61 protein-coding genes, 6 pseudogenes and 2 riboswitches (2 of these 69 running past the window's edge) are annotated in these 57671 nt (G+C 32.6%); of the genes and pseudogenes, 36 read left to right on the forward strand and 31 right to left on the reverse strand.

What is annotated here, in order from left to right; all coding sequences use genetic code 11:
* On the forward strand, positions 1-3 hold the 3' portion of the coding sequence (locus MN187_RS01110; protein ID WP_117974252.1) for a hypothetical protein. Its footprint begins 912 nt before the window's first position; 3 of the gene's 915 nt are visible here — the last part of the coding sequence; the start codon falls outside the window, past its left edge; it ends in the stop codon at positions 1-3.
* A gap of 115 nt (positions 4-118) precedes the next feature.
* Positions 119-1582: pseudogene (locus MN187_RS01115) on the forward strand (IS1182 family transposase).
* Positions 1583-1691: 109 nt separating this feature from the next.
* Here the strand turns inward: MN187_RS01115 and MN187_RS01120 are convergent.
* On the reverse strand, positions 1692-2024 hold the full coding sequence (locus tag MN187_RS01120; protein WP_241699694.1) for a winged helix-turn-helix transcriptional regulator: 333 nt from the start codon (positions 2022-2024) through the stop codon (positions 1692-1694).
* Between the two features lie 187 nt (positions 2025-2211).
* Here MN187_RS01120 and MN187_RS01125 point away from each other — a divergent pair, with 187 nt between their 5' ends.
* The 4 genes from MN187_RS01125 (at position 2212) to MN187_RS01140 (ending at position 6818) form a co-directional block, all read left to right on the forward strand.
* Complete coding sequence (locus MN187_RS01125) at positions 2212-3327, forward strand: S-(hydroxymethyl)glutathione dehydrogenase/class III alcohol dehydrogenase (RefSeq protein ID WP_241699695.1); 1116 nt, start codon at positions 2212-2214, stop codon at positions 3325-3327.
* Positions 3328-3331: 4 nt separating this feature from the next.
* The gene (gene fghA / locus MN187_RS01130; protein WP_241699696.1) at positions 3332-4177 is read left to right on the forward strand and encodes an S-formylglutathione hydrolase; all 846 of its coding nucleotides are present in this window, start codon (positions 3332-3334) and stop codon (positions 4175-4177) included.
* A 168-nt stretch (positions 4178-4345) separates the two neighbouring features.
* Positions 4346-4708 (forward strand): ArsR/SmtB family transcription factor, encoded by a 363-nt coding sequence (locus MN187_RS01135; RefSeq protein WP_241699697.1) that lies wholly within the window; start codon positions 4346-4348, stop codon positions 4706-4708.
* Positions 4701-6818: a heavy metal translocating P-type ATPase gene (locus MN187_RS01140; protein ID WP_241699698.1), complete on the forward strand. Its 2118-nt coding sequence runs from the start codon at positions 4701-4703 to the stop codon at positions 6816-6818. The genes MN187_RS01135 and MN187_RS01140 overlap by 8 nt, the downstream gene beginning before the upstream one ends.
* A 1134-nt stretch (positions 6819-7952) precedes the next feature.
* Here the strand turns inward: MN187_RS01140 and MN187_RS01145 are convergent.
* Both MN187_RS01145 and MN187_RS01150 read right to left on the reverse strand, forming a co-directional pair.
* Positions 7953-8879 carry a replication initiation protein gene (locus MN187_RS01145; RefSeq protein ID WP_241699705.1) on the reverse strand — a complete coding sequence of 309 codons (927 nt, stop codon included), beginning with the start codon at positions 8877-8879 and terminating at the stop codon, positions 7953-7955.
* 497 nt (positions 8880-9376) lie between these two features.
* Positions 9377-9799: a hypothetical protein gene (locus MN187_RS01150; RefSeq protein WP_242094045.1), complete on the reverse strand. Its 423-nt coding sequence runs from the start codon at positions 9797-9799 to the stop codon at positions 9377-9379.
* Between the two features lie 148 nt (positions 9800-9947).
* Here MN187_RS01150 and MN187_RS01155 point away from each other — a divergent pair, with 148 nt between their 5' ends.
* The 3 genes and pseudogenes from MN187_RS01155 to MN187_RS01165 all read left to right on the forward strand — a co-directional run.
* Positions 9948-10046: a type I toxin-antitoxin system Fst family toxin gene (locus tag MN187_RS01155; protein WP_241699702.1), complete on the forward strand. Its 99-nt coding sequence runs from the start codon at positions 9948-9950 to the stop codon at positions 10044-10046.
* Positions 10047-10442: 396 nt separating this feature from the next.
* Positions 10443-11708, forward strand: coding sequence for a TIGR00341 family protein (locus tag MN187_RS01160; protein ID WP_241699223.1), 1266 nt, complete (start codon positions 10443-10445; stop codon positions 11706-11708).
* Between the two features lie 402 nt (positions 11709-12110).
* Positions 12111-12902 (forward strand): annotated as a pseudogene (locus MN187_RS01165) (transposase); the annotation flags it as partial.
* A 63-nt stretch (positions 12903-12965) separates the two neighbouring features.
* On the opposite strand, the pseudogene MN187_RS01170 reads toward MN187_RS01165, so the two are convergent.
* Positions 12966-13288, reverse strand: a pseudogene (locus tag MN187_RS01170) (DUF4822 domain-containing protein); the annotation flags it as partial.
* A 311-nt stretch (positions 13289-13599) separates the two neighbouring features.
* Between MN187_RS01170 and MN187_RS01175 the strand changes: the two are divergent.
* The 4 genes from MN187_RS01175 to MN187_RS01185 all read left to right on the forward strand — a co-directional run bounded on the left by MN187_RS01175 (position 13600) and on the right by MN187_RS01185 (position 15513).
* Positions 13600-13932, forward strand: a complete 333-nt coding sequence (locus MN187_RS01175; protein ID WP_117972370.1) for a hypothetical protein — start codon at positions 13600-13602, stop codon at positions 13930-13932.
* A complete protein-coding gene (locus MN187_RS10590) occupies positions 13929-14021 on the forward strand; it encodes a histidine kinase dimerization/phospho-acceptor domain-containing protein (protein ID WP_117972371.1) in 93 nt (30 codons plus the stop codon). Before MN187_RS01175 ends, MN187_RS10590 begins: the two co-directional genes overlap by 4 nt.
* A 358-nt stretch (positions 14022-14379) precedes the next feature.
* Entirely contained in the window at positions 14380-14790 is a 411-nt protein-coding gene (locus MN187_RS01180; protein ID WP_233519165.1) for a response regulator transcription factor, read from the forward strand.
* Positions 14791-14895: 105 nt separating this feature from the next.
* Entirely contained in the window at positions 14896-15513 is a 618-nt protein-coding gene (locus MN187_RS01185) for a DUF3427 domain-containing protein (RefSeq protein WP_241699224.1), read from the forward strand.
* Positions 15514-15554: 41 nt separating this feature from the next.
* Here the strand turns inward: MN187_RS01185 and MN187_RS10520 are convergent, their stop codons facing one another.
* Positions 15555-15689 carry a hypothetical protein gene (locus tag MN187_RS10520; protein ID WP_255424286.1) on the reverse strand — a complete coding sequence of 45 codons (135 nt, stop codon included), beginning with the start codon at positions 15687-15689 and terminating at the stop codon, positions 15555-15557.
* 87 nt (positions 15690-15776) lie between these two features.
* Between MN187_RS10520 and MN187_RS01190 the strand changes: the two genes are divergently transcribed.
* The 3 genes from MN187_RS01190 to MN187_RS01200 all read left to right on the forward strand — a co-directional run bounded on the left by MN187_RS01190 (position 15777) and on the right by MN187_RS01200 (position 17397).
* Positions 15777-16172: a DUF1722 domain-containing protein gene (locus MN187_RS01190; protein WP_117972374.1), complete on the forward strand. Its 396-nt coding sequence runs from the start codon at positions 15777-15779 to the stop codon at positions 16170-16172.
* A gap of 86 nt (positions 16173-16258) precedes the next feature.
* Positions 16259-17044, forward strand: a complete 786-nt coding sequence (yghU, locus tag MN187_RS01195; protein WP_117972375.1) for a glutathione-dependent disulfide-bond oxidoreductase — start codon at positions 16259-16261, stop codon at positions 17042-17044.
* A gap of 128 nt (positions 17045-17172) precedes the next feature.
* Positions 17173-17397, forward strand: a complete 225-nt coding sequence (locus MN187_RS01200; RefSeq protein ID WP_117972376.1) for a sortase domain-containing protein — start codon at positions 17173-17175, stop codon at positions 17395-17397.
* A 149-nt stretch (positions 17398-17546) separates the two neighbouring features.
* On the opposite strand, the gene budA is transcribed toward MN187_RS01200, so the two are convergent.
* Entirely contained in the window at positions 17547-18257 is a 711-nt protein-coding gene (gene budA, locus MN187_RS01205) for an acetolactate decarboxylase (protein ID WP_117972377.1), read from the reverse strand.
* Between the two features lie 412 nt (positions 18258-18669).
* Positions 18670-19131, reverse strand: a complete 462-nt coding sequence (locus tag MN187_RS01210) for a Dps family protein (protein WP_117972378.1) — start codon at positions 19129-19131, stop codon at positions 18670-18672.
* A gap of 195 nt (positions 19132-19326) precedes the next feature.
* A riboswitch (Fluoride riboswitch) is annotated at positions 19327-19407 on the forward strand.
* 39 nt (positions 19408-19446) lie between these two features.
* Between MN187_RS01210 and MN187_RS01215 the strand changes: the two genes are divergently transcribed.
* Together MN187_RS01215 and MN187_RS01220 are read left to right on the forward strand one after the other, a co-directional pair.
* Positions 19447-20637 carry a chloride channel protein gene (locus MN187_RS01215; protein WP_242094048.1) on the forward strand — a complete coding sequence of 397 codons (1191 nt, stop codon included), beginning with the start codon at positions 19447-19449 and terminating at the stop codon, positions 20635-20637.
* Positions 20638-20727: 90 nt separating this feature from the next.
* Positions 20728-22017 carry a YdeJ family lipoprotein gene (locus MN187_RS01220; RefSeq protein ID WP_117972380.1) on the forward strand — a complete coding sequence of 430 codons (1290 nt, stop codon included), beginning with the start codon at positions 20728-20730 and terminating at the stop codon, positions 22015-22017.
* Positions 22018-22295: 278 nt separating this feature from the next.
* Here MN187_RS01220 and MN187_RS01225 read toward each other — a convergent pair whose 3' ends face one another.
* Positions 22296-22463, reverse strand: a complete 168-nt coding sequence (locus MN187_RS01225) for a hypothetical protein (protein ID WP_158559358.1) — start codon at positions 22461-22463, stop codon at positions 22296-22298.
* 373 nt (positions 22464-22836) lie between these two features.
* Positions 22837-23208: a PaaI family thioesterase gene (locus MN187_RS01230; protein ID WP_117972381.1), complete on the reverse strand. Its 372-nt coding sequence runs from the start codon at positions 23206-23208 to the stop codon at positions 22837-22839.
* A gap of 146 nt (positions 23209-23354) precedes the next feature.
* Between MN187_RS01230 and menB the strand changes: the two genes are divergently transcribed.
* The 6 genes from menB to menC all read left to right on the forward strand — a co-directional run bounded on the left by menB (position 23355) and on the right by menC (position 30677).
* Positions 23355-24170, forward strand: a complete 816-nt coding sequence (gene menB / locus MN187_RS01235; protein ID WP_117972382.1) for a 1,4-dihydroxy-2-naphthoyl-CoA synthase — start codon at positions 23355-23357, stop codon at positions 24168-24170.
* A 13-nt stretch (positions 24171-24183) separates the two neighbouring features.
* On the forward strand, positions 24184-25608 hold the full coding sequence (locus MN187_RS01240) for an o-succinylbenzoate--CoA ligase (protein WP_158559360.1): 1425 nt from the start codon (positions 24184-24186) through the stop codon (positions 25606-25608).
* Between the two features lie 67 nt (positions 25609-25675).
* Positions 25676-27052: an isochorismate synthase gene (locus MN187_RS01245; protein ID WP_117972384.1), complete on the forward strand. Its 1377-nt coding sequence runs from the start codon at positions 25676-25678 to the stop codon at positions 27050-27052.
* Entirely contained in the window at positions 27036-28751 is a 1716-nt protein-coding gene (gene menD, locus MN187_RS01250; protein ID WP_117972385.1) for a 2-succinyl-5-enolpyruvyl-6-hydroxy-3-cyclohexene-1-carboxylic-acid synthase, read from the forward strand. The genes MN187_RS01245 and menD overlap by 17 nt, the downstream gene beginning before the upstream one ends.
* A gap of 53 nt (positions 28752-28804) precedes the next feature.
* Positions 28805-29557: a 2-succinyl-6-hydroxy-2,4-cyclohexadiene-1-carboxylate synthase gene (gene menH / locus MN187_RS01255; protein ID WP_158559362.1), complete on the forward strand. Its 753-nt coding sequence runs from the start codon at positions 28805-28807 to the stop codon at positions 29555-29557.
* Between the two features lie 10 nt (positions 29558-29567).
* Positions 29568-30677 (forward strand): o-succinylbenzoate synthase, encoded by a 1110-nt coding sequence (gene menC, locus MN187_RS01260; RefSeq protein WP_117972387.1) that lies wholly within the window; start codon positions 29568-29570, stop codon positions 30675-30677.
* 68 nt (positions 30678-30745) lie between these two features.
* Here menC and MN187_RS01265 read toward each other — a convergent pair.
* Positions 30746-30999, reverse strand: a pseudogene (locus MN187_RS01265) (transposase); the annotation flags it as partial.
* Positions 31000-31148: 149 nt separating this feature from the next.
* Positions 31149-31250: riboswitch (purine riboswitch) on the forward strand.
* Between the two features lie 41 nt (positions 31251-31291).
* Here MN187_RS01265 and MN187_RS01270 point away from each other — a divergent pair.
* Positions 31292-32668 (forward strand): NCS2 family permease, encoded by a 1377-nt coding sequence (locus tag MN187_RS01270; protein ID WP_241699240.1) that lies wholly within the window; start codon positions 31292-31294, stop codon positions 32666-32668.
* Positions 32669-33185: 517 nt separating this feature from the next.
* Here MN187_RS01270 and MN187_RS01275 read toward each other — a convergent pair.
* The 3 genes and pseudogenes from MN187_RS01275 to MN187_RS01285 all read right to left on the reverse strand — a co-directional run bounded on the left by MN187_RS01275 (position 33186) and on the right by MN187_RS01285 (position 35686).
* A pseudogene (locus tag MN187_RS01275) lies at positions 33186-34083 on the reverse strand (amidohydrolase family protein).
* Positions 34084-34260: 177 nt separating this feature from the next.
* Positions 34261-34962 (reverse strand): nicotinamide riboside transporter PnuC, encoded by a 702-nt coding sequence (pnuC, locus tag MN187_RS01280; RefSeq protein ID WP_241699241.1) that lies wholly within the window; start codon positions 34960-34962, stop codon positions 34261-34263.
* A gap of 1 nt (position 34963) precedes the next feature.
* Positions 34964-35686: a nucleoside phosphorylase gene (locus MN187_RS01285; protein ID WP_242094050.1), complete on the reverse strand. Its 723-nt coding sequence runs from the start codon at positions 35684-35686 to the stop codon at positions 34964-34966.
* Positions 35687-35875: 189 nt separating this feature from the next.
* Between MN187_RS01285 and MN187_RS01290 the strand changes: the two genes are divergently transcribed.
* A complete protein-coding gene (locus MN187_RS01290; RefSeq protein WP_242094051.1) occupies positions 35876-36421 on the forward strand; it encodes an NADPH-dependent FMN reductase in 546 nt (181 codons plus the stop codon).
* Between the two features lie 259 nt (positions 36422-36680).
* Here MN187_RS01290 and MN187_RS01295 read toward each other — a convergent pair whose 3' ends face one another.
* Positions 36681-37154: an S-ribosylhomocysteine lyase gene (locus tag MN187_RS01295; RefSeq protein ID WP_071456268.1), complete on the reverse strand. Its 474-nt coding sequence runs from the start codon at positions 37152-37154 to the stop codon at positions 36681-36683.
* A 323-nt stretch (positions 37155-37477) separates the two neighbouring features.
* Here MN187_RS01295 and MN187_RS01300 point away from each other — a divergent pair, with 323 nt between their 5' ends.
* The 7 genes from MN187_RS01300 to MN187_RS01330 are packed head-to-tail and all read left to right on the forward strand — an operon-like array spanning position 37478 to position 41124.
* Positions 37478-38998: a metal ABC transporter solute-binding protein, Zn/Mn family gene (locus MN187_RS01300; protein WP_242094053.1), complete on the forward strand. Its 1521-nt coding sequence runs from the start codon at positions 37478-37480 to the stop codon at positions 38996-38998.
* A gap of 14 nt (positions 38999-39012) precedes the next feature.
* Positions 39013-39165 carry a 50S ribosomal protein L33 gene (rpmG, locus tag MN187_RS01305; protein WP_117972393.1) on the forward strand — a complete coding sequence of 51 codons (153 nt, stop codon included), beginning with the start codon at positions 39013-39015 and terminating at the stop codon, positions 39163-39165.
* Positions 39166-39179: 14 nt separating this feature from the next.
* Complete coding sequence (gene rpsN / locus MN187_RS01310; RefSeq protein ID WP_242094055.1) at positions 39180-39449, forward strand: 30S ribosomal protein S14; 270 nt, start codon at positions 39180-39182, stop codon at positions 39447-39449.
* A gap of 18 nt (positions 39450-39467) precedes the next feature.
* Positions 39468-39629, forward strand: a complete 162-nt coding sequence (gene rpmF / locus MN187_RS01315; protein WP_071456271.1) for a 50S ribosomal protein L32 — start codon at positions 39468-39470, stop codon at positions 39627-39629.
* Positions 39630-39645: 16 nt separating this feature from the next.
* The gene (locus tag MN187_RS01320; protein WP_117972395.1) at positions 39646-40026 is read left to right on the forward strand and encodes a hypothetical protein; all 381 of its coding nucleotides are present in this window, start codon (positions 39646-39648) and stop codon (positions 40024-40026) included.
* A gap of 6 nt (positions 40027-40032) precedes the next feature.
* Positions 40033-41004: a CobW family GTP-binding protein gene (locus MN187_RS01325; protein WP_242094057.1), complete on the forward strand. Its 972-nt coding sequence runs from the start codon at positions 40033-40035 to the stop codon at positions 41002-41004.
* A gap of 3 nt (positions 41005-41007) precedes the next feature.
* On the forward strand, positions 41008-41124 hold the full coding sequence (locus MN187_RS01330) for a putative metal homeostasis protein (protein WP_117972397.1): 117 nt from the start codon (positions 41008-41010) through the stop codon (positions 41122-41124).
* Positions 41125-41514: 390 nt separating this feature from the next.
* On the opposite strand, the gene MN187_RS01335 is transcribed toward MN187_RS01330, so the two are convergent.
* Positions 41515-42417, reverse strand: coding sequence for a prenyltransferase (locus MN187_RS01335; RefSeq protein WP_241699244.1), 903 nt, complete (start codon positions 42415-42417; stop codon positions 41515-41517).
* Between the two features lie 128 nt (positions 42418-42545).
* Here MN187_RS01335 and MN187_RS01340 point away from each other — a divergent pair, with 128 nt between their 5' ends.
* Positions 42546-43526, forward strand: a complete 981-nt coding sequence (locus tag MN187_RS01340; protein WP_117972399.1) for a polyprenyl synthetase family protein — start codon at positions 42546-42548, stop codon at positions 43524-43526.
* Positions 43527-43581: 55 nt separating this feature from the next.
* On the opposite strand, the gene lrgB is transcribed toward MN187_RS01340, so the two are convergent.
* From lrgB to MN187_RS01375, 8 genes and pseudogenes are all read right to left on the reverse strand, one after another.
* Positions 43582-44268, reverse strand: a complete 687-nt coding sequence (gene lrgB / locus MN187_RS01345; RefSeq protein WP_117972400.1) for an antiholin-like protein LrgB — start codon at positions 44266-44268, stop codon at positions 43582-43584.
* A complete protein-coding gene (lrgA, locus tag MN187_RS01350; protein ID WP_242094059.1) occupies positions 44268-44696 on the reverse strand; it encodes an antiholin-like murein hydrolase modulator LrgA in 429 nt (142 codons plus the stop codon). Before lrgA ends, lrgB begins: the two co-directional genes overlap by 1 nt.
* 153 nt (positions 44697-44849) lie before the next feature.
* Entirely contained in the window at positions 44850-45578 is a 729-nt protein-coding gene (locus tag MN187_RS01355; RefSeq protein ID WP_241699245.1) for a LytR/AlgR family response regulator transcription factor, read from the reverse strand.
* Positions 45579-45592: 14 nt separating this feature from the next.
* Positions 45593-47362 (reverse strand): sensor histidine kinase, encoded by a 1770-nt coding sequence (locus tag MN187_RS01360; RefSeq protein ID WP_242094062.1) that lies wholly within the window; start codon positions 47360-47362, stop codon positions 45593-45595.
* A 119-nt stretch (positions 47363-47481) separates the two neighbouring features.
* Entirely contained in the window at positions 47482-48039 is a 558-nt protein-coding gene (gene lepB, locus MN187_RS01365; RefSeq protein WP_117972404.1) for a signal peptidase I, read from the reverse strand.
* An 82-nt stretch (positions 48040-48121) separates the two neighbouring features.
* A complete protein-coding gene (locus tag MN187_RS10595) occupies positions 48122-48280 on the reverse strand; it encodes a TipAS antibiotic-recognition domain-containing protein (RefSeq protein WP_370448229.1) in 159 nt (52 codons plus the stop codon).
* Positions 48281-48383: 103 nt separating this feature from the next.
* The gene (locus MN187_RS01370) at positions 48384-48569 is read right to left on the reverse strand and encodes a hypothetical protein (protein WP_242094064.1); all 186 of its coding nucleotides are present in this window, start codon (positions 48567-48569) and stop codon (positions 48384-48386) included.
* A pseudogene (locus tag MN187_RS01375) lies at positions 48544-48672 on the reverse strand (MerR family DNA-binding transcriptional regulator); the annotation flags it as partial. The gene MN187_RS01370 and the pseudogene MN187_RS01375, both read right to left, overlap by 26 nt.
* Positions 48673-48797: 125 nt before the next feature.
* Between MN187_RS01375 and MN187_RS01380 the strand changes: the two are divergent.
* Positions 48798-49850 carry an AI-2E family transporter gene (locus MN187_RS01380; protein ID WP_242094068.1) on the forward strand — a complete coding sequence of 351 codons (1053 nt, stop codon included), beginning with the start codon at positions 48798-48800 and terminating at the stop codon, positions 49848-49850.
* Positions 49851-49887: 37 nt separating this feature from the next.
* Here MN187_RS01380 and MN187_RS01385 read toward each other — a convergent pair whose 3' ends face one another.
* From MN187_RS01385 to yfmF, 6 genes are all read right to left on the reverse strand, one after another.
* Positions 49888-50424 (reverse strand): DUF308 domain-containing protein, encoded by a 537-nt coding sequence (locus MN187_RS01385; protein WP_242094070.1) that lies wholly within the window; start codon positions 50422-50424, stop codon positions 49888-49890.
* 128 nt (positions 50425-50552) lie between these two features.
* Positions 50553-51128: a CDP-diacylglycerol--glycerol-3-phosphate 3-phosphatidyltransferase gene (gene pgsA / locus MN187_RS01390; RefSeq protein WP_117972409.1), complete on the reverse strand. Its 576-nt coding sequence runs from the start codon at positions 51126-51128 to the stop codon at positions 50553-50555.
* A 19-nt stretch (positions 51129-51147) separates the two neighbouring features.
* On the reverse strand, positions 51148-52047 hold the full coding sequence (locus tag MN187_RS01395; RefSeq protein ID WP_117972410.1) for a helix-turn-helix domain-containing protein: 900 nt from the start codon (positions 52045-52047) through the stop codon (positions 51148-51150).
* Between the two features lie 29 nt (positions 52048-52076).
* A complete protein-coding gene (gene ymfI / locus MN187_RS01400; protein WP_117972411.1) occupies positions 52077-52802 on the reverse strand; it encodes an elongation factor P 5-aminopentanone reductase in 726 nt (241 codons plus the stop codon).
* A 7-nt stretch (positions 52803-52809) separates the two neighbouring features.
* Positions 52810-54105, reverse strand: coding sequence for an EF-P 5-aminopentanol modification-associated protein YfmH (yfmH, locus tag MN187_RS01405; protein WP_242094071.1), 1296 nt, complete (start codon positions 54103-54105; stop codon positions 52810-52812).
* A 1-nt stretch (position 54106) separates the two neighbouring features.
* The gene (yfmF, locus tag MN187_RS01410) at positions 54107-55369 is read right to left on the reverse strand and encodes an EF-P 5-aminopentanol modification-associated protein YfmF (RefSeq protein ID WP_242094073.1); all 1263 of its coding nucleotides are present in this window, start codon (positions 55367-55369) and stop codon (positions 54107-54109) included.
* A 267-nt stretch (positions 55370-55636) separates the two neighbouring features.
* Here yfmF and mscL point away from each other — a divergent pair, with 267 nt between their 5' ends.
* Positions 55637-56095 (forward strand): large conductance mechanosensitive channel protein MscL, encoded by a 459-nt coding sequence (mscL, locus tag MN187_RS01415; protein ID WP_117972414.1) that lies wholly within the window; start codon positions 55637-55639, stop codon positions 56093-56095.
* Positions 56096-56126: 31 nt separating this feature from the next.
* Here mscL and MN187_RS01420 read toward each other — a convergent pair whose 3' ends face one another.
* Positions 56127-57098 carry a ribose-phosphate diphosphokinase gene (locus tag MN187_RS01420; RefSeq protein ID WP_117972415.1) on the reverse strand — a complete coding sequence of 324 codons (972 nt, stop codon included), beginning with the start codon at positions 57096-57098 and terminating at the stop codon, positions 56127-56129.
* Positions 57099-57189: 91 nt separating this feature from the next.
* Positions 57190-57671 carry the 3' portion of a bifunctional UDP-N-acetylglucosamine diphosphorylase/glucosamine-1-phosphate N-acetyltransferase GlmU gene (gene glmU, locus MN187_RS01425; protein WP_117972416.1) on the reverse strand. Its footprint extends 892 nt past the window's final position, so 482 of the gene's 1374 nt are visible here — the last part of the coding sequence; its start codon lies off the right edge, out of view; it ends in the stop codon at positions 57190-57192.

The raw sequence follows: 57671 nt of genomic DNA on the forward strand, positions 1-57671 counted from the left end.
TAAAAAAGTCTCAAGGTCTTTATTAAGACCTTGAGACTTCAGACTGTAGACAAAGTATTGATAAATTTCGATACTTTGTCTTTTTTTTTGGTAAAATAGAGGAAAGAAGTGACTATTAATGTTGAAAAAGCAAGATATGAGTAAACGCAATCAAATAGGTTTTTATTCATTAGAAGACTTAGTTCCACAGGAACATCTTCTAAGAGATATTGATAAATACGTCGATTTTAGTTTTATTTATCAACTTGTTGAGGATAAATACGATCAGTCTAATGGACGACCTAGTTTAGATTCAGTTATGTTAATCAAACTTCCCTTGATACAATACTTATACGGAATTAAGAGCATGAGACAAACGATTAAAGAAGTCGAAGTAAATATGGCTTACAGATGGTTTTTAGGTTTAGATATCCAAGACTCAGTCCCTCACTTTTCAACTTTTGGTAAAAATGACTCAAGAAGATTTAAAGGAACAGATATCTTTGAACAAATTTTTTATGGTATTTTAGCGCAGTGTATAGAAGCTCATTTAGTTGATACGTCTGAGATATTTATTGATGGGACTCATATTAAAGCACATGCAAATAATAAAAAGTATGAAAGCAAAGAAATAACTGAAGACACATTATTTTATGTAAAATCACTTCAAAAAGAAGTTGAAATCGATAGAGAAAAACAATTAAAAAAGCCCTTAAAAAGAAAAGAAAAAAGTGAGACAAATACAAAGGTTAAAAAAATTAGTAAAAACGATGCTGACAGTGGCTGGTTTCATAAAGGAGAACATAAACAAGTCTTTGCCTATGCCACACAAGTGGCATGTGATAAAAACGGATGGGTTTTAGGATATACAACGCATCCAGGTAATCAACATGATAGTCGTACTTTTATCTCTATTTACAATAAATTAAAAAGTCATTTCACTCTGAATAAATTAGTGATGGATGCAGGCTACAAGACACCAGGTATTGCCCATTTGTTATTTCAAGATAACTTAACACCTATCTTTCCATATAAGAGACCCATGACCAAGAAAGGTTTTTTCAAAAAATATGATTATGTTTATGACAAATACTATGATCAATCTATTTGTCCCAATATGAAAACATTAACTTATACGACAACTAATCGAGATGGTTATCGAGAATATAAAAGTAACCCTCACGATTGTATGACGTGTTCTTTAATAAATAAATGTACGCAATCAAAGGATAAGAGAAAATAAGTTCAACGTCATTTATGGGAAGATGATATGGAACGATGTGAGGACATACGTCATTCCATTGGAATGAAATCTATCTATAATAATCGTAAACAGACGATTGAGAGGTTATTTGGAACAGCCAATGAATTTCATGGATTACGTTATACCAACTTAATAGGCAAAGAAAAAATGCACATGAAAATTGGGCTTATTTCGCATGTCTTAATATAAAAAAATTAGCAAAAATGCTTAAATTAAGAGACCTAGAGGGCTCTATTTTTAATTTTTTACCTACATTAATCATAGAATATAAAAAAGACAAACCAATTACTCTTAATGAGTAATTGGTTTGTCTTCACTCTGAAGCCACTACCTCTGTAAAGGTAGTGGCTTTTGTGCTAGATATACTAGCAAATCTTCTTGTTTTCGCATATTTATTATATCATGATTCTAAATAACAATCAAAATCCATTGTTTACATATTTTTTTATTACTTAATACTATTCCAAAACTTATCACCCCATGCACATATATTATCGACTATTGGTAATAATTCCATTCCAATATCTGTTAGTTGGTATTCAACTTTTGGAGGAACTACAGGGTATACAGTTCGTTTAACTATGTTGTCTTTTTCTAGTTCACGTAACTGCCTAATAATCATTCTTTGATTAATATCTGGCAGCATCTTTTCTATTTCGCTTAATCGTAATATAGGTTTTTGTAACAAAGACCAGACAATTGCTATTTTATATTTTCCGCCAATAACAGACATAGCTAAATCCTTAGTATTGACAAAATATTTTTCATTGTAATTATACATAAAAGGAACCTCATTATTGTTTTTGATTTATATTTTTAGAAATTATATCAATTAAAATCTATAGTGTCAAAAACATCAGTATTGCTTTTTTTGTCATTGTTTATATAATAAGCAATAACGTACAAAAAGGATTTTAATAAATAAGATAGATGAGTAATCTAATTATGAAAATGGATGGAGAATAGTTATGAAAAGTAGAGCTGCTGTTGCATTTGGTCCAAATAGACCATTAGAAATTGTAGAGATTGATGTGGAAGATCCAAAAGAAAATGAAGTTATGGTTAAAATATTGTATACATCTGTCTGCCATACAGATGCTTATACTTTATCAGGTGAAGATCCTGAAGGTGTATTTCCTGTTGTGTTAGGACATGAGGGAGCTGGAGTCGTTGTAAAAGTTGGTTCTGGTGTTACATCAGTTAAAGAAGGAGATCACGTTATACCTTTATACACAGCAGAATGTGGTAAATGTAAATTTTGTTTATCTGGAAAAACAAATTTATGTTCTGCTGTAAGAGAATCACAAGGAAAAGGAGTAATGCCTGATGGTACAACTCGTTTTTCATATAACGGTGAACCAATTTATCATTACATGGGTACCAGTACTTTTAGTGAGTATACAGTAGTAAACGAAATTAATTTAGTGAAAATAAATGAAAATGCACCATTAGAAAAAGTTGGATTGCTAGGTTGTGGTGTTACAACAGGTATAGGTGCAGTTGAAAATACAGCAAAAGTCGAAGAAGGGGCTATTACTGCTGTATTTGGTTTAGGAGCTATTGGTCTTGCAGTTATTCAAGGTTTAAAGAAAGTTAATGCTCAATGTATTATTGCAGTCGATACGAATCCTGATAAATGGGAATTAGCGAAAAAGATGGGAGCTACTGACTTTGTAAATCCTAAAGATTATGAAAAATCAATACAAGAAGTAATAGTTGAAATGACAGATGGAGGTGTAGACTATAGTTTCGAATGCATTGGAAATGTTGAAGTAATGCGATCTGCATTAGAATCATGCCATAAAGGATGGGGAGAGAGTATTATTATTGGAGTTGCTGGAGCAGGAAAAGAGATTCACACGCGCCCATTCCAATTAGTAACAGGACGTGTATGGAAAGGCTCTGCTTTTGGAGGAGTGAAAGGTCGAACCCAATTACCTGGCATGGTTGAAGAATTTATGGATGGAAAGATTGATTTAGATTCGTTTATTACACATAGACTAAGTTTCTCACAAATTAATGAATCATTTAAGTTACTGCATAACGGTGAATCAATTCGAACTATGTTAACTTATGGAGATTAGATGTATGGACTTGAAAATATTGGAAATTCATACTTCTTTTGGTGGAAAGCAAATTAAATATCAGCATACTTCAAAAATTTTGAAATGTGAAATGATATTTAGTTTATTTTTACCAGAATCTAAATCAGAAACTGAAACAGTTCCACTTATTTGGTGGTTGGCAGGTTTAACTTGTACAGATGATAATTTTAGTCAAAAAGGAGCATTTCAGAAATATGCTTCTGAGCAAAACGTTGCATTTATTATGCCAGATACATCACCTAGAGGCAATGTTGCTGATAGTGATGACTGGGATTTAGGACAGGGAGCTAGTTTTTATATAAATGCTACTTTAGAACCATGGAAAGAAAATTTTCAAATGTATGATTATCTAACTAAAGAACTTCCTGAAATTGTGTACACTTTAATTCCAAATTTCTCAGGAAAAGAAAGCATTATGGGACATTCAATGGGAGGTCATGGTGCATTAGTACTTGGGCTAAGAAATCCAAACCGATTTGTTTCTATCTCAGCATTTGCTCCAATATCTAATCCAAGCAACGTTCCTTGGGGGAAAAAAGCCTTCTCCTCTTATTTAGGAAATGATAAGTCAGCATGGAAAGAATGGGATGCTACAGAAATTATAAAAAAATCAACCAAAAATAATGTTCCGATATTAATAACACAAGGTACAGATGATAACTTCTATGAGTTACAATTAGATGAAGAGGCATTTTTATCTGCTGCTAAAAATGTTGATAGAGACGTAACATATAAAAGAGAAATAGGTTATGATCATAGTTATTTTACTATAGCAACATTTATTGAAAGTCATATTAAATTTCATTTAAGAGAATTAAAAAAAATATAAAAGGAAAGCCTTCAGAATTATACTGAAGGCTTTAAGTATTTTGTAGAGTTAACATAAATCAAATTATACCTAGTGAAATCAAATACAATCAAACTTGTACTTGATTATTACAATCTGTTTATATATAATCAAGTATGAACTTGAATGAGTGATTTTGGAGGAATAAACGTGACAAATGAAATATGTGAGATTACTTGTATTCATGAGGAGCAAGTAACTAATTCAAAAGAGAGATTAAAAAATACTAATAGCAAAGATCTAAGTTCTTTATTTAAAATTTTATCAGATGAAAATAGATTCAAAATATTACATGCTTTAGCTTATGAAGATCAACTATGTGTATGTGACGTAGCCAATATTATTGGAGCAACTATGGCAAATACATCACATCATTTGCAATCATTAAAAAAATTAGGTGTTGTAGATAGTAAAAAAATAGGCAAATTAGTTTATTATTTTAGTTCTGATGATAGGATTGTTGAATTGATAAATTTTGGAAAACAACTAGAAAAGGGTGATAGATATGAGTAAAGAAACTTCTAGTAAAACATATCGAGTAGAGGGATTAAGCTGTACGAATTGTGCTGCTAAATTTGAAAAAAATGTTAAAAGTATTGAAGGTGTAACAGATGCAAAAGTAAACTTTGGTGCTGGAAAAATTAAAGTTGAGGGAACATCTTCCATTCAAGAAATTAAGTCTGCTGGAGCTTTTGAAAATCTAATTATTCAAGATGAGGACAATCAAGAATCTGAAGGGGAACAGAAAGATTCTTTCTTGAAACGTAATTGGACATTAGTTATTTCAGTAATATTAATAGCCATAGCTTTTTATTTTAGAGCTACTGCAGGCGAGAATGATATCATAACTAAAAGCTTATTTATATCAGCTATCGTTATTGGTGGATTTAGTTTATTTACAGAAGGAATTAAGGATTTACTTAAATTAAACTTTTCAATGGAAGTTTTAATGACAATAGCAATTATAGGCGCATCAATTATAGGTGAATGGGCTGAAGGTTCTATTGTAGTTATCTTATTCGCTGTTAGTGAAGCCCTTGAACGATTTTCAATGGATAAAGCAAGACAATCTATTCGTTCGTTAATGGATATAGCACCAAAAGAAGCTTTGATTAGAAGAAATAACGAAGAAAAAATGATAAATGTTTCTGATATTCAAATAGGAGATATTATGGTTATTAAACCAGGGCAAAAAATAGCTATGGATGGGGTAGTCATTAAAGGACATTCTGCTGTTAATCAAGCAGCAATAACGGGTGAGTCTGTTCCAATTGAAAAACAAAATAAGGACGAAATTTTTGCAGGTACTTTAAATGGAGAGGGGATTTTAGAAGTGGAAGTGACTAAACATGTTAATGATACAACCATTGCTAAAATCATTCATTTAGTGGAAGAAGCACAAGGAGAACGAGCACCTGCACAAGCATTCGTTGATAACTTTGCTAAATACTATACCCCTTCTATCATGGCTATTTCGGCTTTAATTATCATTATTCCACCATTGTTTTTTGGTGGTGATTGGAATAAGTGGTTGTACCAGGGTTTATCACTATTAGTAGTTGGTTGTCCTTGTTCATTAGTTATCTCAACACCTGTTTCAATCGTTTCAGCTATTGGAAATTCAGCTAAAAATGGTGTGCTGGTAAAAGGAGGTATTTATCTCGAAGAAATCGGAGGATTAAAAGCAATCGCTTTTGATAAAACAGGGACTTTAACCAAAGGAACGCCTTCTGTAACAGACTTTGTTGTAAGTGACACAAATCAAGAAAATCAGTACTTATCTATCATTTCAGCGTTAGAAATACTTTCTCAACATCCTTTAGCTTCAGCCATTCTTAAAGAAGCTGATAGAAGAGAGTCAAACTATCAAATGATCGATATTATGAATTTTAAATCAGTAACTGGTAAAGGAATTAAAGGTGATTATCAAGGTACAACTTATTTTGTTGGAAGTCCTAAATTATTTGATTCAGAATTAATTAGGCAAGCTAGTGTCATGAAAAATTATGAGAAGTTACAAGAGCAAGGAAAAACCGTCATGATTTTTGGAACAGCACAAAATATTTTGGCAATTATCGCAGTTGCTGATGAATTAAGAAAGTCAAGTTCAGAAGTAATCGCTAAGCTTCATCAGTTAGGTATTGAACATACAATTATGTTAACTGGTGACAATATCAGAACAGCTAAATCAATTGGAGAACAAGTTGGTGTGACAGACATTAAAGGTGATTTAATGCCACAAGATAAGTTAGAGTATATTAAAGAGCTTAAAGAAAAGTATGGAAAAGTGGCTATGGTAGGAGACGGAGTAAATGATGCTCCTGCGTTAGCATCAGCAACTGTTGGGATTGCAATGGGTGGGGCTGGAACGGACACTGCTTTAGAAACAGCTGATGTTGCCTTAATGGGTGATGATTTACAAAAGTTACCGTTTATTGTTAATCTTAGTCGAAAAACATTAAAAATTATAAAACAAAATATTACTTTCTCTTTAAGCATTAAATTCTTAGCTTTATTGCTAATTATTCCAGGATGGTTATCACTTTGGATTGCTATTGTTGCAGATATGGGAGCAACTTTATTAGTAACACTTAATGGATTGAGATTGATGAAACAGAAGTAAGAAATAGTTATTTATCTCGTTGATTAACATAATCTCGCTTTTAAGAAGTATCATACCTACCAACGGATTCAGTTCGCGAGATTGTGAATGCCAATTGGTCTACATAAACAGTCAAAAAAGAATCCCATCAAGTGGCGATTCTTTTTTTTTCGAGATAGTGAAAGACACCCAATCATTTTTTTTGTTTCGTGTTATTTTTTGTTGATTGATTAGATGAAAAAAATAAAAAAGATGTCACCAAGTAAAACAAAAAAATTAAAAAAATTTTTAAAAGCCTGCGAACAAAAAGAAAAAAGAGAGAGAAAAACTGTTGTCTTTTTTGAAAAACAACTGGTGTGACAAATGAAAAAAAATCACGTGTATTAAAAAAAGTTTGGTGAAAAAAATTAAAAAAGAGACCAGACTAAAAATCAAGTATTGCCAAAAAATCAATAAGGCAAGCAACGGGTTTGTCATGACAAACCCAAAAATTGAATTTTTTTAAGCTTGTTAGGTTGCACCTAAGACCGCTGAAAAAATAAAAACACTTTTCCAAAAGTAAGGAAAAGTGTTTATTTTTTTGTCGCGCTGCTCGATACTTTTTTGAATTCAAAAAATAATTTTCTGATTAACGGAATTCTCTTTTTAAATGATTCAAACTGTTTTTTCTAACGATTTCTTTTTCAACTTTTTCAAATTCTTTTTATTTCTGAACGTGAAAATTTAACTCATGTGTGTCGATTTTTAAATCTAAAACGTCATTTTTTTTTGACTTATTTTTTTATAGATGAGTCATTCAATCATTAGTCATCTTACTTTTGGCCAATTTTGCGTTTAAGAGCATAAGGGAAACTGCCAACAGGCAAGCTGTTGGGTTGATAGTATCAACGTTTCCGATGTAACATGATTTTTTCTCGTTTGCACTGTTTTAACACACCTTTGACACACCTTTTAACCACCTTTAACACACCTTTGACACACCTTTAACACACCTTTTAACCACCTTTGACATACACTATTTTTTATCAATAAAAGAATTATCCTAAATCATTTCAATTGAAAAATTAGTTTTTCAAAAAAAAAAAAATAAAAAACTTTTCCAAAAGTATGGAGAAGTTTTTCTACTTTGTCGTGTTGTTCGAAATAGTTTTCTGATTAATGGAAACCACTTTTTAAATCATCTAAAATATCTTTTCGAAGTTTTTCTTCTTCAATTTTTTCAAATTCTTTTTGTTTCTGAGCGTAAAAATCTGACTCATGTGTGCCAATTTTTAAACCTAATACTTTATCTTTTGCGACCCATTTTTCTTCTTGAGAAAGATCACCATTGTGTTCGATATTAAATATTTTTTGTCGTAAGTCTTCGCGTTCTCCTTTAGAAAAGTCATTAGCATTTTTATTTTCTGGTTTAAAAGCAAATTGGTAACCAACAACAGGTTTCCCACGTCCTTTACCATATTTCTTACGAATGGTAAGACCGCGAAATAATGGAGTTAATTCGTCTTTAATAGGCTTTAAGACTCTTTTATCAAGATTAGCAGGTTCTTTCAAATAACTTTTAGGAATATCTAAAAGCTCAAAAAAATCTTCTTTAGAGAAATATGCATAGCCCGTTGTTCGAAATTGTTTTAACAATCGAAACATGGTTTTTGAATAACTGCTTTGTAGGTCATTAAACTGTTGAAGAGAATAACGAACCCATTCGTCTAAGTCATTGAGTAAAGGAATAGCTTTTTCATGTATTTGAATTTCAGCATAAGGGGAATCTGCTTCTCCATTAATGTCGAATGAGCTAAATAAAACGAAACGCTCACGTCTCAAACCAGAGGCGCTTCTACGACCAAATCTCAAATCCATTAATTTGTCATACGTTTCTTCTAAGTCATCAATAAAACGATTATTGGCAGTTGCTTTATAATCACTTAATTCTTTAAGTTGGCTAAAAGAGAAGGTTACTTTATTTTGCCCCTTATCACGCATTCTAGAGATAATTGAAAAAAATAAATTCATTTGAACAGGGGTAAACTTTCTCAAAGGAATAGTATTTAATTCTGTATGATGTTTAACTAATTCATTAACCATAAACGCACCTCACATTAATATAATATTTATAAAGTACATATTACAAGTTCAAGTACTTTAAGTAAAGACTTAAAACAGACAAAATGTACTTATAAATATTCTGTATCCATTGGGGGAGTAAGGATTAAACAAGGTCTAAAAGAGGTTTAAAAGAGGTTTAAAAGAGATTATAAAAGAGGGGATATATTTTCCCACCAAAACTTTTTCTTTATTTTGTTAAAATGATCTATGCGTACTATGAAAATATATAAAAAGGAGTGAGAGAAAACCACTCTCACATTGAACTTGCAGCAGTCGCTATACGCTCCTTTGCTAAAACCTAACCCATTTCTCCAAAGAAATCATTCAACAGCCTTAAAACGCAAAAAAAGAGCTATTTAAGCTCATTTGATTAAAAACCTTATTCAGATAAGTAAAACGTCTTTCAGACGGTCAGGGTAAACCCTAACAACCCTAGAGTGGAAATCAGTAGTAAATGACAAGAATAAAAAGCGAGTTTATTTCCACCACTGCCACCATTTTTTAGTGTCTATGTTTTCTTCGAGTAATTTTGTATTCTTTTGTTGCTCGTAAAGTAGTAATTGTTGTTGTTGGTTTAGAATTGTTTGAAGTGAATTAATCTGCTCATCTTTTGACCTCAATTGTTTATTTTTATCTTTTACTTCCTTTTGCAAAAAATGATTAGAATCTTCAAGGCTTTTAATATATTGAGCTTTAAAATCAACTGCAACATCATTTATTTCGGCGTTTTGGTCTTTATTTTTAGATAAACCTTTCATAACAAGGTTTACAACCGCATCATCATACAGTAACGTTTGTCCATTTTTAGTCACTTCTGTTGCACCAATTGTTTTGACGTATCTTGATACAGTCATTTTTGAAACATCAAGCATATCAGCCATTTCTTTAATACTTTTCATCATAAACCTCCTGTAACAAATCATAACAACATGCTACCACTTTTGTTGTGGTCATAAAAGATAGTATAAAATGTTAGAAAAATTATGCTATATTAATTAATGGCACTTAGCCTACCAAAGCTATTATAGGTTTGGAGGTGAAACTTGCATGGTTGAAAAACTTCTAACGTTAATTATCGCACCAATCATTGTTGGGGCAGTTCTTGAACTGTTTGCTTACTGGTTGGAAAAGCAAGACGATAATTAAAGGCTAATGCTAATCAACCCACACGCTTAGTCGCAAAGCGAAAAAAAAGCCCTAACCACTCGCAATGGTTGGGGCTTTTGTGCTATGAAACTTGCACTCGAAACTTCTAACGTTTTCGCACCTTTATTATATCATGGTTTTAAATTTCAATCAAAATACATAATTGATTAACATAAATCACGTTATGCATAGTTAAAAATAAGATGTTATACTTATTATAACCACTTGATATAAGTGTTATACAAAATAAGTTTTTAACATACCCCTCAATCCGTTAATCTATATTTTCTCAAATAATTGAGAAAATATAGATTAATAAATAACAACAGGTCCATAAGGTTTCCTACTAAAAATCGAAAGATAAAAACCTTAAATATAATATACAAGGATGAGAACATGAATACATACAATAAAAAAGATAATCCATTTTTAGTGAAAATTAATAGTGAATTACATTTTAACATCGAGGATATTATTATTCTAATTTGTTCTATTTTTATTGCATCTATTGGTTTGAATATGAATTCGACACCAATTGTTATAGGAGCAATGCTTATTTCTCCTCTAATGACTTCTGTGATAGGGATAGGAATTAGTTTGGCTTTTCAAGACACTTCCATTTTAAGAAAATCAATAACCTTACTAGCGCTACAAGTAATTGTCAGTCTAGTTGTTTCAACGCTATATTTTTCTTTCTCACCACTTACTTATGCAAGTAGTGAAATAATAGCCAGAACAAATCCTACAATCTGGGATGTTGTGATTGCTTTTACAGGAGGAGTAGCTGGTGTAATAGGGTTTAAGAAAAAAACTGCTAATAATATTGTTCCTGGAGTTGCTATTGCTACAGCACTTATGCCGCCTCTTTGTACATTGGGATATGCTATTTCAATTCAGAGTATGACTTATATTTTTGGTGCGTTCTATTTGTTTGTTATTAATATCTTTTTCATCAGTCTTTCGACATTTATAACTGTTTATATTTTTGAAGCAAAACATGATAAGCAGATTGATTCAATAAAAAAGAAATCAACAAATACAATGTTCATTATCTTGACGATTATTATCATTATACCTAGTATTTATACGGCTTCGTCAATGGTCAAAGATTCATTAAATGAAAATAATTTAAATCGATTTATTGAAAGTGAATTAAAAGACTCACTGATTTTAGAAAAGAAAATCTCAAAAGAAAAAAAGACAATTCATTTAACATTATCAGATACAAGTATCAATGATACTAAATTACAAAGTTTACAGAATAAATTACCAGAGTATCATCTAGGTAATATGGATTTAAATATTAAACAAATTACTGAAACAGATAGTTTATCTGGAAAAGAATTAGAACATTTAATTCGACAGCTGATTGACTCAGAAACTTCTGTGAGACCGTCCGTCAAGGAAGACCCCCAGACTCTAGAGGACTTCATTATTGAAAAAAACAAAATAATAAAAACAAACTTTCCACTTGATATTAAAAAATTATATATGAATTCAGAAGTAGCTAGTAATGAAAAACAAATTAAAAACGTGTTAACCATAGAGCTTAAATCCAATCTTACGAAGAGTTTAGAAAGTGACATAGAAAGCTATGTTTTAGATACTTATAATAATAAGATAGACAATTTATCAATAGTATTTAAGGAAGATGGAAATTAGATAAAGCGAAGATTGAAAATGGCTATGAGTTAGTCAAGAAAAGTTGACAAGAGGAAGTCTATTTTTGTGTATCTGTTGACAAATTATTATTCAGACTTATATTCATCCAATATTTTGTAAATCCTATCAAACTAAAATATAAATAAAGTATAGGCATGTTAATATGCAAAATTGTTGAATTAAACACCTTTAAAAAATGAAAAATAGGTTATTTTAACAAAAATTCTGGTAGCCGTTTTGATTGATTAAGAGTTTTACCGTACTGTTGACTAAATAAATATTATTACTAGCTAAAAAAAGCCCTCAGAATGATGAGGGCTTTCAGACTGTAGACAAAGTATTGATAAATTTCGATACTTTGTCTTTTTTTTTTGGTAAAATAGAGGAAAAGAGTGACTATTAATGTTGAAAAAGCAAGATATGAGTAAACGTAATCAAATAGGTTTTTATTCATTAGAAGACTTAGTTCCACAGGAACATCTTTTAAGAGATATTGATAAATACGTCAATTTTAGTTTTATTTATCAACTTGTTGAGGATAAATATGATCAGTCTAATGGACGACCTAGTTTAGATCCAGTTATGTTAATCAAACTTCCCTTGATGCAATACTTATACGGAATTAAGAGCATGAGACAAACGATTTAAGAAGTCGAAGTAAATATGGCTTACAGATGGTTTTTAGGTTTAGATATCCAAGACTCAGTCCCTCACTTTTCGACTTTTGGTAAAAATGACTCAAGAAGATTTAAAGGAACAGATATCTTTGAACAAATTTTTTATGGTATTTTAGCGCAGTGTATAGAAGCTCATTTAGTTGATACGTCTGAGGTATTTATTTATGGGACTCATATTAAAGCACATGCAAATAATAAAAAGTATGAAAACAAAGAAATAACTGAAGACACATTATTTTATGTAAATCACTTCAAAAAGAAGTTGAAATAGGAAGTTGAAATAGATAGAGAAAAACAATTAAAAAAGCCCTTAAAAAGAAAAAATTGAGACAAATACAAAGGTTAAAAAAATTAGTAAAAACGATGCTGACAGTGTCATAAAGGAGAACATAAACAAGTCTTTGCCTATGCCACACAAGTGGCATGTGATAAAAACGGATGGGTTTTAGGATATACAACGCATCCAGGTAATCAACATGATAGTCGTACTTTTATCTCTATTTACAATAAATTAAAAAGTCATTTCACTCTGAAGTCTCAAGGTCTTTATTAAGATCTTGAGACTTTTTGTTAATTTATCTTATGAATCAAACGTAATGCTTAGATTATATTCCTCAGAATAAGGAGCGTGTTCTACAAAGACCGTTACTTCTTTATCATCTTTATCTTTACCAGTACGTTTGTAAGTAAATTTTTGTCATTTAATTCTGTTAGTTCTAACACAGCACCGTATTTATTTTCTCCGATTGAGACATGAGCACGTCATTTATTGTGATCAATGATGTTAAAGTAACCAAAGTCTCCTTTTGGTTTCCTTGTATTAAGATCGAAAAAGTCATTTTTATTATGGGTTACATCGACTTTTGCTAAACTAATAAACATGCTATTTTCTTTTATTAAGTCTTCTTTTTTAAGTCTTCTTTTTGGGAAGAATCAGTTGTTGTACTTGATTGTGATGAGGCAGACTCACTAGGTGTTGTCGTCTGGCTATTTGTTGAACATCCCGTAAGAATAGTACCGGTTAACGCTGTTGCAAATAATAAAGTATCTAGTTTTCTTATTATTTAGATGGTTTAGTTGAAAAATCGATTAAAGGTCATGCCCCTAATTATGGAATCAATAATTTTGAACCGATTGAGACATTAGATAATGCTAGGTGGGTGTACCACTATATTAAATCGGATTTTTTATATAAGGATGGAAAATATGGTAGCATGATTATTTTAAAGCGAGAAAGTAATTTATTGGAATTTTTTACTAAATGGGGCGTGTGGTTAGTTATTTTTATTATCCTTGTAGCAGTATTGTTGGCTTCTTTAATTATTCAACGCTTGAAAAAACCGATTATTCAACCGATTAAACATTTAGAAGAGACAACTTTTTCCGTTCAAGAATCGGATAGCTTACCTAATATGATTGAACAGTTTCCTGATAAGAATATTGCGAAAGAAGTTGAACATTTACAGATTAGTTTTAAAAATATGTGGATAGAGTTAGAAAGAGCAAAAAAATCAGTGAATAGTACGAAGATAATCGTAAAGAATTGATTACTAACATCTCACATGATTTAAAAACACCCATCACTTCTATTATAGGATATGTTGAAGGAATGTTAGATGGTGTATCCAATACATAGGAAAAAAGCAACGCTATTTACAAACCATCTATAAAAAGTCTCAAAGTTTAAATGAATTAATTGAAGCATTATTTTTATAGTCAAAATTTAATATGGATGCTGTTCTTTTTCATTACGATCGAGTTAACTTAACTAACTTTATACAAGAACTTATGGAAGATTATTTAGTTGATGAGAAGGTAGAATGGACGGTAAATTTATCCGAAGAAGCGATTTATTATGATATATATACCATTCAATTTCATCGTGCATTGACCAATATTATTCAAAATAGTTTGAAATTTTTGGATTCAACAAAAAAATATCTAAGATCAGTCTTTCTTTAATTAACACAGAACAATCTGTCATAATTGAAGTAATAGATGATGGGATAATGACACAAGAACAAGTTAATAAAGTATTTCAAAGATTTTATCGAGGGGATAAGTCGAGAACCCCTTTTACAAAAGGGGCAGGTTTAGGTTTAAGTATTGTAGAATATATGATTAAACCATTTAGTCCAAATGAGTTAATTACCCGGGTTAAAGCACATTTATCACGTTTTTATAAGTTAACTAAACAAGCATCTTCAGAAAAAGTTCTGATAAAAATTGCTAATGTTTCCATTGAGTCATCTGATAGAAAAGTCTTTATTAATAATGAAGAGGTCATTTTTACAACTAAAGCATGTTCTTTATTACTTTTCCTAGTGACATATCCTAATATTGTTTGGAGTAAAGAAAAATTATTTGAAATGATTTGGGGAAGTGGGAATCGATTTAATATATAACCATTGTTAGCCTAGTCCATAAATTACTTATTTGCATCCAGCATTAGACCTATTTTATGAAATGAAACAGGCTAATATAAAAGTATAGCTAGGGGATGACGAATCATGGAAATTAAAGGATTAGAACTAACATTATTTTTTAAAGAGGCAAAGAAAAATGATTCATTTATTTTGTTTTTGAAAGATGTTATTGATACAGGATTAAAAAAATTAGAGTCGAAAGGTATGCCAGACAGCTTACAATTGTATTCTAAATATCGACGTAAAGATGTATTAAGATTGTTAAATATGAAATTTAATCAAAATGAACAAGGGATTGGTGGATACGCCTATAATAATAATCAGTTTGTTATATTTGTCGCACTAGCCAAAGGAAAAGAGTCCAAAGCATCTTTAATGGCCTATGAAGAAGTATTTATTGATGAACAGACATTCCATTGGTTTACTAAACCTTCTAGAACCATAGATTCTCCAGTAGTAACAATATTAAGAGATTCAGAAAACTGGACGATTCATTTATTTATAAAGCGTAAATACAATCAACAAGACAGAGAAACAGATGTTTATTATGTTGGAGAAATGAATCCTATCATTGAAACAATTGAACAGAACAAAAAGCCAACATCTGATAATACATTAAAAAATGTTGTTGAAATGGATTTTTTGTTAAAAAATAGAGTCGAACCTAACATGTATGAATTTTTAACGGGTAATTTAGATTAGTATAAATGAAAACAAGTAGCCTGAAAATTGGCTACTTGTTTTCATTTCTTTTTCTTCATGTAACTCTCACGTAATTTAGCAAGTTGTTCTTTTTTGTCAACTTTATTTGGTGTTTGTTTTTCATGATACTTAGAAACAGCGACTTTTCCTTTTTGATCTAATTGATATTTTCCCATAGAATCACCTCTTTTAATTGATTTGTCTTTGCATTTATAATATACCTTAATATATAAGGAAAACCAATGGAAAGATAGGAGGATTATATGGAGCAGACAGATAAGCAATTATTAAAAGAATTTCAAACATCATGGACTAAACATAAATATTGGGTGATGTCTCGTTCACAACAGGCATACAATGATATCCGTTTACTAGCTAAAGGCAATCAATGGACTCAAGAAAAACATGCCCAATATACAAACACATTATCTGAATTAGAGGATTATCAACCAACAGACAAAACCCTGACAGTTACTTACCAACATATTTGGGGATATTTTAAAAAGATTGCAACAGTTGAGGAAAAAAATAGATACAAAGATCTAATTGAAACAACACCTTTAAAAAGTAAAGAATTAGAAAATTTTTTAAAAGAGTTAAGTCAAAAGTATCATCAAACCTATTTATTGAATATAAAATGGGGACTGTCATCTAGCTAGATAAATGTAAAGTAAAAACGAAATGTTGGACAGTTTTTTTTTATAAGTGCTATCATAAACATAAAATAAGAGTAAGGAGTGATACTATGACAGACTATCAATTACCAAACATTTGGCAATGGGACGATGAAAATACCAATAGAGGTGGCAATCGACCAACAGCAGGAAGTCGATTTGATCAAACTTTGCCAATTGGAACAGCACCATTTCAAGTGTATTCATTAGGAACACCTAATGGCGTGAAGGTTACTATCCTATTTGAAGAATTGAAAGAATTAGGAGTGACAGGGGCAGATTACGACTTATACAAAATTAATATAGGTGAAGGAGATCAGTTTGGATCTGATTTTGTCTCAATTAATCCAAACTCTAAAATTCCAGCAATGGTTGATCAAAGTCAAACTCCACGAGTGGATGTATTTGAGTCAGGCTCTATTTTAGTTTATCTAGCTGAAAAATTCGGGAAATTTTTACCATCAAATATACATGAAAGAACAGAAACGCTTAATTGGCTATTTTGGCAGGTAGGGGCTGGACCTTTTGTTGGTGGTGGATTTGGCCATTTCTTTCACTATGCTCCTGAAAAGTTAAAATACCCAATTGATCGATATACAATGGAAACAAAAAGACAATTAGATTTACTAGACAAGGTTTTAGCTGATAGATCTTATATTGCTGGAGAAAATTATACTATTGCAGATATTGCTATTTGGTCATGGTATGGTCAACTTGTATTAGGTAAACTTTATGAGGGATCTGCAGAATTTTTAGATATTTCTAGTTATACTAATTTAATTGAATGGACGAATCGAATCGCTAAAAGACCTGGAGTAAAACGAGGATTGGCAGTAGAGTACCAATCAATTGATTAAATGAAAAATCTTCTAACTGTTGTGATTGGTTAGAAGATTTTTTTGTTATTTAGTTGAAAATTTAAATTTTGCAAAAAAAGCTGCCGCGCTACCTAGTAAAAGTAGCATCAAGCCAGGTAAAACAGTGCTTGACTGACTTAGAAACTGTTTATAAATATAAAATTGATGATATGACATATATTCAAGCTACCGATGTGCATGTGATTGAAAATCATGATGATCACTCCGAGTTAACGTTAATAACGTGTGATGAGACAGGAGAAGGACGTTCTATGGTGAAGGCCTCTTTTTTGAAGAAAATACCTACTGAAAAAACGAATCAATCTATTATAAAAGTAATGGATAAAAAATGAGGGGGATTTTATGAGACAAGGAAGAAGTAGCAGAGTAAAAAAACAAAAAATATATCCAATATTTTGGAAATGGTATTAGGTTTAATCACACCTATCATTGCATTTTGGAAATAAAAACCCCTCTCAATAAATTTGAGAGGAGTTTTTCATTATTCAACTTGTTTAATGACAGTATCTAATTTATTGATATCACTTAAATCGGCATGAATAAAGTCAGAATTATCAATGGGGTTACTTTGTAAAAATGAACGGAAGATTTGAGTATAAGCTATAACATGATCAATTTCTGCTGCTAAGACATGTCCACCTATAGATAAGTTATCAGCTAAGAAATGACTATGAAAGCCAGCAACAGTAACCCCTTGATATAGCATTGGAGAATAATAACTGATAAGTGTCCCTGTCACATTTTTGGCTGTAAATTCAACTTGATTTTCTCCTACTTTTTCTAAGTTAGGATAGGGTTTAACTGATTTTTTTGCTGAACGAGTTGTAATCTGTTTAAAGTTACCATGAAGTTTAACTGAAAAGAATAGGTTATTTCCTGAAATAAGTTGTTTAATATCATTTAGACAAGTTGTTAAATCGACATCGTGTACATCGGTTAGTAATTGATAGTGATCAAAGTGTGTATCTGCAAAAGTAATGTTAAAGGAGTCATTAAGAATTTCGGTTTCCCCGTAATGATTAATTTTATACCCAACCCCATCAATTATAATTAGTTCACCATCGATACCTTCACCAGTTCCAATTCCTGTATTACCATGAGAAAGTAATTCTTTTAAGGTAATTGATCCATCTAAAAGTCCTTCACTTAAAAGTTGCATGGTCCCTTGTTGAAAAAGACTATTATGAGACATGATGTATCCTTCTTTCCATTTTTATTAGTGCTTTTTATCTTATCATTACGCAGAAAGATATCAAGAAGATGATCTTTTCTCAGCATTTATTATTTGTAGTGCAAATAATCTATTATTAATCCAACAATAGAAAAAGTAATAAAAAAGAGAGGGATAATAATTAAAGGTGTTTTTAATAACAATATCTTATCAAGAAACTCATTCATTACACCTTGATTCAATAATAAGAAACTCAGATAGCTGAGCGAAGGTAAGATAAATAGCATAATTAATCTAGTTGCTAGACTGATTAGATAGTATTTTTTTCATCTTTTATCCTCTTTTTTTATCATAATACATTAAGGAGAATAACTGGTCTAATAAAAGAAAAAAACAGAACAAAAACCTGTTCTGTTTTATTATAAGTAGTTGTTTAAATTCCAGGAGCTTCATTAAGAGTTGCTTGTAGCATCCATACTTTTTTCTCAAGATCTGTCTTAAATGAAATAAAGATGTCTTGAGTTCCTAGGTCGCCTTCTTTTTCGCTCACTTCAATTCCTTTTTCATAAACACCGATTAGATATTTATAACCAGCGACTAAGTTTTTTAAGCGTTCAGGAATTGGTTTAGTATAGTTTCCCTTTTCATCTTTAATACCAGTGTTGTCAATAAATTCTTGCAAGGTAGAGTAAGGCTCGCCACCTAAAGTAATTAAGCGTTCAGAAATAACATCTAGCTGATCGTTTATTTCATCCATATACTCATCCATTAATGGGTGTAATGATAAAAATTCTGGTCCTCTCATATACCAATGCGTTTGATGAATAACCACCGAAAACTGACTTAAATCTGCTACTAATTGATTCAACGTACGTTTAGTTTCTTCTAATTTCATATATATCACCCTCCTAACTATATGATACAACTAAAGAAGAAAAATTACCAAAAATTTGAATACCCTTTATTGTTTTATCAAACAATTAATGAAGTCATGGTAAGTCTTATATTTTATTGCTTCTTCTAATTTATTTTTATCAGAGAAAAACCAATAATTGACAATTATCTCGTCATGTAAGATAATTTAATTAACTTAATACGAGGGAATGAATGTCTCCCACAGTTCGTTATAGATACTGAAACCGCAAGAAATGCTAATGACTTCTACATATCCTATTTAGGTGTGTAGGAGTCATTTTTTTAGGAGGAAAAAATGAAGGAGTTAATTAAAAGACAAACCATTTTAATAATTAGTAGTGTTGTTATTGGGTTAATAGTTGGTGGATTAGATACTTTTTTTGGTAAAATATTGATTTGGGTATCCACTATTAGGGTGGAATATTTCTATCAGCTTATACCATTTTTAGCCTTTTCTGGTATGATTTTTATGCATTTATTTATGAAGTATGGCAAAGAAAGTTATAAAGGTATGTCTCTTGTTTTTGAAGCAGGGCATGAAACAAGACAGGAGATTACATTGAGATTGATTCCTTTTGTTATGGTTGGAACATGGATGACGCATCTATTTGGTGGAAGTGCTGGTAGAGAAGGTGTCGCTGTTCAACTTGGATCAACAGTGTCAAGTTGGTTTGGGCGACTCATAAAACAAGAGGAGTTAACAAGTCATTTTATCATTATCGGGATTGCAGCAGGTTTTGCTGGATTATTTGAAACCCCTATTGCGGCGACTTTTTTTGCGTTGGAAGTTTTAGTAGTAGGAACATTACGTCATGATGTACTATTTCCTACGTTGATTGGGGCTTTTGTAGCAAGTCAGACATCAAAACAATTAGGATTGGAAAAATTTCAGGTTCTATTAACGACAAAATTAGACATTGATTTATCGTTGTTTATTACTTTAGTTTTATTAGGAGTATTATTTGGGTTAACTGGTCGATTATTTGTCGGACTTGTAGAGTATACTAAAGGGTATTTGAGCAAATTAATTAAAAATCCCGTTATTAAAATAGGAATAGGTGGGGTAATTTTAAGCGTATTATTGATGCTATTGGGACAAGGTAGATACTCTGGCTTAGGAACAAATCTTATCGAGATGTCATTTACTAACCAATCAGTTCATTATTATGATTGGTTATTAAAATTATTATTGACTGTGTTAACCTTATCAGTCGGATTTCTAGGCGGAGAAGTCACACCATTATTTTCTATTGGGGCGACATTAGGTGTTGTCTTGGGTCAATTAATTGGGTTACCAATAGAACTGACCGCAGCATTGGGATATGCGAGTGTTTTTGGTAGTGCAACGAACACCCTTTTTGCGCCTATTTTTATTGGAGGAGAAGTATTTGGTTTTAGTTATTTACCTTTCTTTGTTATTGTCTGTGTGACATCATTTGTATCTGCAAAAGGAAAGAGCATCTACCCCTTACAAAAATACAATTAAGAAAGTTATTAAAAAATGTGAGACAGACCTCTATTTTTTAATGTATAATATTTATATGGTTGTTGATTAATTTATCATAGGAGATATATCATGAATAAAAAATGGAAAAAAATATTATTACTATGTGGCATGTTGGTGAGTGTTACAGCTTGTGGGAAGAGTGATAACTTTGATCAATCAATGCAAAAGACAAAAGAAGCGATTGTTGAGAAAAAATTTGAACAAGCTGAAGGATTTGTAGAAATGGCTTTGGAAAGTAAACCAAAAGATGAAGAAGCAAAAAACTATCAAAGTCAATTAAAACGTTACATTAATGCGCTGGATAAAAAAGAAAAGAAAAAATACGACGAAGCCAAGGCTAGTTTAGATGCTGTTATAAAAATTGAACATGGCTCTGATAAATTAGTAGAGTATGCCAAAAAAGAAAAAACAGAAATATCTCAGATGAAAAAAGAAGCCGAAAAAGATGACAGTAAAAAAGAAGAAAAAACAACGGAGAGTTCGGATAAAAAAGAAGCAGCATCAAATACTGTATGGAATGATAGTAAAAGAGATAGTCTAAGAGGATTTATGGCACAATTCAGTAATAAAATGGGACAAGATTACAAAGAATATAGCAAAACAAGTAGTGTTGATTTATATGGTGTCAATGTTCCAGGAGATATCTTTAGTGGTGAGTGGACTATGGCAATCAACAATCAACCAGTAAAAGTTGAATGGTCAGAAACGGGAGAAGGTAGCTTACCTTATCAATTAGTGGCTGTTTATTCAGATGCTGATACACAGCCTTATTTACAAAAACATGTGTATTTCTTTATTATTGAAAACGGGCAACCAAAAGTTTATGTGACACAACAAAATCAAGGAAATAATGAAAATTACCTTCACTTTAGTGAAACACAAAACACTGATATTAAGGCTGGATTTAGTCAGATTGTAGGTGGAGATGTAGCACAGTCAACTCAATCAACATCAACAAGTTATGAAAACAATAAATTATTAGCAGCCAAAGTATTGATAAAAATGACTAACTTAACCGAGTCAAATGTGAGTAGCTTACTAAATTCAACCACAACTTACAGTTTATATCCAAATAAATCTTTACAAATCTGGGAAACGGGTGTTTATTTACCGGAAGATGTAACAGTTATTTCAGGAAACCCTCTAGCGGCAGGGATGTTTACATACCATAATAATGAAGATGGCACAGTGACTTTATATCCTGTTCCTAGTCATTATCAAGATAAAGAATGGGACGATCCTGTAAAAGGAAAAGAACTTGCCAATAAGGTAATTTCAGATGCGTCAGTTATTAACATTAAAGATGTTTCAGATGACTTAGCCAATAAGCTTATTCCAATCATTGAGAATGATATATAGGTTTTAATAATAGTTATATTTTTGGTAAAATGAGTAAAGTATGTTATGATGTATGTAATATGAAAAATATTTATTAAGCGAAATTTGGAATATTTTAATGAAATTTATTCAAACTGGCGTAGCTATAGGGCTACAAGGATGCAATAGAGGTTCGGGATTGTGTCGTTTAAATGAGAAGTAAACCTAAATGTAGTAAATAGTCACTCACAACTTTAAAACTTAAATATTGATTAGTTAGATAGCCTGTTTTCCTATAAGGAAAACAGGCTATCGTTCATTTAATTTGTGTAACCTTGACTAAACATAAATAAAATAGATTCTTCTGTTTTATAATCTGTAGTACCAAACATATCCATAATTTGCTCATTTGATAAGTCATTTGAAGTTAATATAGATTCTTTATCATTAGTTTTTAAACTAGAAACAATACCTTCTTGATGCCACATATAAGAAATTCTCTCGGTTCTATCTTGATAAAAAGAAAAGTTATTTTTATCATTATATTGAACAGTGTATATTAGCATTACTTTTTTAACTTTGTTATTTTTTACAAAAAGTATTATTTCGATTTGTCCGTCAAATTTTTTAATTGGTTATGAAAAAACTATTTTTTTGCTCTATTTATAATAAAATGAGTAAAACTATTGCAATTAAAATTACTCTATATTTTGATAATCCATCTATAGACTCTACATACTTTTAGTTATTTTATCATACTATACAAATATTATTATTTAAGTATAAAGTGAAGATAAAATAACCATAACCTATTAAATTTATATTAATTAATATGTATAAAAATAGTGTGTATTAACATTATTACTTATTTTTTACCATCAGCGTGCATCTTCCCACGCTGACTTTTTGTTGCTTTTGATTAGTGATTTCAGCTTGCCAAACTTGTGTTGTTTTTCCAATATGATCAGGGACGGCTACAACCGTTAACGTATCACCTTTGACGGCACTTTTAAGATGATTGACTTGAATATCAAGTCCAACAGCAACTTGCTTGGTTGTATCTATTGACTCATTTGATCCAATACTTGTTGCTGTTTCAATCAAAACAGCATTCATCCCACCGTGCATTAAGCCAAAAGGTTGTAAGTGTTTCACATCAACTACCATAGTTAAGATGACCTTTTCTTTTAAAACGTCTTCGATTTTAATGTCTAAATAATCTAAAGCATTCACTTGTGATCAGTCCTTTGATTTAGTAGATAGATTATAACATTGCGAAGTATTTTATAAAAGTTTATTAGTAATAAGCATCAATTCTACTATTTCAGATAAGATTGTGTATAATTGATGAGTAGAAAATTAAGGGGGAACTTTATAAAATGTATGATTGGAAAACAATTAAAGAATATGATGAAATTTTATTCACACAACATGGGAAAATAGCTAAAATTAGTATTAACCGTCCGCAGGTACATAATGCCTTTACACCTAAAACAGTGTTTGAATTAATAGATGCATTTACAATTAGCCGTGATATGACAGATATTGGGGTGATTATTTTAACGGGAGAAGGTGAGTTAGCCTTTTGTTCTGGTGGTGATCAAAAAGTACGTGGACATGGTGGATATGTTGGAGAAGACCAAATCCCTCGTTTAAATGTTTTAGATTTACAACGATTAATTCGCGTCATTCCAAAACCGGTTATTGCAATGGTTAAAGGTTGGTCCATTGGTGGCGGAAATGTGTTGCAATTAGTGTGTGATTTAACAATCGCTGCTGATAATGCCATGTTTGGTCAAACAGGACCAAACGTCGGAAGTTTTGATGGTGGTTATGGGTCAGGTTATTTAGCACGTGTGGTTGGTCATAAGAAAGCTAAAGAAGTTTGGTTTATGACAAAACAATACACAGCTGAAGAAGCTCTTGAAATGGGTTGGATTAACACAGTTGCACCTTTAGATAAAGTCGAAGAAGTGACGATGGAATGGGCTGAAGAATTACTAACTAAAAGTCCAATTGCGCTACGTATGATTAAAGCGGCAATGAATGCAGATACAGATGGCTTAGCTGGTATTCAACAATTAGCAGGAGATGCGACCCTTTTATATTACACAATGGACGAAGCCAAAGAAGGCCGCGATTCGTTTAAGGAAAAACGTGATCCTGACTTTGATCAATTTCCAAAATTCCCATAAAAGAGTGAAGACAATGTTACCATGGTTAACAGCACAACTAGAAACACATCCAGACAAAATTGTGTTATATACTATTAATCAGTCTTGGACAATAGCAGAGATTGCTAGTGAAGTCGATGAAAGAGCCAAAAGAGTGATGGTGTTTTTATCACAAAATGATAAACGCGTCGCTATTTTGAGTCACAATTCAAGTGACATGTATTTTTTAATTTTAGCTTTGTGGTCATTAGGAAAAGAAATTGTCTTTTTAAATACGCATCTAACCACTCAAGAATTGTCATATCAACTGGAAGATTCTGGGGTGAAAACGATATTTGTCGCAGATGATTTAAAAGAAAAAAATTTCAATCACGTTCAGTTGATTTCTTTTTCGGATATCCATTGTCAACCACTGCTTGATTCGATTAGTTATCCAACCTTTTCAGTTGATGCAACAGCTTCTATTATGTATACTTCAGGCACAACTGGTAAGCCTAAAGGTGTGATCCAAACGTTTCGTAATCATTTAGCAAGTAGCATAGGGACACAAAAAAATATGAACATTACGGCTCAAGATGTTTGGGGATGTGCTGTTCCAATGTTCCATATTAGTGGTTTATCCATTGTTGTTCGTCAGTTAGTGATAGGGTGTGGAGTGTATATACTTGAAAAATTTGATGCATCTCTTATGTCTCGTTTGTTTAAAACAGGAGACATAACCGTTTCATCAGTTGTTAATGTGATGCTCAAACAATTATTACAAGCCTATCCAAAGCAAGGATATTCTGATAAGTTTAAATGTTTACTTGTTGGTGGCGGACCTGTCTCTAAAGAGATGCTACAAGATTGTTTTAGCAAAGACATTCCAGTGATTCAGTCCTTTGGTATGACTGAAACGTGTTCACAGGTAGTGGCATTAGGATATGATGATGCCCTTCAAAAAATAGGGTCATCTGGCTTACCATTAGATGGGATAAGTCTTGTCATTAGAAAAAATGATGAAACCTGTGAACCAATGGAAATTGGTGAAATACTATTATCTGGTCCCAATATTTCCCCAGGTTATCTCAATAAATCGTCGTCATGGACGTCAGATGGTTACTTTAAAACTGGTGATTTAGGATATCTTGATGAGGACGGATACTTATATGTTGTCAGTCGTTTGAGTGAACTCATTATTTCGGGTGGGGAAAATATCTATCCAGCTGAAGTTGAACAATGCATAGCAAGTTTATCCGGTATAATGGAAGTCGCTGTTGTAGGAGAGAATGACGATACATGGGGTGAAGTTCCTGTAGCATATATTGTGATGGACGACACGATAGATATAGAGAAGATAAATGAAACTTGCCTTAACTTTTTAGCGAAATATAAATGCCCAAAAAAATATTATGTCGTTGAATCCTTACCACGTACAGCTAGTGGTAAAGTGGCAAAACGATTATTAGTAAATGAGTAAAAGAAGCGCCAACCATCTTGATAGGTATGGTTGGCTTCTTTTCATTGTATTAAAGGAGTTTTAATTCATGTTTAATATACCAAATGATGTTAGAAAATTAGAGATAAATAAACCAACGTTGGTTAGTTGGGTAGTCAATTTATCCGACATTTTAGAGGCTGTTGTGCCTTATTTTTATCAAGCAAAAAAAGTATTTACCACTCGTTATTTTTGGCAAACACCAGATGCGTCGTTTTCTATTGTGGGCTTAGGCACATGTAAAGAATATGTGGCACAAGATTACCGTGATATGGCGATTAGTCGTGAAAAATTGTTGAAAAACACGATAACGAATGCTAAACACAGTGGAACTGGACCTGTTTTTTTAGGTGGATTTCCTTTTGATAAAACTGTTGATAGTCAAAAAACATGGCAAGAGTTAGGGGATGGGTATCTCTTTATACCTAAAATCATGGTAACCCAAACAAATGATAATCGCTTTTTAACGTTCAATATGATTGTAGAATCAAGTAATGATTTAAATACACAGTGGGAAAACATCGTGTCATTGTGGAATACGGTTAGTCAAAGTAGACAATCTGAGTCACCAACTCGTCAACAGATACAAGCTAATGAAATTCATGTTCCAGAGTGGTTAGAGACGGTTGAATTGGCGATTGATGAGATAACCTCTGATAGTGATATTAGAAAAATTGTTTTAGCACGAGAGTTGTTTATAGAGGCAACAGAGGTCTTTTCAGTGAATGATGTTTTAAAAAATTGTCTAGAGCAACAAGAAAATACGTATGTTTTTGTTTTAGAACATAACGAGAATGCTTTTATAGGTGCCACACCAGAAAGATTGTTGTTACTACAAGAAAATAACATTTCAACAGCGTGTGTAGCAGGGTCTATACCACGTGGAAAAACAGTAGGAGAAGATAATCAACTTGGCAGTCAATTATTAAATGACATGAAAAATCAAGTGGAGCACCAAATCGTTGTAGAGGCAATTGAGCGTGATATGAGCCAGATTACTGAAACTTTATCGGAAAAAGGTCAGCCATCATTATTAAAAAACCGAGACATACAACATTTGTTTTACCCATTTAGTGGCGAAAAAAAAGCTGATGTATCATTTTTTTCAGCTATCGAGCAGTTACATCCAACGCCAGCATTAGGTGGACAACCCAAAGAGTTGACAACAAAATGGATTAGAGAACATGAACCAATCAACCGTGGCTTGTACGGAGCCCCAATTGGTTGGAGTTCAGTGATACTTGAGGAAGGGGAATTCGCGGTAGGCATTCGTTCGGCACTTTTATCAGGAAAATCAGCAACGTTATATGCAGGCTGTGGGGTTGTAGCGGACTCTATTCCTCAAGAAGAATTAAAAGAAACACGTGTGAAATTTCAGCCAATGTTACGTGCGATAGGAGGAGAAGAAAATGTCACATCAAAGTAGTATGACAAACTATATCAATTCATTCATCCAAGGGTTGATTGATGGTGGAGTAACTCAAGCAGTGATTAGTCCAGGGTCTAGGTCTACGCCCGTGTCCATTTTATTGCACCAACGTTCAGAAATAAAAACCTATATCGATGTCGATGAACGTTCAGCGGGATTTTTTGCTGTGGGGTTGAGTAAAGCAAGTCAAAAACCAGTGGCGTTAGTGTGTACATCAGGAACAGCGGCGGCAAATTATTTACCTGCCGTGTCTGAGGCGAAGCAATCGAATGTACCGCTTGTTGTGGTGACAACAGATCGCCCACATGAATTAAGAGATAACGGTGCACCACAAACGATGAATCAACTTAATATGTATGGTTCACAAGTTAAACAGTTTGTTGAAATGGCGTTACCTGAAGGAACAGAAGAGATGTATCAATATGCTTACGTTCAAGGAGCAAAATTATCAAATCTATCTTATTCATTGCCACAAGGACCTGTTCATCTGAATTTACCGTTAAGAGAGCCACTATTACCTGATTTAGACTTAGCTGTTCCAAAAGTTAAGTCAGTTAATACAATGACTGGAAAAAGGTGTCTATCAAATGCTGAGATTGAAAAGATAAGCCAAAACTGGTCAGGAAAAAAAGGCACTTTTGTTGTAGGGCCATCATTTGATGAGGAAGCAGTGAGACAATTAGTTGACTTGGCAGAACAATTAGGTTGGGTTATTCTAGCTGATCCGTTAGCAAACATTCGAACTTTTGGCATAAATAGTCCCACAATTTCACCATACTATGATACGTATTTACGTTATGTCAAAGAAGATATGATGCCTGATATCATTGTGCGATTTGGAAAACTGCCTGTTTCAAAACCGTTAAATCAGTGGCTCGCGACATTTACAGGTGATTATTATCTAGTAGAGTCTGAAACAGAATGGTTAGATGCATCAAAAATGATGACAACATTAATCGTGTCAGATGAAGTCGACTTTTTATCCAATATGTTAGAAACTCAGTTAAAAAGGGCTGATGAAAGTTGGCTAGAATTATTTAATAAATTAGACCAAATCGTTGTAAACAGCATAAAAAACCAAGATACAACATTGTTTAGTGACAGTAATATCACCCAAGTCGTTTATCACACGATGCAAGAAAAGGATCAATTGTTTATCTCAAATAGTATGCCTATTAGAGATTTAGATACATATCTTCCTGTCACGAAAGAAAGAGTTACTATTTATGGTAATCGTGGGGTAAACGGAATAGACGGGGTAACCTCAACTGCTATAGGTGTAGCAGCAAATGATACAACACGTCACACACGACTATTGATAGGGGACTTATCTTGTTTTCATGACACGACAGGTTTGGCTATGGCGACAAAATATCAATTACCTATTACGATTATTGTGATAAACAATGATGGTGGTGGAATATTTTCAATGCTATCTCAAAAAAACTTACCGACTTCGTTGTTTGATGATTTATTCGCTACCTCAACTAATGTTAATTTTGAAGCTATGGCTAACATGGTATCGCTGGATTATTCGTCTGCTGAATCCTTAATTGAGTTAGAAAGCTTACTTAACGACCGACCGAATTATCCAAGATTGATTGAAGTTCGTACTAATCGAGAAGAAAACGCAGAGTTAAGAAGAGCGTTCCAACAACAAGTACGTCAGACAATAGAACGTGATAGGACATGCTAATAAGCGTCAGAGATTTAGACTATTATATCAATTATGTGACAGAGTTCGACTATATGAAACCAACATTACTGTGTTTGCATGGGTTTACTGGAACATCACAAACGTTTCATTTTTTACATGCTATCAAAACCCATAATGTTATCGCGATTGATCTGATAGGGCACGGAAAGACAAGTATCTTTGTTCACCCTTATCGTTATACAAGTGAACAACAGGTAAAAGATTTGGAAGAGATACGTGAGTTTTTAAATCTAGATAAAATAGATCTGTTGGGTTACTCAATGGGAGGACGTCTTGCATTGGCTTACGCATTTGAATATCCGACACGAGTCAATTCACTGATTCTGGAAAGTTCTTCCCCAGGGTTAGCTGAAGCTGATTCAAGGGGGAATCGTCGCCAATCAGATAATCGTTTAGCTTGTTTATTGCTAGATAAGGGGATTGAAAAATTTGTTGATTACTGGGAGACGATCCCTTTATTTGATACACAAAAGACGTTGTCACAAACAGTTCGTGAGACTATTAGACAGGAACGACTGTCGCAACAAGCAATCGGACTTGCTATGAGCTTGCACTATTTTGGTACAGGGACTCAACCATCACTATGGAGGAAATTAGAAAAAGAGTATCCTTTTCATCCTTATTTTTTGGTTGGACAGAAAGACGTTAAGTTTGTATCACTGGCTAAGCAGATGAATCAGCTTATGAAAGAATCAACGGTGATTGAGTTTGAAGATAGTGGTCATTGCATTCATGTTGAAAAACCAGCAGTGTTTTTAGCAACAGTGATACAACTTTTAGAGTGAGGGATAGGTTATGAATATCACAAAAATAGAGAGTTATCATGTGCAACTACCTTTAGTGGCACCATTTAAAACAAGTTATGGCTTTTTATCGCATAAAGCGATGGATATTCTTGTTGTGACAGATGAACTTGGTAACCAAGGATACGGGGAATTAGTAGCGTTTAAACAACCTGATTATACAGAAGAAACATTAGAAACAGCTCGGTTGATTCTAGCTAATCATTTAATTCCGTTGTTAGTTCAGTCACAGATTACTCATCCCGATGATGTCACACGATTATTTTCTGTAATACGTGGAAACTGGATGGCTAAATCTTCTTTAGAAACAGCAATTTGGGATTTGTATGCAAAAAGGCATAAAAAAAGTTTGGCAGAACTATTTAGTAGTCAGACTGATAAATTATCTGTTGGGGTGAGTATTGGCATTCAAAAAAGCGTACAGGATTTGATTGAAGTGGTATCACGTTATGTGGCTGAAGGATATACTCGGATAAAATTAAAAATAGCACCCAATCAGGATGTAGATTTTGTGAAAGCTGTAAGAAGTCATTTTCCAGAGATGCTTTTAATGGTGGATGCAAATTCTGCTTATGATTTAGACAGTCTAACTATTTTTAAAGAACTAGACACGTATCAACTATCGATGATTGAGCAACCTTTTGGCTATTCAGATTTTTTAGAACATGCTGAACTTCAAAAGAATATTGAAACACCGATTTGTCTAGATGAAAATATTCGTAGTGTAGAAGACGTGATGTTAGGTCATCGTTTAGGTAGCTTGGGAGCTGTTAATCTAAAAATTTCGCGTGTAGGTGGTGTGACACAAGCACAAAAAATTGTTGAGTATTGTAAAAATAATGGCTTAGGACTATGGTGTGGTGGCATGTTTGAGTCAGGTGTTGGACGAGCACTTAACTTGGCTTTTGCTTCTCAAGAAGGGTTTAATTTTCCGGGTGATATTTCCGCTTCAACTCGATATTTTAAAGAAGATATCATTAATGAAACGTTTGAACTAGAAAATGGAAGGCTAAGTGTACCTAGGGAAACTGGGTTAGGTGTGACATTAAATAAAGAGATGTTAGAAAAATATGGTCACTATCATGTGATGTATGTCAAATAAATATTTTTGTATTTTATAAGCAGCCAAGGGTTGCTTTTTATTTTATATTTTTCATTTGTCAAATTAAGCTAGAAAAAATCTATGTTGTCTACATAACTCAAAAATACTTCTAATGGTGTTTTATAGTTTAATGATTTTCTAGGAATATTATTTCTTTTAGATGTGATAGAATGGATAAACGAGTTCTCCACTTCATTGAAATCCATTTTCTGGGCAATTTATCTTGACGTAGCAACCCATTAGACTATTCGTTTAAACCTCTTTGGGATGGGGTTCCAGGCTCAGTAAAATAGATATCAACATCATTATAATTAATCAAAGACAGTTGTTTAAAAAACGTCTGCCTTTTTTATGTAATTAATCGTGATTAAGTTAAAATAGATAGTAAAAAAGCAATAAAAATTAACTATTATTATATTTTTAATTATATTTGTTCGTTTCACTGTTGAAAAAGTAAAAGAAAGTTGTTATGATATCGAGGTAATAAAAAACCATATAATTCTAGTAATACGGTCTAGAAGTTTCTACAAGTTACCCGTAAAGTAACTTACTTTGGCAAATGAATCTTATTATTCTGCCATGATGTGTTTTTTAAATCAATAGGAGGAATAGTAATGAAGGAAAAGATTGATCAGTATTTTGGTATCACCGCTTCAGGTTCTACTTTTAAACGAGAGTTTACAGGAGGGTTAACGGCATTTTTTGCGATGTCCTATGTTATTTTTGTTAATCCGATTATTTTAGGGCAAGCAGGGATGCCACAAGATGCCGTCTTTATGTCGACTATTTTGTCTTCAGCCATCGCCATGCTTATTGTGGGGTTATGGGCAAAATTTCCACTAGGTCTTGCACCATGTATGTCAATGAATGCTTTTTTTGCTTATTCAGTTGTTTTGCAAATGGGAAAATCTTGGCAAGAAGCATTGGCATCCGTTTTCGTTGCCTCAGTATTATTTTTAATGCTTGCTTTTTCAGGTGCTCGCTCTAAAATAATTAAAGCTATACCAACGAATGTGAAACAAGCAGGAACAGTAGGTTTGGGGATTTTTATCGCTTTTGTTAGTTTTAAAAATTCAGGAATCATCGTACCAGATGAGGGAATGTTTATTACATTTGGCGGTTTTTCTAACCCTAATGTGATTATCGCATTCTTTGGTATCATCACAGCCGCATTTTTCTTAGTGAGAAAAAATCAATATGCCGTGTTTCTAGGAATGATTGGTGCTGCCGTATGTGGATTGTTTATTCGATTTGGTGCATCAATGAATTGGTTTAACCTTAGTGCAGATGTTATCGCGACATTACCGCAATTACCAAAGGGATCGCCCGTTGTCATTCCGACTGAGCCAATGAATGCCATGATGAACGATACATTTATGGTTGCAGTGAAAAATTTAGATAAGATGTTATCGTTAGATTCTATTGTTATTATTTTGACATTTTTATTTTTAGATTTCTTTGGAACAGCGACGACATTGTCTGCAGCTGCAACACAAGTATCCGATATTAAACAAGAAAGCTTTGAAGACAACAAACGTATTTACAGTGCCGATGCTTTGGGAACATTTTTTGGTTCAATCTTAGGAACATCAAGTTTATCAACTTATATTGAATCTGTATCAGGAATTATTGCTGGTGCTAGAACTGGTTTGATGAGTGTCATTGTGGCGGGATTATTTTTATTATCAGCCTTCTTTTATCCAGTGTTATCTCTTGTCACAACAGCTGTGACCACGCCAGCGATGGTTGTAATTGGTATTTTTATGATGCAAAACATCACAGGGATTGATTGGGATGGTGGATTTGAAGAAGTTATTCCAGCATTTTTAACGATTGTCATGATGCCGTTAACCGGTTCAATTGCTTTAGGACTTGTATTAGGATTTTTATCTTATGAGTTATGCATGATGTTTGCCGGACGATTAAAAGAAATTCCAAATGTGATGCATTTTATCACAGTGATTTCTATACTCTATTTATTTACAATTTAACTAAAATCCACATGTCTAAAAGTGATGACATGTGGATTTTGTATCTTATACGGTTTGTTTGCGAAACATACTGTAATAAAAATAAGTCAACTTACAATCGACTTAAAGTTGTCGGTCAAGCCCCTCCCCAAAAGAGATGTATTATCGTTTACTTTGTGGGGATATTCTACCTAAAACAATAAAACGTGTACTTTAACTGGATCCAGATATCTTAGTACTAAATTCGTTAGAAGGATTATGGTGAATTAATTTACAAGGAATTTTATTAGCAGCCTCGACTTATAAAGGTGTTACAAAAATCAGTTCAGTATTAATAATATAAGACTTAATACAAATCATGATTATTATGATTCTGTCGTGATGTTGATAGATATCGACAAAGCTCGAGGATGATTAATGGTAACAGTATAAATGATGCGAGAAAATACATGAGTTATTTGGCTAGAAGTTGCGGAAATCATGACCTGTTTTAGGTCATGACCAATACATCTACTTTAAGCCTTTTTAGTCAGCTTATTTATTTCACTTGTTTTCCTTGATAATAGCTTGATGTGATAGGCGATTTTCTAGCAACAAATTCAGCTGATGACATTGCTGGAGTAAGTAAATAAGTAGCTTCATCACCAACATTAGGCCATATATGGTTTCCGTCTTTATCTAAAGTAGTCACGCCATCAGTCATTAATCCTAAAAGCTGAGTCAAATCATTTTGATCTTTTACGTTAAATAATTCACCTAAACGCACCAATTTTTCTTGAAGTGAGCCATCACCGTAAGGAGACCAACAGTCGTAAATATTATCACAACCTAGATGAACAGAGACACCGTAATCGATACGTTCCATGATCGGAGGAATCGTATTTGGTGTAATAGGAACACTCGTTATAATCTAGTGAGTAAGGATCCACGCCGCCAACAAAATTAGCACCATTTTGTAAAGTTCGTTCCATTAATCGATTGATTTTTGAACGTAATAATCCATGTTGTGGAAACGCAACTAATTTTATAGGTGTACACACATTTTTTCGCAATGATGTCATGGCGTTTAGGTATCTAAGGCCTGTTGCTAGCTCAATATCTATATGAGACCTAAACGCAGTCACGCCATGAGAAACTTCTAAGTCATACAGTGCTTTAAGACGCACCTCAATCGGTTTATCTAGACTATCCAATATAGGAATTTCTGTTTCGAAACGTTCCACTAAACTTTTAGCAGGAGTGATCAGAGTATAGGGTGTTCCTAATTTACTTTTGTCTAAGTGGCAGTGTTTATCTACGATACCTGGAAGCAGTAACTGTTCATTACAATCTATAAATTTTTCATCAGTAGCAGAAAAATCTTCTGTAGGAATAATCGTTGTAATCTTTCCATTGTGGATATGGATCGCCACTAATTGTGTTTCAGTTGCTTTAATCTAGTCATTTTCTCTGATAAATCCAGTTTCTATACGCACGTTTGTTAACCAGTAAGCATATTATCTCTCCTTTAATGATGTTGAAAATCACGATTGATTTAAGAGTACACGATGAATAAAAAAATACTAAATAAATGCACGTTAAAAAAAGACTCTAAATTGAGTCTTTCGTTGTTATTAATTAGTTTCATAATCTTTCCAAACTTTATTAGCATAAACACTGTTAAATAAAAGTGCAGCTTGTAGAGCAATTTGAGAAAGATAAATCCCTAACGAGCCGATATCTGATTTTCCTGTCCATGAATTAAAGGCAAGTAGTGACCAGTATAATAGATTGGCAATATTGACAAAAATCCATAATAACCAGTTTTCTTTGTATTTGAAAATATAAAGAGTTTGTGCAATTAAAGATATGACAAGGTTTGCGCTATCAATATATGGTAGTTGCCCACCAAAATTCCCAATGACAATCCAACCAATGACCCAAGCAATCACACTTCCTAAAAATAGGAACTGTTTTGTTTTAGGTTTGAATTCATGCACAGCTTCATCATTACCCCATAAAAACCAGCCAATTGGTTGTGAGATAACATAAATAATATTCATGACAAATGAGCCATAGGCATGACTCTGCCAAGCAATATACGTCATTGCAAGACATTGAATAATACCAAATAAGAACGTGATTTTTCGCCCTTTCATCCCATAAACCAGACAGATAACACCAGCAACTCCACTAATCATTCCGATAACTGAGTCTGGAGAAATCATAAAAACAATCAGTTGAAGAGATAATAAAACAGAAACGTATTTTACTTCAAATGGCTTCCAACCAACAAATAATTGATTATAAATCCATGAATGTTTTGTATCAGTCATTTTAATTTCCCACCTCATTTAAAATCGTTAAAGCAAGTTTTATGGAATCCATTTCACCTTTTGCAACAGCATCTTCTTCATTTACTAAACTGTTGACACCTTCGCTTAAGTCGGCTTCGTAAAGAACTACATTATTTAAGATAGAAAGGGCACGAATACCCTTTAAGCTACCTAAAACATAAAGAGCGCTACTTTCCATATCGGCACCTAAAATACCAAAATGAGACCAATATTTTTCCGTTTCGGCATTATTTTCCATATAAAATCCATCATGCGAACGAGTAATACCATAATAACCATTTGGTAAAAATTTTTTTGCGCTAGATAGTAACTCATTGTTTGCAACAGCAGGAAAATCAATAGGAACATATTTTTTTGTCAATCCTTCATCGCGAACAACCCCTGTCGGAATAATTAAGGCACCGAGTGGAATATTGTGTTGCATGGCTCCACAACTTCCTACCCGAATAATAGTATCAATCCCAATGTTAGCTAATTCTTCTACAACAATTGCTGTGGAAGGAGCACCGATGCCGGTAGCAATGACTAAAATAGAAGTGCCTTGGTAGTCACCTTTAATAGAAATGTAGCCACGATTATCACTAAGTTTATCTACGTTTTCTAAACATGAAGCGACACGTTCGACCCGTTTTGGATCACCGACAATAATTGCTTTTGAAACTTGTTTCATTTTTTCTAGTTGGATATGTGCTTGTTTGGTCATAAGATTTCCTTTCTTAAAAATGTTTAGTAGTTATTTCTTTAGATAATATAATACACTAAAAAAATAAAAAGATATAATAAATTTTTAAAATAGTCCGAGACAAATAAATTGCACTAATAAAAAGACGGTGTTACTATAATAATATAATAAAACTTACAAAATGTAAGTGTATATAAGGAGATAATCATTATGAAAAAATATGGAGTTATTGTAGGTTCAACAAGAAAAAATTCTTATTCAGAAGCGGTAGCAAAGGCAATAGTAAAAGGTTTACCAAATGGCGCAGAGGTAACATTCATCAACATCAGTGATTTACCTTTGTACAATCAAGATTTAGATGCCGACTCACCTGCTGAATACACACGTTTTAGAGAAGAAGTCGCTGCACAAGATGCCATTATTTTTGTCACACCAGAGCACAACAGAAGTGTACCAGCTGCTTTAAAAAATGCATTAGATGTTGCTTCAAGACCATGGGGACAAAATGTATGGGCTAAAAAACCAGCACTTGTTGCTTCTCAATCTATTTCAGGTATTTCAGGTGTCTTAGCACATCATGTGTTAAGACAGTCATTAGTATTTTTAGATATGCCAACTATGCAACAACCTGAATTGTACATTGGTCATTCCGATCAGTTGTTTGATGAAAACTTAGAACCAACAAATGATGATACAAAACAATTTTTAGCAAATGCTGGAAAACAATTTAGTGAATTTGCAGCAAAATTTGCTTAGTTAAAGACAAAAAAACTATCACAGTAAATGACTGTGATAGTTTTTTTGTCTTTAAGGATGGTGTTATGTCATAAAAAATATATAGAAACCTCTAACATGATATTTATAAATCAATGCTAATGTCATGTATTACCATTCTGTGTATTTTACCCCTTGTATCGTATTCGGTTGTAGATGAATAATCTATTACTATGGTATTCATAAAAAAATATTAGATAACCTTACCAAAGTGAGAGAGGTTATCTAATAGAGGAATATTTTAAATAGGTTTTCGTTCAAAAGCATCTGTACTGATTCCTTGATCTAATACAGTTTTAGCCCATTCTTTTGCAGAAAACAATGAATGATCTTTATAGTTTCCACAACTTTTAGCATCAGTTCCTTGGACATCTTCCCAAGAAATCTCTTCTACAATTTGAGTTAATGTTTCTTTTAACGCTTTTGCTACAACATCAGCTGGGTAGTTATCCCACACAATTAAGTGAAAGCCAGTTCGGCAACCAAATGGTGAAATATCGATGATTCCATCTAATCGATCTCTTAATAAATCAGCTAATAAGTGCTCTAAAGTATGAATAGCACCTGTAGGCATTTCTCCTTTATTAGGCTGAACAAATCGTAAATCGTAATTTGTGATTGAATCTCCTTTTTTTCCATTTTCTGTTGTAATCACTCGAACATACGGTGCGATAACTTTATTATGGTCTAATGTAAAACTTTCTACTTCTGCCATTTATATCATTCCTTTCAGTATTATAAAAAGTCATTTTTTAGATGATATCTCAAGGATAACCTTTTTTTAAGAAGTGTCAATAAGGTGTTGAAAAATCCGCTAAAAATCTATTTTTTAAAAACAAGTTAATCACATTTAAAAAAAATCATTTTTTAACATCATAAATAAAGATTATTTTCTTTTTATTGTAGATATATAATCAACTACTGAATATTTAAAAAAATAAGAATCTAGTTGACAAAAAAAAAAATGTTTGATAAGATTCAAAAATATAAAGCGTAATAATTACGGTTTAAAAGTTAAATAGTTAGGTAGGTTTTTGGATGAAGAAAAAAATAATATTAGGTATGTCTTTGATAATGATGGGAGGGTCACTTGTAGCATGCTCGACTGCTAAAACTGAGCAGACAAATACTGACAAAATAAAAGTAGCCACCACATTTTATCCAATGTATGAATTTACGAAAGAAGTTGTAGGTGACGCTGGAGAAGTGGATATGATTGTTCCAGCCGGAGTTGAAGCACATGATTTTGAACCATCAGCTAAGGATTTAAAGAAAATACAAGATAGTGATGTCTTTGTCTATAATAATGAAAATATGGAAACGTGGGTACCTTCCGTTGAATCAGTATTAAAAGAGGGGAACGTAACAAAGATAAAAGCAACTGAAAATATGGTATTACTACCTGGAAGCGAAGAAGAACATGACCATCATGAACAAGGTAAGGAGGGGCACTCACATGAACTAGATCCACATGTCTGGTTAGCACCTAGTTTAGCAATTAAAGAAGTCGAAGAAATTCGCAATCAACTGATAAAAAGATATCCAGACAAAGAAAAAATATTTACTACAAATGCTGATAAGTACTTAAAAAAATTAGCTACTTTAGATAAGTCGTATCAAGATACATTAAAGAACGCTAAACAAAAAAGTTTTGTGACACAGCATGCAGCATTTGGTTATTTAGCGTTGGAATATGGATTAACACAAGTACCAATTTCTGGTCTTTCTCCAGACGAAGAACCATCACCAGCTAGATTAGCTGAACTAAATAAGTATGTGAAAGAGAATGATATTAAATATATTTATTTTGAATCTAATGCCACAGATGCTATTGCTAAAACATTGGCAAAAGAAACTGGTGTGGAATTATTAGTATTAAATCCGTTAGAAGGGCTAAGTCAAAAAGAGATTGATAAAGGTGAAAACTATGTTTCGACTATGGAAAAAAATCTAACAGCTTTGCGTAAAACTACTGGCGAAGAAACGACAAAATCTATTGTAAGTAAAACACCTGAAAAAACAGTACAAGCAGGATACTTTGAGGATAGTCAAATACAGGATAGACCATTATCAAATTGGAAAGGAAGTTGGCAGTCAGTTTACCCACTTTTAAAAGAGGGCACATTAGATCAAGTGTTTGATTACAAAGCTAAAATGAAAAAAGATAAATCAGCTGAAGAATATAAAAAGTATTATGAGTCAGGGTATAAAACATCAATTAAAGAAATTGATATTACAGATTCAACGATGACTTTTATTGATGATAGTGGTAAAAAAATGAGCTCAAAATATAAGTATATTGGTCAAAAAGTTTTAACTTATGAAAAAGGAAACCGTGGTGTGAGATATTGCTTTGAGGCAACAGATCCTAGTCAAGGGGCTTTTAAGTATGTTCAGTTTAGTGATCATGAAATCACGGATACAAAATCAGCTCATTTCCATTTGTACTTTGGCAATGATAGTCAAGAAGCACTGTATAAAGAACTTGAAAACTGGCCAACTTATTATCCTAAAGACTTATCTGGAAAAGAAGTCGCACAAGAAATGATGGCTCATTAGAAAGGAAGAGATGTATGAGAACACCCATTATATTAGAATGTTCTGAAACAAAAGAACGATTGTATTTAACAAGTAAGAATAAACGAAACACACCTGAACGACTGGAGTTAAGAAAATATTCTCCAAAGCTTAGACAGCATGTGATATTTAAAGAGACCAAAAAATAAAGGAGCTGAATAAAGTGGCAAAAAAATCTAAGATAGCCAAATATGAAAAACAAAAAAAATTAGTGGCAGAATATGCAGAAATAAGGAAAGGATTAAAAGAAAATAAGGACTATGAGGGGTTACGTAAACTACCTAAAGAGTCAAATCCTAATAGATTAAAGCTAAGAGATGAAACAGATGGTAGACCAAGAGCTTATATGCGTAAGTTTGGCGTGTCTCGTATTACATTTAGAGAACTTGCACATAAGGGACAATTGCCCGGCGTTAAAAAAGCAAGTTGGTAAAAAAGAGGAGGAAACAATTTGGCAGTTCCAAAAAGAAAAACATCAAAAGCTAAGAAAAATGCGCGACAAACACATAAAAAACTATCATCAACAGTGTCTTATGATAGTGTATTAGGAGTATATAAACGCAGTCACTATGTATCAAGTGATGGTTACTATAAAGGTAGAAAAGTCATTTAGTAGGGGGTGAATCTAGATGAATATTATTTATCCACCACTTGTTGAGGATAGTTTATCTTATCATTTTGATGAAAAGAATATTGAGATGGAAGATAAAATTAGGATGTATCAGCATATGATTGAGGTAGGAATTATTACAGAACAGGGCCTCCCAACTGAAAAAGCATTAGATATGGGTTGGGTAAAAGACTTTTATGAAGAAGAAGACCTGTCCTTTGAAGACTTTTTGACTCTGTATCCTGTTTTTAAACGATACGACGTCAATCTTTTTCAAAAGATTGATGGTTTTTGGGAAATCTCACTTTCGTTTAAAGAATTGTTAAAAGATCATCTTTTATCTGAAAATATGAGTTATGATGATAGGCTACAAATTACTGAATATTTATCAGAAAGGTAGAGGGATATGGGCATACCAATTACAGTTATCTCAGGATTTTTAGGTTCAGGAAAGACAACATTAATTAATCAAGTCATTAAAGGGAGTGATCTAGCACCTGAAGAGGTTGTCATTATAGAAAATGAATTTGGTGAAGCAGGAATTGACCATGAGTTATTAATTCATTCAAAAGAAAATATTGTACAGATGAACGGTGGGTGTATTTGCTGTAGTTTACGTGGTGATTTGTTAAATGCATTAACAGCAGTGTTAGATGTGTTTGTAACACAAGGTTATCCAATTAAACAAGTTATTATTGAGACAAGTGGCGTGTCTGATCCACAACCAATTATTCAAACGATTGTGGGTACCCCTAATTTACAGCCTTATTTTTATTTGGATGGTGTTATTGGGGTTGTAGATGCTGAGAATATTGAACAAAACCTCCAACATCATGAAGCGACAAAGCAACTTGTCATGTCAGACCGACTATTGATTTCACAAAAAGGCGTTACGAATAAAGACAGTATGAATCAAATGAAAGAGCAACTAAGAGAAATTAATCCACTAGCAGATATATACGAGTTTTCATTAATTCAATTATCTTCAGAGTTAGCTGATTTGGTACTAGGAAATCATTTATTTAATCAATCAATCGATGATGAAGAAGAACACCATCATCACCATCATCATGAATTTGAATCAATGATTATATCTGAATCAGGTTATGTTAAAGAAGGTTTATTACACAATTGGCTTTCTTGGTTAATGATGAACTATCAGGAATCTGTTTATAGAATAAAAGGTTTTGTCAATGTGTCTGATCAAGACTTTCAAACAGAAATTCAAGGTGTGAATCAGTTATTAAATTTTAATCTGACTAATCGTTTAACAGAAGACAATGACAATAAGTTAGTTATCATCGGTAAAAATATCGATAAAGATGACATTAATCAAGCATTTCAATTAGTGATAGAAAAATCAACAGAGGGAGACTAATCAATGGAAAAAACAGATGTGTCGAGTGCCTATAGACGTTTAAGTAGTCCTAATATTAAAACAAAAAAACGTGCACTAAAAATTATTAAAGAAGCCAAAAGAAATAAACGTGGAAAATAGTCAAAATGCCTTGATTTAATCAAGGCGTTTTTATTTTTTAATTGATAATGAATCTCAATTTTCTTATTTATGGTAGAATATAAAAAATATTATCAATAAATAGGAGGAAGCATATGATATTTGGTTATAACAAATACCATAACGTTCATATAATGAAGTAAATAAAAAATGTCGCAAATTGGTTTATTGATAGCCGATTTGTGGTATTTTATTTTTTTATCACCGTATTATACTAGGTTCATAGATAAGAGTTACACAATTAAAGTTGCCGCTATTAATTGTATGCTTATCAATTAATCTATCTTCCTCCTAATTGAAGTATAGACTATAAAAACACCTACAGTTATTCCCTTTTCTGTAGGTGTTTTTTGTTTAGTTAGCTAAGAAGTTTTAAACCCATAAACCGACAAAGAATAAAACTACTTGTGTGATGGCTATCATACCTAAATTTTTAATGGCTAATGGAAATGTTTTTGTTTTGATTTGTTCTTTCGAATAAATCATAGTATTTTTCCAAATCTTCGGAAAAATTAACCAAATACCAAGTAACGTGATGGGAACGATATTTAACACCACACCAAGCGTGGCAAATACAAATGATAAAATCACGAGTAATTTAAATAGTGACACAGCTCGTTTTTTTCCGATATAGTATACAAGTGTGTGTCTGTTGTTTAAAACGTCTTCTTCCACATCGCATGTATTATTAGCTAACATAAGATTTGAAATGGCTAGAGCAGTTGGTAGTGATAAAATCGCTACTTGAATGATAAACTGACCATCAAATGGTAAAATATCAAATACGTTCAAGTAAACACAGATTAAAGGAATCACAATCCCCATTGTCACACCAGAAGTCACTTCACCAACCGGAAGGCTAGAAAGTGGTTTTGGTCCAGCTGAATAGGTAATCCCAATGAAATAACTAAACATTCCTAACCATAAAATGACCCAGCTTGTTTGAGACGCAAGATATACACCAATAATAGCAGAAGAGACAATCAACCCAATCATCATATTTCTTACAAGAGTGAGTGATAAATTTTCTCGCCCGATAATATTGGTTTCTTCTTTATAGTCGTGCACATCAGTCGCATTATGATAGTCCATGTAGTTATCTAATATATCGACAGCCATATTAAATAATAACATTGAGATGAAAAATAAGAGCATATACATTGGTTTGACTTGTTGATAGTGGTACCATGAATATAAAAATCCCATGATAAAAGGGAAAATACTCGCTGCTTTTGCTTTCAGCTCGATTAATTCGGCAAATACTTTAAAATTCATTCGTAAACTCCTTCACATTTTATCCACTGTTTATTATACTGTTAGAGTAGGTATTTTTCAAAAATGAGTGATTATCATTTTATGATTACTTGTTTATTGTACATTATATAAGTTTATAGGAGGCCGCTATGATTGTTCATCCATTGTGGGAAATGTATCCTGCTGTCCAAAAAGATTTGATTGAAACAAAGCGTGTCATGGAAAAATCAGTAAAAATCAGAAACAAAGAGATTACTGCAACACTGCAATTATTTTTTGGTGCTGGTGGCAAATTATTACGCCCAGCATATTTTTTATTGTTTTCAAAATTTGGCACAATAGAATCAGATAAAAAACGTTATCGTATGGCAGCCTCATTAGAAATACTCCATGTTGCAACGCTTATTCATGATGATATTATTGACGATTCTCCGGTTCGTCGCTCAATGCCATCTGTTCAGGCATTATATGGTAAAGATATTGCTGTTTATACAGGAGATTTTTTATTTACAGTGTATTTTCATTTATTGACTAATGCGACAAGTGATTTAAAAACTATCGCGTTAAATGCCCAAAGTATGAAACGTATTTTAGTTGGAGAGTTAGATCAAATGAATTTACGCTATAATACAGATATTACAGTGAAACAATATTTCCAACATATTAAAGGTAAAACAGCTCAGTTATTTGAATTTTCTTGCTATGAAGGAGCGCATTATGCTCATGCTTCTAAGATAATTCAATTACAGGCTAAACGAATTGGATATAATATTGGAATGGCATTTCAGATTATGGATGATATTCTTGATTATAAATCGACAGAAGAAGACATGCAGAAACCTGTTTTTGAAGATATGAAAAATGGTTATTATACACTGCCACTTATTTTAGCAATGAATGAAAATCGTGCAGCATTTTTACCTTATCTAGAGAAAAAGACAGAGTTGTCTAATCAAGAGATGAAAGAAGTACAGCAACTAATCGAAAAATATAAAGGCATAGAAAAAGCTGAGATGATTGCAGAGCGATTCACTAATAAAGCCCTAACAAGCATAAAAAAATTACCAGATATTGCAGAAAAAGATATTTTGTATCATGTAACAGAAGTACTTTTAGATAGAAATAATTAAAAAACATCATCTAACTTTTAAGTAGGAGAAAGTTAGATGATGTTTGTTTAGTTGATTAAGTTAGTTGTAATAAACTGGCGGAAAGAGGAACCACGATAACAGTAATGACTCCCACTAAAATCATAGAAATACTTGCCATAGCTGCTTCTGTTTCACCTAGTTCAATCCCAACTGACACACCTAGTGCATGTCCAGCAGATCCAAGAGCTAATCCTTTAGCAATAGGGTTGTTGATATGAAAGAACTTTAAGGCCATCTTACCAGTGGCGTAAATAATTACGGCATTAAAGATAACGGCAAAAGCGGTTAAAGACACAATCCCATTCATTGATTCAGAAATTGGAACGGCAATAGCTGTTGTTGCTGCTTGTGGCAGGAGAGAGACCATCATTTGTGGATGCATACGAATTAATTTTCCAACAGCAACAATGCTTGTGACAGATACAGCTGATCCTATTGTAATCGCAGCCACTATTTCCACCCAATATTTTTGTAACAACTCTCTTTTTTTGTATAGAGGAATAGCAAAAGCAATGGTTGCAGGTTCTAAGAAGAAACTGATGACTGTTCCACCTTGATTATATTGTTCGTAGTTGATACCAGTTGCTTTTAATATGATGACACCTAAAATCATGGCAACAAATAATGGGGTGAATAAGAAAAAGCCATTTGTTTTTTTGAATAAGAATGTTCCAATTCCAAAAGCAACGAATGAAATAACAATACCGATATATGGGGTCATTATCTTTGCACCTCCTCTAATTGTTGTTTTTTAAGAAAGGCTAATTTTCTCTCTTTAGAGCCAGATTTTTCTTTAACTCCTAATAGGTAAGATGTACTCCAACCTGTAATAGCAAGAATGACAAAGGTTGCAATAAAAATGACTGCTAAAATTGGCACACCGTAAACTTTTAAGATGTCTAATGAGTTGTATAAAGAGATACCAGAAGGAACAAATAGGAAAGAAATAATACCAGTTAAACTTGTTCCTAGACTTTCAACTTGTTCTAGTTTTACAATATTAGTACTTAATGCAACAAATAAAAGGATTAACCCAATAACAGATGCAGGCATAGGGATAGGTAAGATGAAGGCAATTCCTTTAGAGATAAGCATAATGGCTGCAAAAATAAAGGCTTGGTGTAAGAATGAATAAACTTTTTTTTCCATTTGAAAAACTCCTTTTGACTGATTCATTTGATACATTGAGTATAGGTTAGAAACGCTGATTTGTGTGGTGTTTGACGTGAAACGTAAAAATGTAAGCGTATAATACAAAAAATCACTCCTAAAATGCATGAAGCAAAATGGCAGTGATTTTATTTAAGATAAGCCAATCATTTCTTTGAATGGTTTGACGTATGATCGGCTGACAGGCACCTTTAATCCATTATCTAGTGTAACTTGTAATGTATTGTTAAACCATGGCTGAATTTCTTGTATTTTTGTTGTATTTAACATAAAACTTCGATGCGTTTTGATAAAAATATCTGTTGGTAATCGTGTTTCGATTTTACTTAAACTACCGCTAGTTTGATAGGTTTCACTTTCTGTATGGACGCTGAGTTCTTTGTCTTCAACAGAAACTAGGTAAATATCGTTTGGATGAATTAAGAAAATACGGTCCTCACCTTGTATAGGAATAGCGTCAATTGACTCTGTTTTCTTTTTTGGAGAGGTGTTAGAAGGTTTAATGATAGAAATGGCTTTATCAAGCGCCTCATGGACAATAGTCTCATCAAATGGTTTTAAAATATAATCCATGGCATTGACTTTAAACGCTTTTAACGCATAGTCATCATAGGCAGTAGCGAAAATCAGATAAGGAGGTTTCTTTAATTTTTTTAATTTAGTAGCTAAATCAAACCCACTTTCATCAGTCAAATGAATATCTAAAAAAATAATATCTGGTTTTTTATCCATTATTTGCTCCATTGCTTCTTCAACAGAATCAGCTTCGGCAGTGGATGAAATATTAGGATGTTGTGTCACTAAATAAGCGAGTTCCTCGCGAGCAAGAGGTTCATCATCAACAAGTAAGACATGTGTCATAAATTATCATTCCTTTAACTTAAAGTGGTTGAATTATTTGTTTCAATTAGTGGCATAGTTAAAGTAAATATTACACCACTATCTAAATTATTCTGTACATTAAACTCAGCCTGTTCACCAAACAAATTAGTCATCCGTTTTGAAAGGTTGTCTAGTGCTGTACCAGTTCCTTTTTCTGAAATAACGGATTCTTTTCCTAGGTGGGTTAATCTTTCATCAGGGATACCTAATCCGTTATCTTTCACACTGATAATCAATTTTTCTTGTTTTTTGTAGATTGAAACGTGAGCGTGATTATTTTCTTTTCTTGATCCAAAGGCATGTTTAATGGTGTTCTCCACTAAAATTTGGACGGCATATGGAGGAACCAAGTAGTGTATCAAGGTATCATCAACATCAAAAGTAACCGTGTAGCGATTTGGAAATCGTGCTTGCTCTAGTGATAGGTAGGCATCTACTTGTGCTAATTCCTGTTTCAAAGGGATGAGTGTTTGTCTTGCTCCTTGCAAATTCCCTCTAAAATAAGTGCTTAACTGAAGCAAGAGCGTTCTAGCCTTATCACTATCTTTTCTCATTAAAGCAGAGATAGTATTAATCGCATTAAAGAAAAAATGTGGATTTACTTGTGCTTGTAAGGATTTAATTTCTGCTTCTTTTAATAATTTGGATTGGACTTCTGCTTCACCTAACTCGATTTGTGTGGAAAAAATAGTCCCCAAACCTTTAGCAAGTTGTTCTTCAACATGAGTAAGTTGACTAGCATCAGTAAAATACATTTTTAGTGTGCCGACAATTTTTTTATGAACAAACAAAGGAATCACAATTGCCGCTTTAAGAGGGCAATTTGGGTTTGAACACCCAATCTGTTCTTTATGATGAACAATGGAGAGGGTACCATGTTTTAATACATCTTTTGATAATTCGGTAATTACTTCTAGTTCAGGAATATGATGATCACTGCCCGCACCATAATGAGCAAGTATTCGGTGAGTATCGGTTAAGCTAATAGCACTCACCTTAGTATAATGCTGAATAATAGTTGCAACTTCTTGTGCTGAATGTTCATTTAAACCTTCTCTAAAGTAAGGAAGTGTCGCAGCTGCCAACTCTAATACATCATGTGTTTGAACGGCTTTGGCTTGTTCTTCTTGTTGTAAGGTAGTGGTTAAAATAGATAAGAATATAAAAGTTCCCGTACTATTTAATATAATCATAGGAAAGGCAATAAAGCTTACTAAGTTTATCCCTTGTTGTAAATTTCCACCACTAAATAGCATAATAAATAACATTTGAACGACTTCCATAAAAGCTCCAATAAAAGCAGCTTGAGTCGCAGTAGGAAATTGTCCTTTTTTAGTAAGTTTTTTTCCAAGCCAACCAGATAAAAAACCAACTAGAAGGGAAGAGGGGATATAAAACAAACTATAGTGACTTCCTTGGATGAATCGATGTGTTCCAGCAATCAAGCCGACCATTCCCCCAACAAAGGGTCCACCCACAATACCAGATACACCAATTGCCAATGTTCTTGTATTGGCTATGGAAACATTATCGTGCAAATTCGTTAAAATACTACTGGGAACAATTTGATTGTCTTTGATTTCGATTCCGGTAAAATTTGAAATAATGGCAAATAAACTAAAAATGATTGCAAGCTGTAACTTTGATTGATACTTATCCCGGCTTAATAGTATTTTTTTAAAGTAGGGGACGTTTACTAATAAAAAAGCAAGTAGAATCATTAAACCCACACGCTCCATCATTAGGATAAATAGCTCTATCATAATATTAAAACTCCTTTAATGATTTAATCATAGTGTAGCATAAAAAATTTTTAAAAAGAGAAAACATAGCACAAAAAAACGCATTGACCGAGAAATCCTCTTTCAATACGTTTTTTAAATTATTTAACCATACCCCATTTACTAGGTGGCCAAAAGGCAATTTTTGATTTACCGATAATATTTTCTTTTGGAATGAATCCAACCTCAGGGAAACGACTATCTTTTGAATTTTGTCGGTTATCTCCCATAACAAAGTAAGTATTTTCTGGAACAGTATCTTTTCCAGTTAATGATTTTAATGTAAAATCATAGGTTAAATTTTCATCAGGGGCTGTTTGCTTCAATTCAGCTTTTTTCTCATCTAGATAAGGTTCATCTACTTTTTTTCCATTGATATATAATACATCATCTTTGTACTCAATAGTATCACCAGGCATTCCGATAACACGTTTGACGTAATTTTTTGATGGGTCGTCTGGTGCTACTAAAGAGACAATGTCAAATCGTTTTGTGTCACCCATTTTTAAAGCAATATTCCTTTCGCCATCGACTAACGTTGGCATCATTGATTCTCCACTAACTGTTACGGGAGTAAATACAAAGACACGTAGTAATACAAGTGCGATAATTAAGAAAACATACCAGATTAAATCCTTAATCCATGTTGATTTAGTCATAATAAACCTCCTATTTATTTAGTTCCTATTTCGCAAAATAGATAACTAACAAGGATTATTATACGACAGTTTAAACAGAAAGTCATTTAATTAATGTGTAGTAATAAACAATTTCTTTTAAGAATATTAAGCTATTCTTTGAAATATGTTTAGTATAATATTGAGTGAAACGGTCATCTGCTAGATACATATCAAGCATTTGTCTATGATAGTTATGAGAGTAGATAGAGCTAGCAGTGATAACCCTTCTTTATGTTATAAAACAGCATCCGTTGCTAATGGGTGAGTAACATCAGTAATGGATTGTGTTTCTAAGTCATTTAATTGAATAAAAAGCGTTTCTTCTATTTTTTTAGTTTGACATAATCTTCCTCAGATAAATTCATCCAGTTATCATTATATTGTTTAATGGTTTCTTCAACATATTTTTGCTGTAATTCCTCACTATATATGTCGTTGTTGTTTTGTATTAGTTGTTGTTTAAATGCAGTAAATTTTTCTTCATTTGTCATCGTAAAAACGGTATCCATTCTCTCCTATACTAGTAGGTTTTAATAAATCAATCCTGTCATAGTAGCGTAATGTTCTTGTTGTGACACCGGATAATTTAGCTAATTCAGTTATCGAATACACTGTATTTCCTCCTTTCAATAAGTAGTATATGGCTTGATATTGCGTCAAAGTTAACAAGTGAAAGACTATCTTTTCCTTCGTTTTTATCGTAGAATAAGTTATATAATGTTCAATGGGGTGAGAATATGGTCGACTTATGGCGACGTATGAAAGCGAATGACAGTGTTCGACGAACGCTGGTTTTGCTAATTATTTGTTCGGGATTATATTTGATACGTAATATCCTTAGTTTAATTTTATTAACCTTTATCTTAACGTATTTAATCATTCGGGGAGTAGATGGTATTCATCATGTAACAAAACTTCCTAAAAAATTAGTTGCTATTGCGATGTATTTGTTAATGATCATTTTTTTATACTTTTCAATAACAGTATATGTTCCAAAACTGTTCAATCAAACGATACAGATGATAGAAGAAGTCTTTAATTTTTATCAAAAAGCAGATACCAATAATAAATTATATGAATGGATTGCTCAAAATGTCGGGTTTAATGAAATCAAACAACAATTAACAACAGGAGCTAAAGTTGTATTTACTACAATTACGAATATTGGTTCTATGGGAATTACGTTTGTGATGTCATTGATTTTAAGTTTCTTCTTTATTATAGAAAAAGATTGGGTAACTGAGTTTGGTCAAGCCTTTTTTAAAAGTAAGATAGGATTATTTAGTCAAGATGTTGCTTATTTAGGGAAAAAATTTGTTAATACTTTTGGGGTAGTGATAGAGGCACAGTTTATTATCGCGATAGTAAATACTATATTGACTATTATCGGCTTAATTTTTATGAAATTCCCACAAGATCAATTATTAAGCTTAGCATTAATGATATTCATATTAAGTTTGATACCGGTAGCTGGGGTCATTATTTCTTGTATTCCGTTATCGTTAATTGCCTATACAGTGGGTGGTGTTCAAGATGTTATTTACATTTTGATTATGATTATGATTATTCACGCGGTTGAATCTTACTTATTAAATCCTAAATTAATGAGTAGTAAAACAGATTTACCTATTTTTTATGTGTTTGTAATTTTAATGTTTTCAGAGAAATTTTTTGGTGTATGGGGATTAGTTATAGGAGTACCAGCCTTTGTTTTTTTACTTGATTTATTAGATGTTAAAGTAGAGCATAAAAAACCACCAGTTCTTCCACAAATAAATTCATCTAAATAAAAAAGTTGTTTTCTTCTAAAGAAAACAACTTTTTTATTTAAAAGATATCAGGATTTTTATAATTCCGTAATTTAATTGCAGTAACTAATTCTGAGATACCTGATAATGTTAATACAATACCAAAAAATTGGAATAATACAATTAAACTACCAAATGGATTAAATAAAATAAATATACCTGCTATAAGAAGAGCAATACCATAGACTAACATAGGAACGTAACTGATGTTAACATATTGTCTTAAGTTTAATGCACGAGAAATACGTGTAGCACCACCAATAATAATTAAAATACCTAAAAAGATAGGAAGGATACTAACTATTGGTTGGGCGAATAGCCAGATAATAAGCGCGGCTATAAAATAAAATATACTCATAGAAACTTGACCGTTTTGCTTGTTCTTCAAATAGCCAACTAAATTAATTACCCCAAGTAACACATTATAACCAACGATTAGATAGACACCCACATCAAATAGTTGTTTTGGTTTTAAAAAGATTAAGATACCTATCAGTAAATAAAGAATCCCACGAGAGAATGCATGACGTTGGATTGAACGAAATAGAGAAGACATAGAAAATCACTCCTTGTTTAAATTGACTTAATGCTAATGTTATTATACGTGTCTATCAAAAAAATAACCAATAAAAAGATAAAACTGTGCTACTTCGTATAAGCCATTATCAGAAGTAACACAGTTTGTTACATAGAATCTTTAAAAACGTGTTTATTTTTTACGAAATAATCAATACCAGAGTAAATAGTAGCAGCTAGGCAGATATATAAGAAAATCTGATCAAGTGGCAAATTAATTGCACTAAATGGAACATTACCCAATAGTAATAAAATAATAGCAACCATTTGAGTAGCAGTTTTTACTTTGCCTGGCCATGCGGCAGCCATAACCTCGCCATCCTCCACTAATAATAAGCGTAAACCTGTAACAGCTAATTCACGACAGACAATAATAGCGACAACCCAAGATGGAGCAAGACCTTGCCCAACCAATATGATAAAAGCTGTCATAACTAACATTTTATCCGCTAGTGGATCAGCAAATTTCCCAAAATTGGTTACCAGATTATGTTTTCTGGCAATTTTACCATCTAACCAATCTGTAATACTTGCTACGGCAAAAATAATAGCAGCAACTAATTGAGAAATCAACAGTGGACTACCTAATACATCAATCATTCCCCAGTTAGGGACTAAAGCGACAATAATAAATAAGGGAATCATACATATTCTAATCACTGTCAACTTATTTGGTAAATTCATTTATAAACAACCTTCCTTTTTATTCATTTTCTTTAGTAGTAGTATCAAAATTAATCGTGATAATTTTTTTCCCAGTTGTTGGATTAGATTTATTGAAAGCTAATTCTTGATCGTTAACTTTAATAGATAGATTATTAGATGCTCCAACAATAATATCAATCCCCGTTGCATCTTCTGGAACAATGGAGCTAATCTCTTCACCTGCTTGTAATGTGTATTGATAATAAATAGCACTTGTTCCGCTTTGTTGTAGACCAATCCAAACAGGGCCTTCTAAGGCAGTGAAATCAAGTTTAATAGGTTTTGAAACATTACTACCAGAGTAAGTTACTAAATCAATGGAATCAGAGGTAATATTAAATTTACTATCATTTTTTTTCTTTTTAGAAGAATCTTTTGTTTTTTCAGTCATGTCAGTAGGACTAGACTGGGAGGTACTTTCTTCCTTATTCTCTTTTGAATCACTTCCAATGACTACTGCCTTTTCAGGTTTTGGTACTAAAGGTCCACTAGCAATATCTAAACGCATGGCATAGATAATGGTTCCAATAATTGCAATAACAACTAGAGAAAGAAGAGTTACTGGTAAGTAATCTTTAAAGGTTGGTTGTCTTTTCTTTTTCTTACGATGTTTTTCTTTACGAGACCCCCTGATTGGCTTAGTTTGAGGTAGTTCCTCTTGTGTCTCATCGGGCTTTCCTTCAAATCGGCGAATTAGGGGACGGGCATTTAGACCAACAGCTTCAGCATATTGTCTAATAAATGTTTTCGTATAGTAATCACTAGGCATTGCGTCAAAGTCATTTACTTCAATAGCAGATAAGTAGCGACGCTGAATTTTGGTGATTTTTTGTAAATCTTCCATTGTTAGCCCTTTTTCTAAACGGGCCTGTTTTAATTGTTCACCGATTGTATCCACGGGAGCTTACACCTTTCTTTCTCATTTTATTAAACGGACCACCCACCGGTTAGCGGGATGGTTGAACCTGTAATATAAGATGCGTCTTCACTAAGTAAGTAGGAAACAAGTGAGGCAACTTCTTTTGGCTGTGCTAAACGATTAAGTGGTATATCTAAGAGTAATGATTGTTTTTCTTCTTTAGACCACAACGTATTCATGCTTGTATCAACAGCTCCTGGAGCAATTGCATTGATTGTTAGGTTCATCGAGGCGACTTCTTTTGCATAAGATTTAACAAAAGCAATTTGAGCTCCTTTAACTGTACTATACATAACTTCCATGGAACTGCCAATCAGACCATAGACTGAACTGATAAAAACAATTTGACTATGGGAGTGTTGCGTTAATTTTGGCTGGCATAATTGGCATAACCTGATGGGATTATAAACATGAGTATGCCATAAATGTGTCATCTCATCAGGCGTTGTATCAGAAAGTAATTTGTATACCGTATCTCCATGAGCAAAAATGATAGCATGCAATTGAAACATATCTTTTGTTAGCTGCTCCACAGATTTTGGAGAACTTAGGTCAGCTTGAAGAGCAAAGAAATCCTGTTTTGGATACTTTAAGATTAAATCAGATAATAAAGACTTAATTTTTTGTTCATTGCGAAAGTAATGGCAATAGACTGAATATCCTTTCTTTGCTAACAGCTTTACACACGCCTCACCAATGTCACCACTTGCACCAGTTACTAAAACATAGTTCATTATTTTATTACCTTTCTTCGGGATAAATGAAGAAACGACTTAATGCTTCTGGCCTGACAAATGACTGATGGACGGCTTTAATATCACTTAATTCAATACTATTAATAACAGTCACTAAATCAAATAATGTCGTGTCACCGTATTTCATCCCACTAAATTGATTGGCAATATATTCAAGGGAATCTAAAGATTTTAGATGCTTTCCAATCATTTTTTTCTTAGCCAAATCTAAATTTTGTTTTGTTAATTCAGGACTGTCCTCAGATTTTAATAAGTAATTGATAATTTGATTTGCAAATCGTTCAGGCTCATCAGTATCTGAGCTGAAATCTGCAAAATGGAAACTACGATCGAACGAAAATTCGAAAGAAAAGCTATCATCAATTAAACCACTATTGTACATTGCTAAATAGTTTTCAGAACTCATACCAAATAATAATTGTAATAATAATTGAATGGTTGTCTGGTATTTCAACCGTTCAAAGCCATCAACAGGTGGTGTATCCAGTCCTTTTAAGCCAACAATAGCCTTAGGTCGATTAACAGATAGGGTGATACTATCTTCTTTGACAATATCATCCGCTGTTTCTTTCGGAAAATGACGTTTGATTTCGGTTGCTTTTGGAAATTCTTTTGCAGCTTGATTTTCTTTAATAAAAGTCATCATTTCTTCAGGGTTCATTTTACCAACAATAAAGAGGTTCATATTACTTGGATGATAAAATGTATTGTAGCAAGTATATAAATCTTCTGCTGTGATAGGTTCAATACTTTCAATGGTTCCAGCAATATCAATATGTAATGGGTGTTTTGGGTACATATTATTTAAAATACCAAAAAACAATCGCCAATTTGGTTCATCTTGATACATTTGGATTTCTTGACCAATAATCCCTTTTTCCTTTTGAACCGATTCTTCAGTGAAATAGGGTGTTTGAACAAAATCGATTAATGTTTCGATATTTTGCATCACATTATCAGTACTTGAGAATAGGTAGCTTGTGCGAGTAAAACTTGTAAAAGCGTTTGACGCAGCCCCTTGTCGTCCAAACTTTTGGAAAACATCTTCGTCCTCTTTTTCAAATAATTTATGCTCCAAAAAATGAGCAATGCCATCGGGGACAGTTATGAATTCTTTTTGTCCAATGGGCACAAATTCACTGTCAATTGAGCCATAGTTTGTTGTAAATAATCCATATGTTTTATGGAAATCTTCTTTTGGTAATAACATCACTTCTAAACCATTTGGTAAAACTTCAGTATAAAGTGTTTCATTAATAGAAGGATAATAGTTTTTTTCCATGTTATTTTCCTCCTTCCATGAAGTAAACTGCTTGTAGATTAATTCCTGTTGCTACATCCTGTACATCTTCTTTTGTAACAGTGTTCATTTTCTTCATCCATTCCTCTTGAGATAAATCTGCGTAAGGAACATTTGAGAACAGATAGTGTTGTTCTACAACAGCACGTTGATTATCAGATGATAGTAAGTATTGATTGATTAACATTTTTTTTGTTTGCTCAAGTAATTCATCTGAAAACTCACCAGCAGTCATGTCTTTTAATTGCTCATTAACTAAACGTAAAACACGTTCACGGTTTGAACTATCAATCCCAGTTTGGACACTAATAAATCCACGGAAAGGGTCAATTGAACTACTTGCATAGTAAGCGAGACTATGTTTTTCACGAACATTTAAGAACAATTTAGAATGTGGAAATCCACCAAATAATCCGTTAAAAACCATTAATGGAAAATACATGTCATCATGATAATAAACATCACAGTGATAGCCAATATTTAATTTAGATTGAACAACTGGTAATACTTCACTTTTTTGTTGGATAATATTTTTAAAAGGTTGCTTATAAAACAAATCGGTTTTCATGTCTTCTCTATCTACAAATCCAAAATTTTTAAAACAACGTTCGACATAGCCTTCTTCAACATTGCCACTTACTAGAATATCAATTTTGTCATGAGCAATCATGTCAGTATAATATTCAGCAATAGATTCAGGTGTTTCTTGTTTGATTTGTTCAATGTCTCCAAAACTTGGTGTTTTTTGATTTTTATTATCAGAAAAGAAAAGATTTTGTAAAGACATGGCAGCATAAGTTTGCTTATCATCAAAAATTGATTCAATATCAACTATTAAGTTTTCTTTTTCACGAGCAAAGGTTTCAGTATCAAAGGCATTATTTTTAATATTTGGATTAAAAATAATTTCCTTTAAAAATTCAACAGAATCTTCTAAAATAGACACGCCATTTGGTGCGATGTTATCATTTATCACATTCAAACCAATGCTTAAATAATGTTGATTCCCTGTACGATTCACACTAACATAAAACCCTGCACCGTATAATTCAGCTAATTTTTTACTAAGTGCTACTTGATCAGGAAAGTTTAAACTATTTGTTTCCATTAAGCTGGCAAGTAAAGAACGTTTACTACTTGTTATCGCATCAACAGGTGTAGCGAAACGAACGACAATACGAACAGTTTTATATTTATTGGTAGGAATAATATGTAAATTTACCTGGTTATTTAATTTAATTGTCATAAAAAAACTCCTTTAATTACCGTCAAATAGTGTGTTTCTAACATGACGATACACATCCCTAGATTACCAAAAATAAGCATGGTAAGATAGGAAAACACATTGAATTTTATATTTTTGATTAAAATTTAACAAAATTGTAATGCTAACAATAGATATGCATGATTACAATATATTATCATATATTACAACAGTATTACATGTCAATTTATAATAAATGATTTCTTGAAAAAAATTTGATATAATATGAAATTGATTGGAGGGGTATAGATGGTAAAAGAATTTAAGGAATTTATTGCACGTGGAAGTGTGATAGATATGGCGGTAGGTATTATTATTGGTGGGGCCTTCACAAGTGTTGTTAATGCATTAGTTGATGGAATGATTACACCGATTATTGGTTTAATTATCAGTTTTTTATTTCCAGGTGCAGAAACAGTAGAAGATGCAACAAAAGGTTTGACATTTATAGTTAATGGTGTAACGTTTGACTATGGTAAACTTATCTCAGCAATTATTACATTTTTGATTACAGCTTTTGTTTTGTTTATTATTGTTAAATCTGTTAATAAAGCAGAGACTCTAATGAGTAAACCAGAAGAAGAGGAAGAACAAAAAGAAGAAGAACAAGCCGAAACAACTGAGGATGTTTTAAAAGATATTCGCCAGTTATTAGCAAGCCAAGTAGCAACTGATACAAAAGATGAGAAAACTGAAGGTAAAAAATAAACCATGAGGAGTTTAAACTCCTCATGGTTTTCTATTTACGTTTTTTTTCAAATAATGGGCTAACCGGTTTGTTCTCATGGATACGTTTAATAGCATCACCCATCAATTCACTAACGCTAACTGTTTCGATTTTATCAGATTTTTTCTCTTCTGGTAAAAGGATAGAGTCAGTAATAATCAATTTTTCAATTGAAGAGTTATTTATGCGATCAATTGCTGGTCCTGATAAAACAGGGTGTGTACAACAAGCAACAACTTCTGTAGCACCTTTTTCTTTAAGAGCCTCAGCAGCTAAAGTGATTGTTCCAGCTGTGTCAATCATGTCATCGATAATAACACACTTTTTACCGTTAACTTCACCAATGATATTCATTACTTCAGCAACGTTAGCTTTTGGACGACGTTTGTCAATAATCGCAATTGGTGATTTTAAATGTTCTGCTAATTTACGAGCACGTGTGACACCACCATGATCAGGTGATACAACAACGACATCATCACCTTCATAACCATGATCGATGAAGTAGTTTGCAAGTAAAGGAGCAGCCATTAAATGATCCACCGGAATGTCGAAAAATCCTTGAATTTGAGCAGCATGTAAGTCTAGTGTTAATAAACGAGTTGCTCCAGCTGTTTCAAGCATATCCGCAACAAGTTTAGATGTAATTGGCTCGCGAGAGCGTGCTTTTCTATCTTGTCTTGCATAGCCGTAATAAGGCATAACGATATTAATAGTTTGTGCACTAGCACGTTTAAGAGCATCAATCATAATAAGTAATTCCATTAAATGGTCATTTACTGGGTTACTTGTAGATTGGATTAAGTATACGTGACTACCGCGGATACTTTGCTCGATATTGATTTGAATTTCACCATCACTAAACTTTCTTACTTCAGACTTACCAAGTTCCACACCAACTGCATCTGCAATTTTTTGTGCTAACGGTTTGTTTGAATTTAACGAAAAGATTTTTAACTTTGGATCAAAGTAATGATTAGACATGAGGACCTCCACTTTCTTGTTTTAACTAAGTATACACTTACATACAAATAGTAGACATTTTCTACTAATAAATCAAGTGTTTGATTAATAATTATTTATTATATGGTAATTTTTTAGCATAATTCTTCAAATTTTCTTGGCGAGAACGAGCAATTCCTAAGTCATTTTTACTGATATCTTTAGTAATAGTAGAACCAGCCGCTGTCATACTATTGTCCTCAACAGTTAGTGGGGCAACTAAAATAGTCCCACTACCGATGAAAACGTGATTTCCAACTGTAATATGATGTTTATTTTTACCATCATAATTAGCAAAGACCGTTCCACAACCAATATTAATATCTTTTCCTAAGGTGGCATCACCCACATAAGTTAGATGACCAACCTTTGATCCATTATCAATGGAAGCATTTTTTATTTCAACAAAATTTCCAATGTGGACATGTTCTTTTAAGTCAGTATGAGGTCTTAGGTGGGCATATGGACCTACATCAGAATAATCACCAATATTAGATTGTTGAATGGTTGAAGATTTAATTTCTACATGGTTACCTATGACACTATCAATGATGG

Origin of the sequence: Vagococcus sp. CY52-2, assembly GCF_022655055.1 — a bacterium.
Lineage (GTDB): Bacteria > Bacillota > Bacilli > Lactobacillales > Vagococcaceae > Vagococcus.

What these genes read in the sequence shown, in the direction of transcription:
- MN187_RS01120 (WP_241699694.1), bottom strand. Translation starts at nt 2,024, where the DNA reads ATGTATAATTACAATGAAAAATATTTTGTCAATACTAAGGATTTAGCT.
- MN187_RS01125 (WP_241699695.1), top strand. Translation starts at nt 2,212, where the DNA reads ATGAAAAGTAGAGCTGCTGTTGCATTTGGTCCAAATAGACCATTAGAA.
- fghA (WP_241699696.1), top strand. Translation starts at nt 3,332, where the DNA reads ATGGACTTGAAAATATTGGAAATTCATACTTCTTTTGGTGGAAAGCAA.
- MN187_RS01140 (WP_241699698.1), top strand. Translation starts at nt 4,701, where the DNA reads ATGAGTAAAGAAACTTCTAGTAAAACATATCGAGTAGAGGGATTAAGC.
- MN187_RS01145 (WP_241699705.1), bottom strand. Translation starts at nt 8,879, where the DNA reads ATGGTTAATGAATTAGTTAAACATCATACAGAATTAAATACTATTCCT.
- MN187_RS01150 (WP_242094045.1), bottom strand. Translation starts at nt 9,799, where the DNA reads ATGAAAAGTATTAAAGAAATGGCTGATATGCTTGATGTTTCAAAAATG.
- MN187_RS01155 (WP_241699702.1), top strand. Translation starts at nt 9,948, where the DNA reads ATGGTTGAAAAACTTCTAACGTTAATTATCGCACCAATCATTGTTGGG.
- MN187_RS01160 (WP_241699223.1), top strand. Translation starts at nt 10,443, where the DNA reads ATGAATACATACAATAAAAAAGATAATCCATTTTTAGTGAAAATTAAT.
- MN187_RS01175 (WP_117972370.1), top strand. Translation starts at nt 13,600, where the DNA reads ATGATTATTTTAAAGCGAGAAAGTAATTTATTGGAATTTTTTACTAAA.
- MN187_RS01185 (WP_241699224.1), top strand. Translation starts at nt 14,896, where the DNA reads ATGGAAATTAAAGGATTAGAACTAACATTATTTTTTAAAGAGGCAAAG.
- MN187_RS10520 (WP_255424286.1), bottom strand. Translation starts at nt 15,689, where the DNA reads ATGGGAAAATATCAATTAGATCAAAAAGGAAAAGTCGCTGTTTCTAAG.
- MN187_RS01190 (WP_117972374.1), top strand. Translation starts at nt 15,777, where the DNA reads ATGGAGCAGACAGATAAGCAATTATTAAAAGAATTTCAAACATCATGG.
- yghU (WP_117972375.1), top strand. Translation starts at nt 16,259, where the DNA reads ATGACAGACTATCAATTACCAAACATTTGGCAATGGGACGATGAAAAT.
- budA (WP_117972377.1), bottom strand. Translation starts at nt 18,257, where the DNA reads ATGTCTCATAATAGTCTTTTTCAACAAGGGACCATGCAACTTTTAAGT.
- MN187_RS01210 (WP_117972378.1), bottom strand. Translation starts at nt 19,131, where the DNA reads ATGAAATTAGAAGAAACTAAACGTACGTTGAATCAATTAGTAGCAGAT.
- MN187_RS01215 (WP_242094048.1), top strand. Translation starts at nt 19,447, where the DNA reads ATGAAGGAGTTAATTAAAAGACAAACCATTTTAATAATTAGTAGTGTT.
- MN187_RS01220 (WP_117972380.1), top strand. Translation starts at nt 20,728, where the DNA reads ATGAATAAAAAATGGAAAAAAATATTATTACTATGTGGCATGTTGGTG.
- MN187_RS01225 (WP_158559358.1), bottom strand. Translation starts at nt 22,463, where the DNA reads ATGTGGCATCAAGAAGGTATTGTTTCTAGTTTAAAAACTAATGATAAA.
- menB (WP_117972382.1), top strand. Translation starts at nt 23,355, where the DNA reads ATGTATGATTGGAAAACAATTAAAGAATATGATGAAATTTTATTCACA.
- MN187_RS01240 (WP_158559360.1), top strand. Translation starts at nt 24,184, where the DNA reads ATGTTACCATGGTTAACAGCACAACTAGAAACACATCCAGACAAAATT.
- MN187_RS01245 (WP_117972384.1), top strand. Translation starts at nt 25,676, where the DNA reads ATGTTTAATATACCAAATGATGTTAGAAAATTAGAGATAAATAAACCA.
- menD (WP_117972385.1), top strand. Translation starts at nt 27,036, where the DNA reads ATGTCACATCAAAGTAGTATGACAAACTATATCAATTCATTCATCCAA.
- menH (WP_158559362.1), top strand. Translation starts at nt 28,805, where the DNA reads ATGAAACCAACATTACTGTGTTTGCATGGGTTTACTGGAACATCACAA.
- menC (WP_117972387.1), top strand. Translation starts at nt 29,568, where the DNA reads ATGAATATCACAAAAATAGAGAGTTATCATGTGCAACTACCTTTAGTG.
- MN187_RS01270 (WP_241699240.1), top strand. Translation starts at nt 31,292, where the DNA reads ATGAAGGAAAAGATTGATCAGTATTTTGGTATCACCGCTTCAGGTTCT.
- pnuC (WP_241699241.1), bottom strand. Translation starts at nt 34,962, where the DNA reads ATGACTGATACAAAACATTCATGGATTTATAATCAATTATTTGTTGGT.
- MN187_RS01285 (WP_242094050.1), bottom strand. Translation starts at nt 35,686, where the DNA reads ATGACCAAACAAGCACATATCCAACTAGAAAAAATGAAACAAGTTTCA.
- MN187_RS01290 (WP_242094051.1), top strand. Translation starts at nt 35,876, where the DNA reads ATGAAAAAATATGGAGTTATTGTAGGTTCAACAAGAAAAAATTCTTAT.
- MN187_RS01295 (WP_071456268.1), bottom strand. Translation starts at nt 37,154, where the DNA reads ATGGCAGAAGTAGAAAGTTTTACATTAGACCATAATAAAGTTATCGCA.
- MN187_RS01300 (WP_242094053.1), top strand. Translation starts at nt 37,478, where the DNA reads ATGAAGAAAAAAATAATATTAGGTATGTCTTTGATAATGATGGGAGGG.
- rpmG (WP_117972393.1), top strand. Translation starts at nt 39,013, where the DNA reads ATGAGAACACCCATTATATTAGAATGTTCTGAAACAAAAGAACGATTG.
- MN187_RS01320 (WP_117972395.1), top strand. Translation starts at nt 39,646, where the DNA reads ATGAATATTATTTATCCACCACTTGTTGAGGATAGTTTATCTTATCAT.
- MN187_RS01325 (WP_242094057.1), top strand. Translation starts at nt 40,033, where the DNA reads ATGGGCATACCAATTACAGTTATCTCAGGATTTTTAGGTTCAGGAAAG.
- MN187_RS01330 (WP_117972397.1), top strand. Translation starts at nt 41,008, where the DNA reads ATGGAAAAAACAGATGTGTCGAGTGCCTATAGACGTTTAAGTAGTCCT.
- MN187_RS01335 (WP_241699244.1), bottom strand. Translation starts at nt 42,417, where the DNA reads ATGAATTTTAAAGTATTTGCCGAATTAATCGAGCTGAAAGCAAAAGCA.
- MN187_RS01340 (WP_117972399.1), top strand. Translation starts at nt 42,546, where the DNA reads ATGATTGTTCATCCATTGTGGGAAATGTATCCTGCTGTCCAAAAAGAT.
- lrgB (WP_117972400.1), bottom strand. Translation starts at nt 44,268, where the DNA reads ATGACCCCATATATCGGTATTGTTATTTCATTCGTTGCTTTTGGAATT.
- lrgA (WP_242094059.1), bottom strand. Translation starts at nt 44,696, where the DNA reads ATGGAAAAAAAAGTTTATTCATTCTTACACCAAGCCTTTATTTTTGCA.
- MN187_RS01355 (WP_241699245.1), bottom strand. Translation starts at nt 45,578, where the DNA reads ATGACACATGTCTTACTTGTTGATGATGAACCTCTTGCTCGCGAGGAA.
- MN187_RS01360 (WP_242094062.1), bottom strand. Translation starts at nt 47,362, where the DNA reads ATGATAGAGCTATTTATCCTAATGATGGAGCGTGTGGGTTTAATGATT.
- lepB (WP_117972404.1), bottom strand. Translation starts at nt 48,039, where the DNA reads ATGACTAAATCAACATGGATTAAGGATTTAATCTGGTATGTTTTCTTA.
- MN187_RS01370 (WP_242094064.1), bottom strand. Translation starts at nt 48,569, where the DNA reads ATGGATACCGTTTTTACGATGACAAATGAAGAAAAATTTACTGCATTT.
- MN187_RS01380 (WP_242094068.1), top strand. Translation starts at nt 48,798, where the DNA reads ATGGTCGACTTATGGCGACGTATGAAAGCGAATGACAGTGTTCGACGA.
- MN187_RS01385 (WP_242094070.1), bottom strand. Translation starts at nt 50,424, where the DNA reads ATGTCTTCTCTATTTCGTTCAATCCAACGTCATGCATTCTCTCGTGGG.
- pgsA (WP_117972409.1), bottom strand. Translation starts at nt 51,128, where the DNA reads ATGAATTTACCAAATAAGTTGACAGTGATTAGAATATGTATGATTCCC.
- ymfI (WP_117972411.1), bottom strand. Translation starts at nt 52,802, where the DNA reads ATGAACTATGTTTTAGTAACTGGTGCAAGTGGTGACATTGGTGAGGCG.
- yfmH (WP_242094071.1), bottom strand. Translation starts at nt 54,105, where the DNA reads ATGGAAAAAAACTATTATCCTTCTATTAATGAAACACTTTATACTGAA.
- yfmF (WP_242094073.1), bottom strand. Translation starts at nt 55,369, where the DNA reads ATGACAATTAAATTAAATAACCAGGTAAATTTACATATTATTCCTACC.
- mscL (WP_117972414.1), top strand. Translation starts at nt 55,637, where the DNA reads ATGGTAAAAGAATTTAAGGAATTTATTGCACGTGGAAGTGTGATAGAT.
- MN187_RS01420 (WP_117972415.1), bottom strand. Translation starts at nt 57,098, where the DNA reads ATGTCTAATCATTACTTTGATCCAAAGTTAAAAATCTTTTCGTTAAAT.